Source organism: Bradyrhizobium sp. P5_C12, assembly GCF_054049735.1.
In genome coordinates this window covers 57,111-112,356 of record NZ_JBFULU010000019.1, presented here as the reverse complement: position 1 = coordinate 112,356, position 55,246 = coordinate 57,111, and the positions used below count along the sequence as shown (strand labels likewise).

56 protein-coding genes and 1 pseudogene (2 of these 57 only partly in view) are annotated in these 55,246 nt (G+C 65.3%); 34 read left to right on the top strand and 23 right to left on the bottom strand.

The annotated features are described in order from the left end of the window. From ACXJMY_RS18945 to ftsY, 3 genes are all read right to left on the bottom strand, one after another. Nucleotides 1-269 carry the 5' portion of a flavin monoamine oxidase family protein gene (locus ACXJMY_RS18945; RefSeq protein WP_456620856.1) on the bottom strand. Its footprint begins 979 nt before the window's first position, so only the first 269 of its 1,248 coding nucleotides appear in the window; the start codon lies at nt 267-269; the stop codon falls past the left edge of the window. A 75-nt stretch (nt 270-344) separates the two neighbouring features. Then, the gene (locus ACXJMY_RS18940) at nt 345-947 is read right to left on the bottom strand and encodes a septation protein A (RefSeq protein ID WP_456620855.1); all 603 of its coding nucleotides are present in this window, start codon (nt 945-947) and stop codon (nt 345-347) included. A 3-nt stretch (nt 948-950) separates the two neighbouring features. Continuing rightward, nucleotides 951-1,898, bottom strand: coding sequence for a signal recognition particle-docking protein FtsY (gene ftsY, locus ACXJMY_RS18935; protein ID WP_456620854.1), 948 nt, complete (start codon nt 1,896-1,898; stop codon nt 951-953). Between the two features lie 60 nt (nt 1,899-1,958). Between ftsY and ACXJMY_RS18930 the strand changes: the two genes are divergently transcribed. Continuing rightward, nucleotides 1,959-2,660, top strand: a complete 702-nt coding sequence (locus ACXJMY_RS18930; protein WP_456620853.1) for an RluA family pseudouridine synthase — start codon at nt 1,959-1,961, stop codon at nt 2,658-2,660. 274 nt (nt 2,661-2,934) lie between these two features. Beyond that, entirely contained in the window at nt 2,935-4,044 is a 1,110-nt protein-coding gene (locus ACXJMY_RS18925; protein WP_456620852.1) for a DUF2336 domain-containing protein, read from the top strand. Between the two features lie 204 nt (nt 4,045-4,248). Here ACXJMY_RS18925 and mtaB read toward each other — a convergent pair whose 3' ends face one another. Together mtaB and dapF are read right to left on the bottom strand one after the other, a co-directional pair. Next, nucleotides 4,249-5,502: a tRNA (N(6)-L-threonylcarbamoyladenosine(37)-C(2))-methylthiotransferase MtaB gene (gene mtaB / locus ACXJMY_RS18920; protein WP_456620851.1), complete on the bottom strand. Its 1,254-nt coding sequence runs from the start codon at nt 5,500-5,502 to the stop codon at nt 4,249-4,251. Next, the gene (gene dapF, locus ACXJMY_RS18915) at nt 5,502-6,377 is read right to left on the bottom strand and encodes a diaminopimelate epimerase (protein WP_456620850.1); all 876 of its coding nucleotides are present in this window, start codon (nt 6,375-6,377) and stop codon (nt 5,502-5,504) included. Before dapF ends, mtaB begins: the two co-directional genes overlap by 1 nt. A gap of 207 nt (nt 6,378-6,584) precedes the next feature. On the opposite strand from dapF, the gene ACXJMY_RS18910 reads away from it, so the two are divergent. Both ACXJMY_RS18910 and ACXJMY_RS18905 read left to right on the top strand, forming a co-directional pair. Continuing rightward, nucleotides 6,585-7,313 (top strand): GyrI-like domain-containing protein, encoded by a 729-nt coding sequence (locus tag ACXJMY_RS18910; RefSeq protein ID WP_456620849.1) that lies wholly within the window; start codon nt 6,585-6,587, stop codon nt 7,311-7,313. A 5-nt stretch (nt 7,314-7,318) separates the two neighbouring features. Then, nucleotides 7,319-8,020 carry an SIMPL domain-containing protein gene (locus ACXJMY_RS18905; RefSeq protein WP_456620848.1) on the top strand — a complete coding sequence of 234 codons (702 nt, stop codon included), beginning with the start codon at nt 7,319-7,321 and terminating at the stop codon, nt 8,018-8,020. Nucleotides 8,021-8,201: 181 nt separating this feature from the next. Here the strand turns inward: ACXJMY_RS18905 and ACXJMY_RS18900 are convergent, their stop codons facing one another. After that, on the bottom strand, nt 8,202-9,266 hold the full coding sequence (locus ACXJMY_RS18900) for an MBL fold metallo-hydrolase (RefSeq protein WP_456620847.1): 1,065 nt from the start codon (nt 9,264-9,266) through the stop codon (nt 8,202-8,204). Nucleotides 9,267-9,716: 450 nt separating this feature from the next. Between ACXJMY_RS18900 and ffh the strand changes: the two genes are divergently transcribed. The 7 genes from ffh (at nt 9,717) to ACXJMY_RS18865 (ending at nt 15,639) form a co-directional block, all read left to right on the top strand. Then, complete coding sequence (ffh, locus tag ACXJMY_RS18895) at nt 9,717-11,264, top strand: signal recognition particle protein (protein WP_456620846.1); 1,548 nt, start codon at nt 9,717-9,719, stop codon at nt 11,262-11,264. Between the two features lie 85 nt (nt 11,265-11,349). Next, nucleotides 11,350-11,682 (top strand): 30S ribosomal protein S16, encoded by a 333-nt coding sequence (rpsP, locus tag ACXJMY_RS18890; protein WP_456620845.1) that lies wholly within the window; start codon nt 11,350-11,352, stop codon nt 11,680-11,682. A 9-nt stretch (nt 11,683-11,691) separates the two neighbouring features. Beyond that, nucleotides 11,692-12,249, top strand: a complete 558-nt coding sequence (rimM, locus tag ACXJMY_RS18885) for a ribosome maturation factor RimM (RefSeq protein ID WP_456620844.1) — start codon at nt 11,692-11,694, stop codon at nt 12,247-12,249. Between the two features lie 108 nt (nt 12,250-12,357). Then, nucleotides 12,358-13,113, top strand: coding sequence for a tRNA (guanosine(37)-N1)-methyltransferase TrmD (gene trmD, locus ACXJMY_RS18880; protein WP_456620843.1), 756 nt, complete (start codon nt 12,358-12,360; stop codon nt 13,111-13,113). Nucleotides 13,114-13,222: 109 nt separating this feature from the next. Next, nucleotides 13,223-13,603, top strand: a complete 381-nt coding sequence (gene rplS / locus ACXJMY_RS18875) for a 50S ribosomal protein L19 (protein ID WP_456620842.1) — start codon at nt 13,223-13,225, stop codon at nt 13,601-13,603. A gap of 325 nt (nt 13,604-13,928) precedes the next feature. Next, a complete protein-coding gene (gene leuC, locus ACXJMY_RS18870; protein WP_456620841.1) occupies nt 13,929-15,335 on the top strand; it encodes a 3-isopropylmalate dehydratase large subunit in 1,407 nt (468 codons plus the stop codon). 94 nt (nt 15,336-15,429) lie between these two features. Then, on the top strand, nt 15,430-15,639 hold the full coding sequence (locus tag ACXJMY_RS18865) for a hypothetical protein (RefSeq protein ID WP_456620840.1): 210 nt from the start codon (nt 15,430-15,432) through the stop codon (nt 15,637-15,639). Nucleotides 15,640-15,736: 97 nt separating this feature from the next. Here ACXJMY_RS18865 and ACXJMY_RS18860 read toward each other — a convergent pair whose 3' ends face one another. Continuing rightward, nucleotides 15,737-16,300 (bottom strand): hypothetical protein, encoded by a 564-nt coding sequence (locus ACXJMY_RS18860; protein ID WP_456620839.1) that lies wholly within the window; start codon nt 16,298-16,300, stop codon nt 15,737-15,739. 187 nt (nt 16,301-16,487) lie between these two features. Between ACXJMY_RS18860 and ACXJMY_RS18855 the strand changes: the two genes are divergently transcribed. Both ACXJMY_RS18855 and ACXJMY_RS18850 read left to right on the top strand, forming a co-directional pair. Beyond that, nucleotides 16,488-16,787 carry a DUF1330 domain-containing protein gene (locus ACXJMY_RS18855; RefSeq protein WP_456620838.1) on the top strand — a complete coding sequence of 100 codons (300 nt, stop codon included), beginning with the start codon at nt 16,488-16,490 and terminating at the stop codon, nt 16,785-16,787. 561 nt (nt 16,788-17,348) lie between these two features. After that, nucleotides 17,349-17,558, top strand: coding sequence for a hypothetical protein (locus tag ACXJMY_RS18850; RefSeq protein WP_456620837.1), 210 nt, complete (start codon nt 17,349-17,351; stop codon nt 17,556-17,558). Nucleotides 17,559-17,565: 7 nt separating this feature from the next. Here ACXJMY_RS18850 and ACXJMY_RS18845 read toward each other — a convergent pair whose 3' ends face one another. Continuing rightward, nucleotides 17,566-17,844: a hypothetical protein gene (locus ACXJMY_RS18845; RefSeq protein WP_456620880.1), complete on the bottom strand. Its 279-nt coding sequence runs from the start codon at nt 17,842-17,844 to the stop codon at nt 17,566-17,568. Between the two features lie 161 nt (nt 17,845-18,005). Here ACXJMY_RS18845 and ACXJMY_RS18840 point away from each other — a divergent pair, with 161 nt between their 5' ends. The 4 genes from ACXJMY_RS18840 (at nt 18,006) to ACXJMY_RS18825 (ending at nt 20,661) form a co-directional block, all read left to right on the top strand. Then, the gene (locus tag ACXJMY_RS18840) at nt 18,006-18,404 is read left to right on the top strand and encodes a metallopeptidase family protein (RefSeq protein WP_456620836.1); all 399 of its coding nucleotides are present in this window, start codon (nt 18,006-18,008) and stop codon (nt 18,402-18,404) included. Between the two features lie 81 nt (nt 18,405-18,485). Then, the gene (gene leuD / locus ACXJMY_RS18835) at nt 18,486-19,091 is read left to right on the top strand and encodes a 3-isopropylmalate dehydratase small subunit (protein ID WP_456620835.1); all 606 of its coding nucleotides are present in this window, start codon (nt 18,486-18,488) and stop codon (nt 19,089-19,091) included. An 80-nt stretch (nt 19,092-19,171) separates the two neighbouring features. After that, a complete protein-coding gene (locus ACXJMY_RS18830; protein WP_456620834.1) occupies nt 19,172-19,957 on the top strand; it encodes a hypothetical protein in 786 nt (261 codons plus the stop codon). 284 nt (nt 19,958-20,241) lie between these two features. Next, nucleotides 20,242-20,661 carry a DUF6455 family protein gene (locus tag ACXJMY_RS18825; protein WP_456620833.1) on the top strand — a complete coding sequence of 140 codons (420 nt, stop codon included), beginning with the start codon at nt 20,242-20,244 and terminating at the stop codon, nt 20,659-20,661. Here the strand turns inward: ACXJMY_RS18825 and ACXJMY_RS18820 are convergent. Then, nucleotides 20,658-21,539 carry an HpcH/HpaI aldolase/citrate lyase family protein gene (locus ACXJMY_RS18820; protein ID WP_456620832.1) on the bottom strand — a complete coding sequence of 294 codons (882 nt, stop codon included), beginning with the start codon at nt 21,537-21,539 and terminating at the stop codon, nt 20,658-20,660. The genes ACXJMY_RS18825 and ACXJMY_RS18820 overlap by 4 nt on opposite strands. A 107-nt stretch (nt 21,540-21,646) precedes the next feature. On the opposite strand from ACXJMY_RS18820, the gene ACXJMY_RS18815 reads away from it, so the two are divergent. After that, nucleotides 21,647-22,291 carry a carbonic anhydrase gene (locus ACXJMY_RS18815; RefSeq protein ID WP_456620831.1) on the top strand — a complete coding sequence of 215 codons (645 nt, stop codon included), beginning with the start codon at nt 21,647-21,649 and terminating at the stop codon, nt 22,289-22,291. A gap of 112 nt (nt 22,292-22,403) precedes the next feature. On the opposite strand, the gene ACXJMY_RS18810 is transcribed toward ACXJMY_RS18815, so the two are convergent. Continuing rightward, complete coding sequence (locus ACXJMY_RS18810) at nt 22,404-23,438, bottom strand: aspartate-semialdehyde dehydrogenase (protein WP_456620830.1); 1,035 nt, start codon at nt 23,436-23,438, stop codon at nt 22,404-22,406. A 116-nt stretch (nt 23,439-23,554) separates the two neighbouring features. Between ACXJMY_RS18810 and ACXJMY_RS18805 the strand changes: the two genes are divergently transcribed. Beyond that, nucleotides 23,555-24,355, top strand: a complete 801-nt coding sequence (locus ACXJMY_RS18805) for a hypothetical protein (protein WP_456620829.1) — start codon at nt 23,555-23,557, stop codon at nt 24,353-24,355. A 157-nt stretch (nt 24,356-24,512) separates the two neighbouring features. Next, a complete protein-coding gene (locus tag ACXJMY_RS18800; RefSeq protein ID WP_456620828.1) occupies nt 24,513-24,899 on the top strand; it encodes a hypothetical protein in 387 nt (128 codons plus the stop codon). 73 nt (nt 24,900-24,972) lie between these two features. Here the strand turns inward: ACXJMY_RS18800 and ACXJMY_RS18795 are convergent, their stop codons facing one another. Next, a complete protein-coding gene (locus tag ACXJMY_RS18795; RefSeq protein ID WP_456620827.1) occupies nt 24,973-25,611 on the bottom strand; it encodes a DapH/DapD/GlmU-related protein in 639 nt (212 codons plus the stop codon). A gap of 209 nt (nt 25,612-25,820) precedes the next feature. Further along, on the bottom strand, nt 25,821-26,933 hold the full coding sequence (gene leuB, locus ACXJMY_RS18790) for a 3-isopropylmalate dehydrogenase (RefSeq protein WP_456620826.1): 1,113 nt from the start codon (nt 26,931-26,933) through the stop codon (nt 25,821-25,823). A 244-nt stretch (nt 26,934-27,177) separates the two neighbouring features. On the opposite strand from leuB, the gene ACXJMY_RS18785 reads away from it, so the two are divergent. Continuing rightward, entirely contained in the window at nt 27,178-28,374 is a 1,197-nt protein-coding gene (locus ACXJMY_RS18785) for a YbfB/YjiJ family MFS transporter (protein WP_456620825.1), read from the top strand. 132 nt (nt 28,375-28,506) lie between these two features. Here the strand turns inward: ACXJMY_RS18785 and ACXJMY_RS18780 are convergent, their stop codons facing one another. The 4 genes from ACXJMY_RS18780 to ACXJMY_RS18765 form a co-directional block, all read right to left on the bottom strand. Next, nucleotides 28,507-29,289, bottom strand: coding sequence for a molybdopterin-binding protein (locus ACXJMY_RS18780; RefSeq protein ID WP_456620824.1), 783 nt, complete (start codon nt 29,287-29,289; stop codon nt 28,507-28,509). 12 nt (nt 29,290-29,301) lie between these two features. Then, entirely contained in the window at nt 29,302-29,931 is a 630-nt protein-coding gene (locus ACXJMY_RS18775; protein ID WP_456620823.1) for a cytochrome b/b6 domain-containing protein, read from the bottom strand. 181 nt (nt 29,932-30,112) lie between these two features. Further along, nucleotides 30,113-30,667, bottom strand: coding sequence for a fasciclin domain-containing protein (locus ACXJMY_RS18770; protein ID WP_456620822.1), 555 nt, complete (start codon nt 30,665-30,667; stop codon nt 30,113-30,115). 315 nt (nt 30,668-30,982) lie between these two features. After that, a complete protein-coding gene (locus tag ACXJMY_RS18765; RefSeq protein ID WP_456620821.1) occupies nt 30,983-31,744 on the bottom strand; it encodes an SDR family oxidoreductase in 762 nt (253 codons plus the stop codon). 96 nt (nt 31,745-31,840) lie between these two features. Between ACXJMY_RS18765 and ACXJMY_RS18760 the strand changes: the two genes are divergently transcribed. Beyond that, nucleotides 31,841-33,370: a malonate--CoA ligase gene (locus ACXJMY_RS18760; protein ID WP_456620820.1), complete on the top strand. Its 1,530-nt coding sequence runs from the start codon at nt 31,841-31,843 to the stop codon at nt 33,368-33,370. Nucleotides 33,371-33,676: 306 nt separating this feature from the next. Here the strand turns inward: ACXJMY_RS18760 and ACXJMY_RS18755 are convergent, their stop codons facing one another. Continuing rightward, entirely contained in the window at nt 33,677-34,537 is an 861-nt protein-coding gene (locus ACXJMY_RS18755; RefSeq protein WP_456620819.1) for a sulfite exporter TauE/SafE family protein, read from the bottom strand. A gap of 508 nt (nt 34,538-35,045) precedes the next feature. On the opposite strand from ACXJMY_RS18755, the gene sdhC reads away from it, so the two are divergent. The 10 genes and pseudogenes from sdhC to ACXJMY_RS18705 all read left to right on the top strand — a co-directional run bounded on the left by sdhC (nt 35,046) and on the right by ACXJMY_RS18705 (nt 47,210). Continuing rightward, nucleotides 35,046-35,444, top strand: a complete 399-nt coding sequence (gene sdhC / locus ACXJMY_RS18750) for a succinate dehydrogenase, cytochrome b556 subunit (RefSeq protein ID WP_456620818.1) — start codon at nt 35,046-35,048, stop codon at nt 35,442-35,444. After that, nucleotides 35,441-35,845 (top strand): succinate dehydrogenase, hydrophobic membrane anchor protein, encoded by a 405-nt coding sequence (gene sdhD, locus ACXJMY_RS18745; RefSeq protein ID WP_456620817.1) that lies wholly within the window; start codon nt 35,441-35,443, stop codon nt 35,843-35,845. Before sdhC ends, sdhD begins: the two co-directional genes overlap by 4 nt. A 3-nt stretch (nt 35,846-35,848) precedes the next feature. Beyond that, nucleotides 35,849-37,684 (top strand): succinate dehydrogenase flavoprotein subunit, encoded by a 1,836-nt coding sequence (gene sdhA, locus ACXJMY_RS18740; RefSeq protein WP_456620816.1) that lies wholly within the window; start codon nt 35,849-35,851, stop codon nt 37,682-37,684. A gap of 107 nt (nt 37,685-37,791) precedes the next feature. Beyond that, a complete protein-coding gene (locus tag ACXJMY_RS18735) occupies nt 37,792-38,574 on the top strand; it encodes a succinate dehydrogenase iron-sulfur subunit (RefSeq protein WP_456620815.1) in 783 nt (260 codons plus the stop codon). Nucleotides 38,575-38,922: 348 nt separating this feature from the next. Beyond that, nucleotides 38,923-41,061, top strand: a complete 2,139-nt coding sequence (locus tag ACXJMY_RS18730) for an ATP-binding protein (RefSeq protein ID WP_456620814.1) — start codon at nt 38,923-38,925, stop codon at nt 41,059-41,061. A gap of 53 nt (nt 41,062-41,114) precedes the next feature. After that, nucleotides 41,115-43,085, top strand: a complete 1,971-nt coding sequence (locus tag ACXJMY_RS18725; RefSeq protein WP_456620813.1) for an ABC transporter ATP-binding protein/permease — start codon at nt 41,115-41,117, stop codon at nt 43,083-43,085. A 183-nt stretch (nt 43,086-43,268) separates the two neighbouring features. Beyond that, nucleotides 43,269-44,126 (top strand): FkbM family methyltransferase, encoded by an 858-nt coding sequence (locus tag ACXJMY_RS18720; RefSeq protein ID WP_456620812.1) that lies wholly within the window; start codon nt 43,269-43,271, stop codon nt 44,124-44,126. A 24-nt stretch (nt 44,127-44,150) separates the two neighbouring features. Beyond that, nucleotides 44,151-44,537, top strand: a complete 387-nt coding sequence (locus ACXJMY_RS18715; RefSeq protein WP_456620811.1) for a VOC family protein — start codon at nt 44,151-44,153, stop codon at nt 44,535-44,537. A gap of 78 nt (nt 44,538-44,615) precedes the next feature. Beyond that, nucleotides 44,616-44,846 (top strand): annotated as a pseudogene (locus ACXJMY_RS18710) (hypothetical protein); the annotation flags it as partial. Nucleotides 44,847-45,044: 198 nt separating this feature from the next. Further along, nucleotides 45,045-47,210 (top strand): OmpA family protein, encoded by a 2,166-nt coding sequence (locus tag ACXJMY_RS18705; protein WP_456620810.1) that lies wholly within the window; start codon nt 45,045-45,047, stop codon nt 47,208-47,210. Nucleotides 47,211-47,370: 160 nt separating this feature from the next. Here the strand turns inward: ACXJMY_RS18705 and argG are convergent, their stop codons facing one another. The 6 genes from argG to ACXJMY_RS18675 all read right to left on the bottom strand — a co-directional run bounded on the left by argG (nt 47,371) and on the right by ACXJMY_RS18675 (nt 53,288). Beyond that, on the bottom strand, nt 47,371-48,708 hold the full coding sequence (gene argG, locus ACXJMY_RS18700; RefSeq protein ID WP_456620809.1) for an argininosuccinate synthase: 1,338 nt from the start codon (nt 48,706-48,708) through the stop codon (nt 47,371-47,373). A gap of 93 nt (nt 48,709-48,801) precedes the next feature. Next, entirely contained in the window at nt 48,802-49,578 is a 777-nt protein-coding gene (locus ACXJMY_RS18695; protein ID WP_456620808.1) for a phosphatase PAP2 family protein, read from the bottom strand. A gap of 134 nt (nt 49,579-49,712) precedes the next feature. Beyond that, nucleotides 49,713-50,207: a hypothetical protein gene (locus ACXJMY_RS18690; protein WP_456620807.1), complete on the bottom strand. Its 495-nt coding sequence runs from the start codon at nt 50,205-50,207 to the stop codon at nt 49,713-49,715. 97 nt (nt 50,208-50,304) lie between these two features. Beyond that, a complete protein-coding gene (rlmN, locus tag ACXJMY_RS18685; protein ID WP_456620806.1) occupies nt 50,305-51,507 on the bottom strand; it encodes a 23S rRNA (adenine(2503)-C(2))-methyltransferase RlmN in 1,203 nt (400 codons plus the stop codon). A gap of 189 nt (nt 51,508-51,696) precedes the next feature. Next, nucleotides 51,697-52,332 carry an invasion associated locus B family protein gene (locus tag ACXJMY_RS18680; RefSeq protein ID WP_456620805.1) on the bottom strand — a complete coding sequence of 212 codons (636 nt, stop codon included), beginning with the start codon at nt 52,330-52,332 and terminating at the stop codon, nt 51,697-51,699. Between the two features lie 116 nt (nt 52,333-52,448). Next, on the bottom strand, nt 52,449-53,288 hold the full coding sequence (locus ACXJMY_RS18675) for an SDR family oxidoreductase (protein ID WP_456620804.1): 840 nt from the start codon (nt 53,286-53,288) through the stop codon (nt 52,449-52,451). A gap of 197 nt (nt 53,289-53,485) precedes the next feature. Between ACXJMY_RS18675 and ACXJMY_RS18670 the strand changes: the two genes are divergently transcribed. After that, complete coding sequence (locus ACXJMY_RS18670; protein ID WP_456620803.1) at nt 53,486-54,460, top strand: NADPH:quinone oxidoreductase family protein; 975 nt, start codon at nt 53,486-53,488, stop codon at nt 54,458-54,460. A 448-nt stretch (nt 54,461-54,908) separates the two neighbouring features. Next, on the top strand, nt 54,909-55,246 hold the 5' end (the start) of the coding sequence (locus tag ACXJMY_RS18665) for a hypothetical protein (RefSeq protein WP_456620802.1). 580 nt of this gene lie beyond the right edge of the window; 338 of the gene's 918 nt are visible here — the first part of the coding sequence; it begins with the start codon at nt 54,909-54,911; the stop codon falls past the right edge of the window.

The following is a 55,246-nucleotide window of genomic DNA, read 5'->3' as shown; positions in this document are numbered from 1 at the left end:
CAGGGCGGCAGGTCCTTGTTGACCTCGAAATCGAGCTGCCGCGCGATCGAAACGAAGGAGTTTTTGTCCGCCGAGTGCAGCCAGCCGCAGCCGACGTCGAAGGTCACTTCGGGCGAGGCCTGCACGGTCCAGGCCCGGCCGCCGATGCGATTGCGCGCCTCCAGCACGATCGCCGAGAGGCCGGAGCCGTGCAGCGCGTGCGCCGCGCCGAGGCCCGCGGCACCGGCGCCGATAATTGCGACGTCGACGGAGGAGGGAAGGGAGCTCATGGGCGGGCTCTAGCATGTTCGCCGGAGCGGCAGAAGATGCCCAACCGCTAGGCCGTTATCACCCTCGGGAAAGCGCTACCGCTTCCTCACATCCCCCGCCTCGGCCTCGCTCGCCTCCAGCGATACCGGCTCAAGATGATAACGCTTGGTCAGCGGCATCTGCGCGATGGCAAAGATCATGGTCAGCGGGGTTACGCCGAACACCTTGAAGTTCACCCAGAAATCCGTGCTCTGGGTACGCCAGACGATCTCGTTCAGCACCGCCATGCCCGCGAAGAACAGCGCCCACCGCAAGGTGAGAATGCGCCAGCCCTGCGGCGTCAGGTTGAACATCTGGTCGAACATCACGGCGATGAAGGAGCGGCCGAACAGCAGCCCGCCGCCGAGGATCGCGGCGAACAGGCCGTAGATGATGGTCGGCTTGACCTTGATGAAAGTCTCGTCGTGCAGCACCAGGGTCAGCGTGCCGAACACCAGCACAATCACGCCGGTGACGATCGCCATGATCGGGATGTGGCGCGTCACCACATAGGAGGCGATCATCGCCGCGACGATCGCGACCATGAAGGCGCCGGTCGCGGCGAACAAATTGAACTTCGCATTCACGAAGAAGAACACGAGCAGCGGACCGAGCTCGGTCGCGAGCTTGAACAACGGATGCGGCTGGGTCTTGTCCATTCCTTAGCTTTCGATTCCGGCAATGGCGCGGGCGAAATCGCGCGCGGTGAACGGCGCGAGATCGTCGACGCCTTCGCCGACGCCGATGAAGTGCACCGGCAGTTTGAATTTTTCAGCGAGCGCCACCAGGATGCCGCCGCGTGCCGTGCCGTCGAGCTTCGTCATCACGAGGCCGGTGACGCCGGCGGTGCGGTGGAACGCCTCGACCTGCGACAGCGCGTTCTGGCCGACGGTGGCGTCCAGCACAAGCAGCACCGCGTGCGGCGCGGTGTCGTCCACCTTGCGGATGACGCGCACGACCTTTTCGAGCTCGTTCATCAGCACGGCTTTATTCTGGAGGCGCCCGGCGGTGTCGATCAGGAGCACGTCGATGGTCTGCTCCTTCGCCGCGGTCAGCGCGTTGAAGGCGAGGCTCGCCGAATCCGAGCCCTGCGCACCGGCGATGACCGGCGTCTTGGTGCGCTCGCCCCACACCTTGAGCTGCTCGATCGCGGCTGCGCGAAACGTGTCGCCGGCGGCCAGCATCACCTTGCGGCCCTCGGACGCAAACTTCTGCGAGAGCTTGCCGATGGTCGTGGTCTTGCCGGAGCCGTTGACGCCGACCACGAGGATCACGAAGGGCTTCTTGCCCGCCTCGATCTCGAGCGGTTTTGCTACCGGCGACAGTACCTTCTCGACCTCGGTCGCGACGACGTCCTTGACCTCGTCCGCCGAGATCGCCTTGTCATAGCGTCCCGTTCCCACGGCCTCGGCGATCCGGACCGCAACCTGGGTGCCGAGGTCGGCGCGCAGCAGCACATCCTCGATGTCGTCGAGCATGGCGCGGTCGAGCTTGCGCTTGGTGACGAGGTCGGCGACCGCGGTCCCGAGCGAGGACGAGGTGCGCTTCAGCCCGTTGGACAGGCGGCGCCACCAGCTCAGCTTGGGGGGGTCTGACGTGGTATCGTTCATGATGGCGGTGTGTTAGCCGTTCCGGCCCGTAAACGAAAGTCTTGACCGAAAGTCCTGCAATTGCTCGATGTTCCCGAATTGACCGCCGACGAAATTCTGGCGCGCGTGCTCCATCGCGACGGGCTGATGCTGGTCATCGACAAGCCGGCGGGCCTGCCGGTGCATCGCGGCCCCAAGGGCGGCGCCAATCTTGAAGCCTCGTTCGACGCCCTCCGTTTCGGCCTGCCGCGGCCGCCGGTGCTGGCCCACCGGCTCGACAAGGACACCTCGGGCTGCCTCGTGCTCGGCCGCCACCGCAAGGCCACCGCCTCGCTCGGCCTGCTGTTCAAGCATGGCAAGATCGGCAAGACCTACTGGACCGTGGTCGAGGGCGGTCCTGCCGAGGACGAAGGCACCATCGACATGCCGCTCGGCCGGCTCAATGCCGAGCGCGGCTGGTGGCAGAAGCCGGACTCCGAGGGCCAGAAGGCTGTCACCAACTGGAAAGTGATGGGCCGGAGCGAAGGCCTGACCTGGCTTGCCATGGAACCGGTCACCGGCCGGACCCATCAATTGCGGGTGCATTCGGCCGCAACGGGCTGGCCGATCTTTGGCGATAACATTTACGGCAACGGCCCCCGCTTCGGCGAGCCGCGGCTGCATCTGCATTCCCGCGAGATCGTGGTGCCGATCTCCCGGAACAAGGAGCCGGTCCGCGTGGTGGCGCCGGCCCCACCCCATATGCATGAGCGGCTCCGCGCCTGCGGGTGGAATGGGGAATAGGCGGCGCCGTCGTTCACCTCTCCCGCTTGCGGGAGAGGTCGCGCCGAAGGCGCGGGTGAGGGCTCTCTCCTCTTGGGGGTTCTCGATTGCTGAGACACCCTCTCCCCAGCCCTCTCCCGCAAGCGGGAGAGGGAGCGCAGCTCCTCCGCGGCGGCATCTCGCTGAAGCTACCGCATTCCGAGCCATGGTTTACGAAACGTTCAGTGCTCGCCTCTAATGATAACGGCTGCTTAGAACAAGCTTCCGTCAATCCGCTCAGGACGAGCCGCGCGTCATGTCCAAGGCCGAGCTATCGATCATCGACGAAGTCGAATCCGCGATTCGGCTCGGCTCGGCGGAAAAGGGCCTGGAAACGGTCCGGCGCGTCACCGACCTGTTCCTGTCCTCCGCCGGCAGTTTTGACGACGAGCAGATCGCGCTGTTCGACGACGTGCTCGAGAGATTGATCGGCACCATCGAGCTGCGCGCCATCGCCGACATGGGCGCGCGCATCGCGCTGGCCGAAATCAGTGCGCAACTCGCGCCGATCGCACAGGCACCGCCGTCGGTGATCCGCCGCCTCGCCAACAATGACGAGATCCGCATCGCCGGTCCCGTGCTCCAGGAATCCGCGCGCCTCGACGACGGCGATCTGATGCAGATCGCGGCGAGCAAGGGCGAGTCGCATCTGCTCGCAGTCGCCGGCCGCTGGTGGCTGAAGGAGATTGTCACCGACGCATTGTTGGCGCGGCGCTATCCCAGTGTCAGCCGGCGGCTTGCCGCCAATCCCGGGGCGCGCGTCTCGGGAGGCGGATTTGCCGTCATCGTCGGACAGGCCGAGTCCGATCCCGAGCTTGCCGTGAGTATCGGCGTCCGCGTCGACCTGCCGTCGGAGCTGCGCCGCCAATTGCTGCGCTCGGCCACGGATGCCGTTCGCACGCGGCTCTTGTCACGCGCGCCGCCGCATCTGTTCGAGGAGATCCAGAGCGCGATCGCAGCCGTCACCGTCGGCGTCGAGCGCGAGATGTCGGGCGTCCGCGACTTCGAAGGCGCCAAGCGCGCCATCGCAAATCTCAAGGCCTCAGGCCAGCTCAGCGAAGCGACGCTGCTCGGTTTCGCCACGCAGCGGCGCTACGAAGAAACCGTCGCGGCCCTGGCCGCGCTGTCCGGATCGACCGTCGAGGTCATTCGCCCGCTGATGCAGAGCCTGCGCGACGACGGCCTGCTGGTGCCTTGCAAGGCCGCACAGCTCAGCTGGGAAACCACCGCCGCCGTGCTGGAAAGCCGCTACGCCACCGGCGCGATGAAGCCCGCCGACCTCGCCAAGGCGCAAGGCCATTTCGTCCGCATGACCCCGGAGAACGCGCGGCGGACGCTGCGGTTCTGGCAGGTCAGGGCGTTGTAGGGGCGCGTTCTAGTACGGCGCATCCACACTCCCAGTGTCGTCCCGGCCTGGTGCGCAATTGCGCACGGGGGGCCGGGACCCATAACCACAGGGAGAAGTTTAGCGAAGATTAGTCGTTCGGTACGCGGACCACCCGCAATCGATGGATCACGCGGTATGGGTCCCGGCCTTCGCCGGGACGACATTGAGGGAGCAGCGACCGAGTCACATCATCAGTCGCTCGCCATCGCTGCCCGCGATCCTGATCGGCATCACGCTCCCGACGCGCGCGCCCGCAACCGCCACCGGCAGATAATGCTCCGTGCGCCCCTGCGACTCGCTCTCGATCAGCGCCTCGCGTGTTGCGCCCATTTCGGCTTGCAGCCGCCGCCGCAACGCCGCTTCGCCAGCCGCACGCAGCCGCCTCGCCCGTTCCTTGATCACGCCGCCCGCCACCTGCGGCATGCGCGCGGCGGGTGTGCCGGGGCGCGGCGAATAGGGGAAGACGTGCAGGAAGGTGAGGCCGCACTCTTCGACCAGATCCAGCGAGCGCGAGAACATCTCCTCCGTTTCGGTCGGGAATCCCGCGATGATGTCGGCGCCGAACGCGATGTCCGGGCGCAGGCGCCGCACCTGGTCGCAGAACGCGATCGCATCGCTGCGCGAATGCCGCCGCTTCATGCGCTTCAAGATCATGTCGTCGCCGGATTGCAGCGACAGGTGCAGATGCGGCATCAGCCGCGCATCGTCGGCGATGGCATCGAGCAGATCGGAATCTGCCTCGATCGAATCGATCGAGGAGATGCGCAGCCGCTTCAGCTCCGGGACGTGTCGGAGGATCTGCTTCGTCAGCATGCCGAGTCTTGGTGCACCCGGAAGATCGGCGCCATAGCTCGTGAGATCGACGCCGGTGAGTACGATCTCGGCATGGCCGCGCGCGGCCAGTGCTCGCACCTGCTCGACAACGGCGCCCATCGGCACCGAGCGCGAATTGCCGCGGCCGAACGGAATGATGCAGAAGGTGCAGCGATGGTCGCAGCCGTTTTGCACCTGCACGAACACGCGCGGCAGGCCGCTCGCAAAGCCGTCGATGAGATGCGGCGCCATCTCCTTCACGGCCATGATGTCGCTGACGGCGATCTTGTCACTGGCGCCGATGTCGAATGCGTCGCGCGCCTCGCGCCAGGCATCGCTGCGCATCTTGTCGTCATTGCCGACGACGCGGTCGACCTCCGCCATATCGGCGAACATCCGGCTTTGCGTCTGCGCCGCGCAGCCGGTGACGACGATGCGCGCCTGCGGACGCTCGCGCTTCAATTTGCGGATCGACTGCCGTGCCTGCGCCACCGCCTCGTTGGTGACGGCACAGCTGTTGATGACAATGGTATCGGACAGCCCCGCGCCTTCGGCCTCGCGACGGATCACTTCGGCCTCGAAGGCATTGAGGCGGCAGCCGAAGGTGACGACCTCGACGCCCATTACCCGACCGGCGCGAACAGCGCCGGATCGAACGCGCCCTCATATTCGAAGGTCGCCGTGCCCGTCATCAGCACGTGGTCGTCGCGCTCGCGCCATTCGATGCCGAGCTTGCCGCCGGGCAGCGTGATCTCGACATTGCGCTCCGTGCGCTTCAGGCGCGCCGCGGCGACCGCCGTCGCGCAGGCCGCCGAGCCGCACGCCCTGGTCAGGCCCGCGCCGCGTTCCCAGGTGCGGATCGTGATGTGCTCGCGGTCGACGATCTGGGCGAGCGTGATGTTGGCGCGCTCGGGAAAGATCGGGTGGTTCTCGAGCAGCGGACCGAAGCGCTCGAGATCGTAGGCGTTGACGTCGTCGACCCAGAAGATCGCGTGCGGATTGCCCATGCTCACCACCGAGGGTGAATGCAGGATCGGATTGTCGATCGGCCCGATCTGCAATTCGATGTAGCGGGTGTCGCGAAATTCTTCCGCCAGCGGAATGTCCTGCCAGCCGAACTTCGGCGCGCCCATGTCGACGGTGTAGAGATCCGGCGCCGGGCCCTGCCAGGCATTGAGCAGGCCCGCGGCCGTCTCGAACGTCGCGGTGGCCTGTCCGGTCTTCTCAAAGATGCGCCGCACCACGCAGCGCATGCCGTTGCCGCAGGCGCCGGCCTCCGAGCCGTCATTGTTGTAGATGCGGATGAAGGCTTCGGTGCCGTCGAGCCGCGGCTTCTGCAGCACCATGAGCTGGTCGTAGGGCACGCCGCCCTCGGCGGACGCGACGGCGCGGGCATCGTCCGGCGTGACCGGCGCGGCGGAATCGCGCATGTCGACAACGACGATCTCGTTGCCGATGCCGTTCATCTTGGCAAATGCGTGGTTGGCCAGCGCGCTCATGAAATTTCCCGAATTTCGCCTGCCTTATATGGCGATCCTTGGCGGCTTGACCAGTGATTTGCTGTGAGAGCCATGACGCATCTGTCATGGGACGAATTCGGCGCTCGCGTGTTAGAACGGCACAGTTCGCGCAATCCGGGGACGCGCGGCCGGGTTAAGGCCTTGGTGGGTTAAGGCCTTGGTACGTAAGGTTTTGGGGAGAATAGAATGAATCGCTTTTGTCGTCTCGCTGTGGCCGCGCTGATCCCGGCAGCGGCCCTGTCGCTTGGCGCTTCCGGCACTTGGGCACAAACCCCGAGCCCGGCGCCGGCTGTCTCGGCCAGTCCCTCGCCGGCGCCCTCGGCATCGCCCGCCCCGGCCGCGAGCGCCTCGCCCGCGCCTGTGGCAACGCCCTCGCCGGCGGCCAGCGCCTCACCCTCGCCCGGCCCGGTGCCGCCGCCCGCCGCGGCCGTCACCCCGGCCCCGGTGCAGACCGCCGATCCCTTTGGCCTGGAGACCGCGCTCGAGCCGAAGAAGGTCGTGATGGTCAAGGGCACCGCCAACTGGGACTCGGCCTTCGACACGCTGATCGACGCCTTCAAGGTGCTGAACACGCTCTTGGACAAGCAGGGCATCAAGCACGCCGGCAATTCCATGATCGTCTACACCTCGACGGACGACACCGGCTTCACCTTCCTCGCCGAGATCCCGGTCGAGCAGGACCCGAAAAACCTGGCCAAGGACATGAGCATCGGCAAATCGCCGGAGGGCAAGGCGCTGAAATTCGTCCATCGCGGCTCGTACGACAACATGGACAACACCTATGAGGCGATCACCAATCACCTCGACGACAAGAAGCTGGAAGCCAAGGACACGTTCATCGAGGAATACCTCACCGATCCCCTGAAGACGGCCGAGGACAAGCTCGTGATCAACGTCTATGTGCCGCTGAAGTGAGAATGATGAAGAAGCCTGTTGCCCTCGCCGCATTTGTCGCCGCCACGCTTTTGGCTACGCCCGCGCTCGCCGACGATTTTCCAGCCGCCATTTCGGTCAGCGGAGAAGCGACCGTATCCGCAGCGCCCGATCTCGCGCAGATCGACGCCGGTGTCGCCAATGACGCCAAGACGGCCAAAGAAGCCTCCGATGCCAACAACGCGGCGATGGGCAAGGTGCTGCTGGCGCTGAAGGGCGCCGGGATCGCGGAGAAGGACTACCAGACCTCGCGGCTGTCGCTGCAGCCGCAATACGGCCAGAACAAAACCACCGGCGCCTCGCCCGTGGTCGGCTTCCGCGCCTCCAATCGTGTCTCCGTGAAGATTCGCGACGTGACCAAGGTGGCCGGCATCATCGACATACTGGTCAGCGCCGGCGCCAACGATATCGGCAACATCTCCTTCGAGGTGACGCAGGCCTCAAAGCTGCTTGACGACGCCCGCGAGCAGGCGGTCGCCGATGCCCGCCGCAAGGCCGAGATCTACGCCAGGGCCACCGGCGTCACGCTGGGTGCACCGCTGAGCGTTTCCGAGGGCGGCGGTCCGGTGCCGCTGTTCAAGTCGAGGATGGCAACGGCGCCGATGGCCGCGCCAGCCGCCGTTGCGCCGGGCGAGGAAACGCTGTCGGTGACGGTGAATGTGAGCTGGGCAATCAAGCAGGGGCAGTAGGAGGCACACTGCCGCAACACCAATGGTGTCGTCCCGGCGAAGGCCGGGACCCATACCGCGTGATCTTTCGGTAGGCGCAGGTCGCGGTACCGCGGGTAGACTGAAAACGACGAGTCTTCGTCAAACGTCTTCCTGTGGTTATGGATCCCGGCCTTCGCCGGGACGACAGCGGAGAATGACGCTAAATCTCCACCACCTGCCCCGGCTGCATCGCCACGAACCGCTCCTGCGGAATCTTCGCCGCATCGAGCGCCTCGACCAGCGCTTTCGCCGGCGCATCGATCGCCTCATCCGTCAGCTGAAACGTGCCGTGATGATGCCCGAGCGCTTCCTGCGCGCCGCAATCGGCGAGCGCCTTCACCGCATCCTCCGGATTCATGTGCTGGTCGCGCATGAACCAGCGCGGCTCGTAGGCGCCGATCGGGAGGATCGCCAGACGCAGCGGCCCGTGCTTCTCGGCGACGCGGCGAAAATGCCCGCCGTCGCCATAGCCGGAATCGCAGACGACATAGATTTTTCCGGCCGGCGTCTCCAGGACAAAACTCGCCCACAGCGCCTTGTTGCGGTCGAACATGCCGCGTGCCGACCAGTGCCGGGTCGGCACCAGCGTCACGGCCACACCGCCACCGAGCTCGACACGATCATGCCAGTCGAAGGCTTCCACCTTGATGGTGGAATCGGCGCTGCGCATCGTTACGTCGTTGCCGAGCGGGGTCACCACGCGCGGCGCAAAATTCTTGGAAAGCCGCGACAGCGTCGCGATGTCGAGATGATCATAGTGCCCGTGGGAAACCAGCACGACGTCGATCTTCGGCAGCTTCTCGAACGCGATGCCGGGATCGTTGTGCCGCTTCGGTCCGGCGAAGCTGACAGGCGAGACCCGCATCGACCAGACGGGATCGACCATGATGTTGAGGCCGCCGGTCTGGATCAGCCAGCTGGCGTGGCCGACGAAGGAGAGCCGTACCTTGTCGCCGTCGACGCGGGCCGGCGGCGTATCGGCATGGGGGCTCGGCGCCCAATCCGGCCAGTCCGCGCGCTGCCCCCGGCCACCCAATTGCCAACGCAGCACCTCGCCGAGCGATCGTGGCGGCGCCCCGTCGGGATCGAAGAAGGTCAGGCCGTCGAAATGGTCGGACACGGGGCCGTCATAGGTTTTCATGCGGGACATCCAAAGGGAGGGCACGCCGACCAGCGCAGCGCCACCGGCAAGCAGTCCGAAAACGCGGCGGCGGGTGATCGGCACGGGCGGGCTTCAGGGATGGTCGACGCGGTAAGACATCACCGCCTATATGGGCGGTGCCGCCGGAAAAGGAACCCATGGTCGAAAGCCTCATGTTTTCAATGGCTTGCATTGCAGAAGCCATCTCCGGGCGCTAACTTTCCTTGACTTTCTTGCCTGAGCGGCGTTTAACCCGCGCACTTTCTCGGAAAGGCTTTCTTTTCGACCCGCCGACTGGTCCTGCGAGGCCAGAGGCTAACGCCCGACAGCGCTATGCGCCCTCGGGCGTAAAGGTGTTTGGAAGATCGCTTGCCCAAGTAAGTGGTCATCCCCCGCGAAGGCGGGGGATCCAGTATTCCAGAGGCAGCTCGGTTTGAGCCGAGGCGCCGCGGCGTACTGGCTGCCCCGGTCAAGCCGGGGCATGACAGTGGTGAATGCGGCAACCCTGCGCGAGCGGGACAAGGGACAACGGCATTGTTCGACAATCTGTCGGAACGGCTTGGTGGCATTCTCGATCGTCTGACGGGGCGCGGTGCGCTGACCGAAAAGGACGTCGACGCCGCGATGCGCGAGGTGCGCCGCGCGCTGCTGGAAGCCGACGTCGCGCTCGAAGTGGTCCGCAGCTTCACCGAGCGCGTCCGCGAGCAGGCGATCGGCGCCACCGTCGTCAAGTCGGTGACGCCCGGCCAGATGGTGGTCAAGATCGTCCATGACGAGCTGATCAATACGCTCGGCGCCGAAAGCCAGACCATCGACGTAAATTCCGTGCCGCCGGTGCCGATCATGATGGTCGGCCTGCAAGGCTCCGGTAAAACCACCACCACCGCCAAGCTCGCCCGCCGCCTGGTCCAGCGCGACAAGCGCAAGGTGCTGATGGCCTCGCTCGACGTCTATCGCCCGGCGGCGATGGAGCAGCTGGCAGTGCTCGGCCGCGATCTCGACATTCCGACCCTGCCGATCGTGGCGGGACAGCAGCCGCCACAGATTGCCAAGCGCGCGCTGGAGGCCGGCAAGCTCGGCGGCTACGACATCGTGCTGCTCGACACCGCCGGCCGCACCACGCTCGATGAAGAGATGATGGCGGAGGCAGCCGCGATCAAAGCTGCCGCCAATCCGCATGAAGTGCTGCTGGTCGCCGATAGCCTCACCGGCCAGGACGCCGTCAACCTCGCCCGCGCCTTCGACGAGCGCGTCGGCCTCACCGGCATCGTGCTGACCCGCGTGGACGGCGACGGCCGCGGCGGCGCCGCGCTGTCGATGCGTGCGGTCACCGGCAAGCCGATCAAGCTGATCGGCACCGGTGAAAAGACCGACGCGCTGGAGGATTTCCATCCCGACCGTATCGCCGGCCGCATCCTCGGCATGGGCGACGTGGTCTCGCTGGTCGAGCGGGCTGCCGCCAACATCGACGCCGAAAAGGCCGCGCGCACCGCCGAGCGCATGCGCAAGGGCCAGTTCGACCTCAACGACATGCGCGAGCAGCTGTTGCAGATGGCGAACATGGGCGGCATCAGCGGCCTGATGGGCATGATGCCCGGCATCGCCAAGATGAAGAACCAGATCGCGGCCGCCGGCATCGACGACAAGATCTTGAAGCGCCAGGTCGCGGTGATCGATTCGATGACGCGCGACGAGCGGCGTCATCCCGATCTGCTCAAGGCCAGCCGCAAGAAGCGCATCGCCGCCGGAAGCGGCCAGAGCGTCGAGCAGGTCAACAAGCTGCTCAAGATGCACCGGAACATGGCCGACGTGATGAAGGCCATGGGCTCGGGCAAGCGCGGTCCGCTCGCCGGCATCGCGCAGGCGATGGGCTTTGGCGGCGGCATGAAGCCGCCTTCGCCGGAAGAGATGAAGGCCTTGCAGGAGAAGATGCAGGGTGGCGGCGGCCAGGGCCTGCCCAGCCTGCCGAAGGATCTGCCCCCAGGTCTGCGCACCGGTCTGCCGAACGTTCCTGGCCTGACCGGGTTGAGCGGCAAGCCGATGCTGCCGGGCCTCGGCGGGTTTCCAGGCAAGAAGAAATGAGGAATTCGTCGTGCGGGATCGCAAGCGTCCCGCGCAACGCGGAATACCAATCAACCGAACAAAACGTACTTTGAAGGAGAACTAGATGTCCGTCGTTATCCGCCTCGCCCGCGCAGGCACCAAGAAGCGCCCCGTCTATCACGTCGTCGTCGCCGATTCGCGCTTCCCCCGCGATGGCCGCTTCATCGAGCGCCTCGGCCATTTCAACCCGCTGCTGCCGAAGGACAACGAGACCCGGCTCAAGCTCGACATGGACAAGGTGAAGGCCTGGCTCGCCAAGGGCGCGCAGCCGTCGGACCGCGTGATGCGCTTCCTCGATGCCGCCGGCGTCAAGAAGCGCGAAGCGCGCAGCAACCCGCAGAAGGCCGTGCCGCGCAAGGAGCGCAAGGCGCAGGCCGAAGCCGCCGCCAAGGGCTAAGGCTAATTCATGTCGGCGCTGATCTGCGTCGCGCGGATCGGCGCCGCGCATGGTGTGCGCGGCGCGGTCAAATTGTGGACCTTCACCGAGGATCCACTTGCCGTGCGGCGTTATGGGCCGCTTCTCGCCAAGGACGGCAAGCGCCAGTTCGAGGTAGCAACGGCGCGCGAGGCCAAGGATCATCTGGTCGCGACGTTCAAGGGCGTCACGACCCGCGATGAGGCCGAACGCCTCAACGGCATCGAGCTCTATGTCGCGCGCGAAAAGCTGCCCGCGATCGACGCGGACGAATATTACCACGCCGACCTGATCGGGCTCGCCGCCGTCACCATCGATGGCGACGCGCTCGGCCGCGTGCTCGCGATCCATAATTTCGGCGCCGGCGACATCATCGAGATCGCGCCGCCCAAAGGCACGTCGCTGCTGCTGCCGTTCTCCAATGCGGTGGTGCCGGAGGTCGACATCGCCGGCGGACGCGTCGTGATCGCGCTGCCGCAGGAGATCGAAGGCGAGGACAGGAACGGCGACCCCTTCGCGGGTCGTCCCGGCGAAGGCCGGGACCCATAACCACAGGGTGTGGTTTTTGGCTAAGCTGGTAGCTCCAGCCATCGCAAAACTGCCTGCGGTGGTTATGGGTCCCGGCCTTCGCCGGGACGACGGATTTCATAGGGCGCAATGACCAACCCCTCACCCTGGCGCGCGACGGTGCTGACGCTGTTTCCGGAGATGTTTCCGGGGCCGCTCGGCGTGAGCCTGGCCGGGCGGGCGCTGGCGTCCGGGCTGTGGGAGCTCGAGGCACGGGACATCCGGGCCTCCGCGACCGACCGCCACCGCAGCGTTGACGACACCCCGGCCGGCGGCGGCCCGGGCATGGTGCTCCGGGCGGACATCCTGGCGGCAGCGATCGACGCGGCTGAGGCCGGGCCGGACCGGCCCCGTCTGCTGATGAGCCCCCGGGGTCGGCCATTGACCCAGGCACGCGTCCTGGAGCTCGCCGAGGGCGCCGGACCCCTGATCGTCTGCGGACGCTTCGAGGGGGTGGACCAGCGGGTAATCGACGGACGGGCCCTCGAAGAGGTCTCGATCGGCGATTACGTGCTCTCGGGAGGCGAAATCGCGGCGCTGGCGCTGATTGACGCCTGCGTCCGGCTGCTGCCGGGGGTCATGGGCAAGGAGGCTTCCGGAACCGAGGAAAGCTTCTCGGATGGGCTGCTGGAATACCCCCAATACACCCGCCCGCAGCTGTTCGAGGGTATTCCGATCCCGGAGATCCTGACCTCCGGCGACCATGCCAAGGTCGCGGCCTGGCGGCGGGCGGAATCCGAGGCCCTGACGGCGGCCCGGCGACCGGATTTGTGGTCTCAGGTCCCGAGCAAAGCCCCGAATCGGCCCGGTCGCCAAAAAACGCCAAAAACCAAGACAGACGGGTGACAAACGCTCCGGCTTGCCTTATAGCAGCGGCCAAATCCGCAATGGCTGGATAGACGAATTTCGCGCAGCCCCCGTTTCCAAGGCTGGGCGCGCTGATGGAGATTTACCCATGAACCTGATCAAGCAGCTCGAACAAGAGCAATTCGACAAGCTGTCCGCCGGCAAGAACATCCCGGAATTCGGTCCCGGCGATACCGTGATCGTCAACGTGAAGGTCATCGAAGGCGACCGCACCCGCGTGCAGGCCTATGAAGGCGTCTGCATCGGCCGTTCCGGCGGTGGCCTCAACGAGAGCTTCACCGTGCGCAAGATTTCGTATGGCGAGGGCGTCGAGCGCGTGTTCCCGCTGATGTCGCCGATGATCGACTCGATCAAGGTGGTGCGCCGCGGCAAGGTGCGTCGCGCCAAGCTCTACTATCTCCGCAATCTCCGCGGCAAGTCGGCCCGCATCGTCGAGAAGCAGGACCGCGCCACCGCCGTCAACGAGTAAGCTCCGCCATCAGGCGAGTTTCGAAGAGCGCGGGGCGAAACCCCGCGCTTTTTTGTTGCCTCAGCCGTGCGCGTCAAAGGCCTCGCGCTTCTGAACTGGCCTGCTATATATTCCTGGAATGGTTCCAGATCAGACCAGCATGCAGCCCATCGAGCGCGTCGTCATCGACGATCGCTCGCGGCTGCCTGGCCGGTTCTTCGGACGCTTCGCGACCTCGGCAACGTCAGAGCTTAGTCCCGCAGCTTAAACGCTGCGCTGAAGACGACTTCGTTGCCCCGCGCGTGACCGCGCATACCGCTGACACACATTCCCGGAGCTGACGCTCATGTCCAAGCCGACCACATTGTACGACAAGATCTGGAACGACCATCTGGTGCACGAAGCCGATGACGGCACCTGCCTGCTGTATATCGATCGCCATCTGGTGCACGAGGTGACCTCGCCGCAGGCGTTCGAAGGCCTGCGCGCCACCGGCCGCAAGGTCCACGCGCCGGAAAAGACCCTCGCCGTCGTCGACCACAACGTGCCGACCACCGACCGCACCAAGCCGAACCCCGACCCTGAAAGCATCGAGCAGATCAAGGCGCTGGCCGAGAACGCCAAGGAATTCGGCATCGAATATTACGACGAGTTCGACAAGCGCCAGGGCGTCGTCCATGTCATCGGCCCCGAGCAGGGCTTTACGCTGCCCGGCACCACCATCGTCTGCGGTGACAGCCACACCTCGACCCATGGTGCGTTCGGCGCGCTCGCGCACGGCATCGGCACCTCCGAAGTCGAGCACGTGCTGGCGACGCAGACGCTGATCCAGAAGAAGGCGAAGAACATGCGCGTCACCGTCGACGGCAAATTGCCGGACGGCGTGACGGGCAAGGACATCATCCTGGCCATCATCGGCGAGATCGGCACCGCCGGCGGCACCGGCTACGTGCTGGAGTATGCCGGCGATGCGATCAGCGCGCTCAGCATGGAAGGCCGCATGACGGTCTGCAACATGTCGATCGAGGGCGGCGCGCGCGCCGGCCTGGTTGCGCCCGACCAGAAGGCGTTCGACTTCCTGCGCGGCCGTCCCAAGGCACCCAAGGGCGCCGACTGGGATGCGGCCATGCGCTACTGGGAGAAGCTGCGCTCCGACGACGGCGCGCATTTCGACCACGAGCTGCGGCTGGATGCGGCAAAGCTGCCGCCGATCGTGACCTGGGGCACCTCGCCTGAGGACGTCATCTCGGTGACCGGCATCGTGCCCGATCCGGACAAGATCGCGGACGAGGCCAAGCGTCTCTCCAAGCACCGCGCCTTGAAATATATGGGCCTGACCGCGGGCACCAAGATCACCGACATCAAGCTCGACCGCATCTTCATCGGCTCCTGCACCAATGGCCGCATCGAGGATCTGCGCGCCGCCGCCAAGATCGCGGAGGGCAAGCAGGTCTCGGCCCACGTCAATGCCATGGTGGTGCCGGGCTCCGGCCTCGTGAAGGAGCAGGCCGAAGCCGAAGGTCTGGACAAGATCTTCATCAAGGCCGGCTTCGAATGGCGCGAGCCGGGCTGCTCGATGTGCCTCGCCATGAACCCGGACAAGCTGAAGCCGGAAGAGCGCTGCGCCTCGACCTCGAACCGCAACTTCGAGGGCCGCCAGGGTTTCAAGGGCCGCACCCATCTGGTGTCGCCGGCGATGGCGGCGGCCGCCGCGATCGCGGGCCATTTCGTCGACGTCCGGGAGTGGCGCTAAGCCGCTCCCTGCAATTTGAGCTAAAGCGGCAAACGGCCGTTAATCGGCAGCGCCGACATTGTGTCCTCGCGACGGTTTCGCGAGGACACGCCTCATGACCAACAAGCCCGAATATGTCGACCTGATCGGCGAGGCGACACGCCAGCACCGGCGTCGCCCTGCGCCGCTGCGCATCGTCGCCAAGCCCGAGGTCGAGGAGACCTCGCGCCTCAGCCGCTGGCCGCCGGCGATGTTCAAGCAGTGGAAGCTGGAGAACCTCACACGCTGGAAGTCGGCGTCGTGGAAATTGAAGGATTGGCTGTAGCTAAGACGTCATTCCGGGATGGCGCGCAAGCGCCAGACCCGGAATCTCGAGATTCCGGGTTCTCGCTTTGCGAGCCCCGGAATGACGCAGGCTCGCGCTACCAATAGCGGTACGGATAGTGCCAGCGATGCCAGCGGCAGATGCGGCGCGGGCCGTAATAGGTCCAGATGATCCGGCAGCGGCGCGGATAGTGGTAATAGGGATAGTAGCCGCCGTAATAATAGCGCCGGTGGAAGTGGCGATAGCCGTAATGGGGACGATAGGCCCCGTAGCGATGAAATCCGCCATAGCGATGCAAGCCGCCGTAGCGATAACCGCCGCCGTGAAAGGCCGGCGCGGCACGGAAACCACCGCCGTGAAAACCACCGCCGCGGAAGCCGCCGAAATGTCCTCCACCACCATGGAAACCGCCGCCGCCGCGAAAACCGCCACCGCCGTGGAAGCCGCCACCATGTCCGCCATGCCCACCACCGCCGCCGCCATGGCGAACCTGCGTGATCATGTCGTCGGCCGCAGTCTTCGCCGCCGGCAACGGCGCCGGATTGATCGGAGTCAACGCCTCGGCACGACGCGCAGTCCCCGCCGACAGCATCAGCGTTGTGACGGCCGCAAGCCCGAGCAAGCGTAACGGGCTTGTCCCAACACCCAAAATCCTCAGCATGGAATTCTCCCTGAACCCGGACAGCGGCATTGCGGCGCAGCGTCTCGCGCCACCGGTGTTCATTCGGCTGTTCATTTGCGGTCGCGCCCAAGATTAAAATTAGGGATAGCGACGTGAACGCCTCATGAATGAACGAGTTTCCGGCAACGCGCTCCGGCGCAGTGCCGCGACGGGAGGAATTCTTGCCATGACTGTCTACGCGATCGCGCAATTGAAGATGACGGACCGCGCGGCGTATGACCGCTATCAGGCACGCTTCTTCGATGTGTTCAGGAAGTACAACGGACGGCTGCTGGCGGCCGACGAACATCCGCGTGTGCTCGAAGGCGCATGGCCCTATGACAAACTTGTCATGATGTCGTTTCCCGACGAAGCCGCGTTTCTCGCCTTCTCCAACTCACCCGACTACGAGGACATCTCGCGCGATCGCAAGGCAGGCGCGCAGGCGACCGTGCTGCTGGTGAAGGGATTTGCGCCTACCGGCTAGCGCCTCACCACCACGGTCCGAAACCGAGCACGAAGGGGGCGGGCACACCGTAGGGATAGGGACGGTAGTAGACGGGCCGCGCGTAGTAGCGCGGATCATGGGGCGCAGAATGCCGCGCAATGTCGTGGTGTCGCGCGTGTCGTCGCGCATCAAAAACTGCGATCCCCGCCGAGGCATCCGGCTTCGTCGTCCTCTGCATCGCGGAAGCGCGAGGCATACCGGCGGCGAGCCCAACGAGAACGGCCAATGCAATCCATCGCGTCATGACGACCTCCGCGCCTTGAGCATGCGGGCTTCACCAGGCCGTCTGCAAGTTAAAACAGGCCCGGCGGTGATGACGATGCCCGCGCCAATGATGACGGCGCCAATGGTGTTACGACACAAGGATTAGGGCCGAGCTCTGGAGCCTTGAGACTGAATAGGCTATGGATGAACGCGCTCCCGACGCGTGCAGAGCGCACGCAACAAGTTCCTGAGTCTCGGCGCAACATTTCAGGCGCCACCAAAACCGGCCGTCAGCGACGAACGTATCTTCTGGTCGAGCGAATGCAGGAGATGGTCATGCCGAATTCCAGCGGATTGCGGATATCTCGCCTCGCGATCGCAGCGAGCCTTGCGCTCGGCGCGGGCACGGCGCTTGCCGCGCAGGGGCCAGGCGTCGAGGCCGGTGCGGCGAGCCCGTTCACACAATTGGTGATGGCGATCCTGGTTTATGGCGCGTCCGCAGCGATCGTCGGCGCCGGACTGCTCGGCGCGCTGCGCGGGCAGTAAGTCTGCCTCAGCCCCGGCGCCAGTAGCAGCTCATACGCGGCACGATCACTGTGCCGCTCGGCCGGTATTCCTGCACATAGGTCGCGTTGCACACGCGGACCGCATCGGGACCCGGATAGTAGCGCGGATAGACGCCGTCCGGGCTGTAATAGGGGGTGACGCGCAAGCGCGCCTGGGGCCGCTTGCGCGGCGGCGGGCCGTCGGGCGGGGCGGCCTGGGCCAACCGGACGTCGGGACCGGCCGTCTGGGCTTCGGCGCTACCGCAAAATGGCGAAAACAACCCCATGCCAAGTAGAACCAGTACCGCTGTTCCCGCCCGCATCGCACCACCCACCTGAAACGTCCCCATCGAGGTGCCGTACGCTCCCCGTTTTGGCGGCGCCCGTCAACCTCGCCGCGCTTATAAAGCGGGATGCATCGCCGGGGAACCCGCGCTAAGGAGAGAGCATGTGGACGGAATTGAAAGCGCCCTCGCTGGCCGAGATGGAAGCGACGGCACACGGGATCTTCGAGCGCCTGCCCGCGCAATTTCGCAAGCTCTGCGAGGGCGTGATCATCCGCGTCGACGACTTCCCGACCGAGGAGGTGCTCGACGAGATGGAATGCGAGAGCGAGTTCGACCTGCTCGGCCTGTTCCAGGGCGTCGGCCTGCCGCAGCAGAGCTTTGGCGACGTGGCGCGGCTGCCCAACATGGTCTGGCTCTACCGCCGGCCGATCCTGGACTATTGGGCCGAGCACGAGGAAAGCCTCGGCCATATCGTCCGCCACGTCCTGATCCATGAGATCGGCCACCATTTCGGCCTCTCGGACGACGATATGGCGGCGATTGAGGCTCAGGCAGACTAGATCTGCCGAATTCGGCCTAGGATTCGGGCCCCGATCGCGATAAATACGCTTTCCCCTGAACCCACCCCGGGAAGCGCAACCATGGACAAGTTCACTACGCTGGAGGGCGTCGCGGCGCCGCTGAAGATCATCAATGTCGACACCGACATGATCATTCCGAAGCAGTACCTCAAGACCATCAAGCGCACCGGCCTTGGCAAGGGGCTCTTCTCCGAGCAGCGCTACAAGGACGACGGCAGCGAGAACCCGGATTTCGTCCTCAACCAGCCGGCCTATCGCAATTCGAAGGTGCTGGTCGCCGGTGACAATTTCGGCTGCGGCTCGAGCCGCGAGCACGCGCCCTGGGCGCTGCTCGATTTCGGCATCCGCTGCGTGATCTCGACCTCGTTCGGCGACATCTTCTACAACAACTGCTTCAAGAACGGCATTCTGCCGATCCGCGTTGCCCAGGAAGACCTCGACAAGCTGTTCGACGACGCCGAGCGCGGCGCCAATGCGACGCTGACGATCGACCTGCCGAACCAGGAGATCCGCGGTCCCGACGGCGGCAAGGTCAAGTTCGAGATCGATCCGTTCCGCAAGCACTGCCTGATCAACGGCCTCGACGACATCGGTCTCACGATGGAGAAGAAGTCGTCCATCGACACCTATGAGGAGAAGCTCAAGCGCGAACGCGCCTGGGCCTGATCTCGATATCCGGTTCAAGCCCCGGTGCTGATAGCGCCGGGGCTTTTTCTTTGCCCTGATTATCCCCTATAGCTTCGCGCATGCTGCCCGACATCGTCACCTTCTGGCACGGCCCGATGGACGCACTGCGCCAGACCTGTCTGCGCTCGCAGCTTGCGGCCGGCCACAGGGTCACGGTGTACAGCTTCGACACCATTCCCGGCCTGCCCGCGGGCATCGAGAACGCGGACGCCGAGGCGATCCTGCCGCATGCCTTTTCCGAGCGACTGCGGCCGCCGCAGCCGGATGGAAGCTGGCGCGACTGGACCACGCTCCAGTTCAGCGACTTCTTCCGCATGAAGTTGATGGCCAAGAGTGCCGGTCTCTGGCTCGATGCCGACGTGCTGCTCTTGAAGCCGGCCGTGATCGATCCCGCAAAACCTTATTTCGCCTGGGAGCGGCCGCGCCAGCTCGGCAACTCCGTGATCTATCTGCCGCCCGAGCACGGCATCGTTGCCGCTTTCGAAGAGCTGATGGAGCAGGAAGAGCTGACGCCGAACTGGCTGTCGGTGCGCCACCGCATCACGTTTATGATGCGCCGCCTGCGCGGCGGCTCGAACCGCCTCTCGGACATCCGCGTCGCGATCTTCGGACCCGCGGCACTCACCGCACTCGCGCGCCGCACCGGCGAATTGCAGAATGCGCTGCCGAAGCAGTCGTTCTATGCGGTGCATGCCGAGCCAAAACTGTTCTTCGATCCCTCGAGCTATCTCGGCCTCGTCACCGACCCCGCGATCATCGGCCTGCACATCTCGCCCAAGGGCCGCGGCGGCGAGAAGCCGATCCCGGGCAGCCTGTATGCGTGGGCTGCGGAGCGGTTTGCGTAGCCGCCAGTTCTCCGCTGTCGTCCCGGCGAAGGCCGGGACCCATAACCACAGAGGGCGGTTTGGCGAAGACTCTCAGTTACATCGTACGATGGCAACGCGCACCGCGCGCCATCGATCGAGCCCGCGGTATGGGTCCCGGCCTTCGCCGGGACGACGACGGCGGTTGTTGCGATGCTGTCGCAACGCGTGCCAGGACACACGCGCCGAATTTGATCCAGCGCAACGCGCGTCTGCACCATCGTGCTCTATTCGGCTCCAATCGCACGCGCCCAACGGAGCTTCGCATGAGCACCGCAAGCAGGCCTTATCCCATCGTTCAGGACCTCATCGAGTCCTTTGCTTCCTGGCTGAAGCACCGCCGCGAGCTGAACGAAATACGGCAGCTCGATCGCTCCGAGTTCGATCGGATCGCAGGCGATCTCAGGATTGCGCCCGATGATCTCGAAGAGCTGGTTCGCCACGGCAAGCACGCCGCCGACGAACTGCCGAAGATGCTGGAACAGCTCGGCATCAATGCCGAAGGGCTCGGCCGCGCACAGCCGCTGCTGCTGCGCGACATGGTGCGGGTCTGCTCGCTCTGCAATAGCAAGGGACAATGCGACCGCGACCTCGCCAGCGGCACTGCCGCAGAGAACTACCACGGCTACTGTGCGAATGCCTCGACGCTGGAGTCGCTCGATCGCGCCGACCTCGCGCCGCGCTAAGACTTGCTCATCGCCGCAATCGCATCCGCGATCTCGATCGTGCGCCGCGCCATGTCGGCGTGCAGTCGCTCCACCATTGCGCCGTCGAGCCGGATCGCGCCGCGCGAGACGTTCTCCGGCAATTCGAATGCCGCGATGATTTTGCGCGCACGCGCGACTTCCTCCTCGGGCGGGGTGAAGATGGCGTTGCAGGCGTCGATCTGCGAGGGGTGGATCAGCGTCTTGCCGTCGAAGCCGAGATCGCGGCCCTGGGCGCATTCGGTGGCGAAGCCGTCGGAATTGGCAATGTCGCTGTAGGGGCCGTCGAGAATTTCGAGGCCATGGGCGCGCGTCGCCAGGATACAGTGGGTGATCATCGGAATCATCGCGGCGCGACCCGGCAGCATTTTGATCCGCGTCTCGCGCGAGATGTCGTTCGGCCCGAACACGAAACCCGACAGGCGCGTCTTCGGATCGCGCCCGGCGGCGGCCAGCTCCTCGGCATGCAGCACCGCGCGCGCGGTCTCGATCATGGCCCAGACCTTCACGGTCGGCGCGGCGCCAAGTTCGGCGAGGCGGCGGCCGATCGTGTCGAGATCTTCGACGCTCGAGACTTTTGGAACCAGGATGCCGTCCGGCGAAGCTTTTGCGGCCATCGCGACGTCATCGGCCCACCAGGGCGTGTCGAGGCCGTTGGTCCGGATCAAAATCTCGCGCTTGCCGAACCCCTTGTCCGCGATCGCGGCGGCGATGCCGTCACGCGCCACCCCCTTGAGGTCGGGGGCGACGGAATCTTCCAGATCGAGGATCAGGCCGTCGGCCGGCAGGTTCTGGGCCTTTTCCAGCGCGCGGGGGTTGGAGCCGGGCATGAACAGATGGCTGCGGCGCGGGCGGGTCATGCAAGCGTTCCCTTGAGGTTTTCCGTGTTCTGACCAAAGCCGATAGCATCTGGCCTGCCTATTCGAAAGGCTTGTTCGCTCCCCGGGTCTATGGTTAGGCATAGGTCATGATCACGTTCCCTCAGCACTTGCTGGAAGGCTACAAGGCCTTCGCCACCCAGCGGCTGCCGACCGAGCAGACCCGCTACCGCGACCTGTCGGTGAGGGGGCAGTCGCCGGAAGTGATGGTGATCGGCTGCTGCGACTCGCGCGTCTCGCCCGAGGTGATCTTCGACGTCGGCCCCGGCGAGCTCTTCGTCGTCCGCAACATCGCCAATCTCGTGCCGGTGTATCAGCCCGACGGCAATGCGCACGGCGTCTCGGCGGCGCTGGAATACGCGGTCACGGTGCTGCGCATCAAGCACATCGTCGTGCTCGGGCACGCCCAATGCGGCGGCATCCGCGCCTTCGTCGACAAGATCGAGCCGCTCACGCCCGGCGATTTCATCGGCAAATGGATGCAGATGTTCATCAAGCCGGGGGAGATCGTCGAGCAGCGCGACCACGAGACGATGGCGCAATTCGTCGAGCGCATCGAGAAGGCCGCGGTGTTCCGCAGCCTGGAAAACCTGATGACGTTCCCGTTCGTGCGCAAGGCGGTCGATGCCGGCCAGATGCAGCTCCACGGCGCCTATTTCGGCGTCGCGGAGGGATCGCTGTTCGTGCTGGACCAGGTCGCGAAGGAATTTCGCAGCGTCAGGGACGCGGCGTAGGCCGCTCTTGTAGGGTGGGTTAGCCGAAGGCGTAACCCACCATGTCTGTCACCGCGGAAAGTAAAGAGGTGGGTTACGCTTCGCTAACCCACCCTACGAAGCAACGCTTCCCTTACGCCGCCTTCTTCTTCGCGCTGATCAGCTTGCGGTTGATCAGGACTTCGGCGATCTGGATCGCGTTGAGCGCGGCGCCCTTGCGCAGATTGTCCGACACGCACCACAGCACCAGGCCGTTCTCCACCGTCGCATCCTCGCGGATGCGGCTGATATAGGTGGCGTCCTCGCCGGCCGCTTCATACGGCGTGGCGTAGCCGCCGGGCTCCTGCTTGTCGATGACGAGGCAGCCCGGCGCCTTGCGCAGGATGTCGCGCGCTTCATCGGCCGTGATCGGGTTCTCGAACTCGATGTTGACGGCCTCGGAGTGGCCGACGAACACCGGCACGCGCACGCAGGTCGCGGAAAGCTTGATCCTGGGATCAAGAATCTTCTTGGTCTCCATCATCATCTTCCACTCTTCCTTGGTGTAGCCGTCCTCCATGAAGACGTCGATGTGGGGGATGACGTTGAAAGCGATGCGCTTGGGGAATTTCTTCGCGATCAGCTCGCTGTTGGTGTAGACGGCCTTGGTCTGCGAGAACAGTTCGTCCATCGCGTCCTTGCCGGCGCCGGACACCGATTGATAGGTCGAGACCACGACGCGCTTGATCGTCGCCTTGTCGTGCAACGGCTTCAGCGCGACCACGAGCTGCGCGGTCGAGCAGTTCGGGTTGGCGATGATGTTCTTCTTGGCGAAGCCCTTGGCCGCGTCCGCGTTCACTTCCGGCACGATCAGCGGCACGTCCGGGTCCATGCGCCAGGCCGAGGAATTGTCGATCACGACCGTGCCGGCGGCGCCGATCTTCGGCGACCATTCCTTCGACACCTCACCGCCCGCCGACATCAGGCAGATGTCGACGTCGGAGAAGTCGTAATGCTCGAGCGCTTTGACCTTCAGGGTGCGGTCGCCATAGGAGACCTCGACGCCGACGCTGCGGCGTGACGCCAATACGACGACCTCGTCCGCGGGGAATTTGCGCTCATCGAGGATGTTGAGCATTTCCCGTCCGACATTGCCGGTCGCGCCGACCACTGCGACTTTGTAACCCATCGTTCACTCTCCGATGAAAAAGCCCTTTCCTGAAGCTGACGCTTAAACAGGAAGAGCAGCGCTTCTATGCGAGAACCGGCCTCAAGACAACGTTGGACCATGCCTGAAGGCCGTGGATGCAGTCGCCTGAGGCCAGCACGGCCGCAACGCCCACCCAGATCCATCTTGCGCTCGCCAATTTCGCCGATGAGGTCGTGGGCACGCTGGCGCGCCTGTTCGCCTATGTGGGGGTTTTGGTGCTGTTTGCCATCCTCGGGCTTGCCGCGCTCGGCCAGTTGCCGAGCCTGCGCGACGACGAGCCGGGGATGAAGCCGGGCTGGAGCGTCGCTGACCGCTCGCATCCGGCCTTTGCCGTCAGCCGAATGGATTCATCCGATAAATCAGCCGCTTACACTATCTTTCGGCACCCCGAGGGCGGCCGCAGGGACGTGCTGCGCTGGACCGGCGAGGCGGACCGGCCGCTCGCCGAGCTCGAAATCTACCGGCCAGGGGGCGAATTCGACCTGGCTCGTCCGGCCGCCGCCGATCTGGCCATCCAGATGGGCCTTCCGCTAGGCCTCGGCGCCGAGGCGCCGCTCGAGCAAGCCGGCATGATCGACACGAAATTCGGACCCGTTGCGCTGTTCCGTCCCAGCGCCACGGCGAAGGGGAGGCAGACCTGCCTCGGCTATCTCAAGCGCAACGAGGACCCTGCGCTCCAGATCTCCGGCTTCTCCTGCCAGGGCGACACCGTGCCGGCCCGGCGCGCCGCGATCGCCTGCACGCTGAACCGGCTGACGCTGCTCACATCGGGCAACGAGCCGAAGCTGGCGGAATTGTTCGCCCACGCCGAGCTCAAGCGCCGCTCTTGCGACCCCGCCGGCTCATCCGACTGGCTGCTGGGCGCCGCGAACGCGCAATTGCGCGGGGCGCTTTGACCGGCATCAAGCTCAAGTGGCTGGTTTCCATGCAACTTTTGCCGGCACGCACGATTATTCCGGCGTGGTGTGACCCAATAGACCTAGTTGCGGCCGCCCCGGCCGGGCTAGTATGGGGTCGAAATCGATTGGCGGCTTGCCGCCTGAAGGGGACGTGATGAGCTCGAATTTCTCTGCCGCGAACAAACTGGCGATGTGGCTTGCGGCCGGCGCCGTGGTTGCCATGTCCTCAGCCCTCGCGACACCAGCCTCGGCCGACACCAAGAAGCAGCGTTATGACAACGGCCGTCCCTATTACGGCCCGAGCGGCCCCAACGCGGTCTATCAGCAGGGTCGCACCCGCCTCTATGTGAGCAAGCGCTCCTGGCTCGACGGCGGCACCGAGGTCAATCCGGGCGACCGCAAGTTCTCCGACTACGCTTTCCCGCCGGCGATCGGCTATCCGACCTTCGCCCGCGAGAACAACAACCGCCCGATCGATCGCCAGCCGCTGAGCACGCCGGCCGACGTCGGCGGCTATCCGCGGAATTTCCCGCTGTACTGAAGCGGACCTATCTCCCGAATCAAAATGGCCGGGCTCACGCCCGGCCATTTTTATTGGTGAAGATGCGTCCGCTTTACGCGTTGGCTGCCGGGTCGTAGCGCCTGCAGAATTCTTCGATCGCCTCGGAGCGAAAATCAGCGAGGCGCTCGAAGATGAGCTCGTCCGGCCAATCCCACCAGGCGATACGGCGCAGGCTTTCCGCGACGGAATCATCGAAGCGCTTGCGGATGGGGCGCGCGGGAACGCCGCCGACGATCGTGTAGGGCGGCACATCGCGGCTGACGACCGCGCCTGCGGCGATCACCGCGCCGTCGCCGACCGTGACGCCCGGCAGCAGGATGGCGGCGTGCCCGATCCAGACATCATTGCCGATGATCACGCGGTCGCCGCGGCGGTCCGCGAAGAAGTCGCGGTCGCGCGTCGCGCTCGCCTCGTAATATTCCGGGACATAGGTGAAGCGATGCTGGGACGGACGGCCCATCGGATGGTTCGGCGCGCCGATCCGCACCGAATTGGCGATGGCGGTGAATTTTCCGATTCCCGCGTCGGCGACCTCGCAATTCTCGCCGAGATAGGAGTAGTCGCCGAGCGAGGAAAATTCGATGCGCGTGTTGGCGAGGATCTCGCAGCGCCGCCCGATCTGCGCCTCGCGCTGGCGCACCGTCTCATGGATGATGGTTTCCGCGATCTTGGGGCGGGGCGAGGTATCCATGAAGCGGCTCCGATGACGTCGTAGCCCGGGTGAGCGTAGCGATTCCCGGGAACACGGCAGGCAAGATTCCGGATGTCGCTTCGCTCATCCGGGCTACGATTAATCGCTTGGCTGTAGGGTGGGCAAAGGCGCGCTTGCGCCGTGCCCACCATCTTTAGAAGTGGTGGGCACGCTCTCGCTTTGCCCACCCTACAATTGCAGTGCAAGCCTTACGCGTGCAGCTTCTGCAATTCCTTCAAAATCGCTTCGCCCATCTGCGTGGTCGAGGCGGCGGTGGTGCCGTCCGACTTGATGTCGGCGGTGCGCAGGCCGCTGGCCAGCACCGCGGCGATCGCCTGGTCCAGCTTGTCGGCGAGCGCGCCCAGGTCGAAGGAGTAGCGCAACGCCATGCCGAAGGACGAGATCATCGCAATCGGGTTGGCGAGGCCTTGGCCGGCGATATCGGGCGCCGAGCCGTGCACGGGCTCATACAGCGCCTTGCGCTTCTTGCTCTTGACGTCGACCTCGCCGAGCGAGGCCGAGGGCAGCATGCCGAGCGAGCCGGTGAGCATCGCAGCGATGTCGGACAGCATGTCGCCGAACAGATTGTCGGTGACGATGACGTCGAACTGCTTGGGCCATTTCACCAGCATCATGCCGCCGGAATCGGCGAGCTGATGTTCCAGCGTCACGTCGGCATATTCGCGCTTGTGGACCTGCGTCACCACCTCGTTCCAGAGCACGCCCGACTTCATGACGTTGCGCTTCTCCATCGACGTCACCTTGTTCTTGCGCTTCTTGGCAAGGTCGAAGGCGACGCGGGCGATGCGCTCGATCTCATAAGTGTCGTAGACCTGGGTATCGATGGCGCGCTTCTGGCCGTTGCCGAGATCGGTGATGGTCTTGGGCTCGCCGAAATAGACGCCGCCGGTGAGCTCGCGCACGATGACGATGTCGAGGCCTTCGATCGCCTCGCGCTTCAGGCTCGAGGCATCGGCCAGCGCCGGATAGCACACCGCGGGACGGAGGTTGGCGAACAGGCCGAGATCCTTGCGCAGGCGCAGCAGGCCGGCTTCGGGGCGCACCTCATAGGGCACCGCATCCCATTTCGGGCCGCCGACCGCGCCGAAAATGATCGCATCGGCGTCCTTGGCCTTGGCCATGTCGCCCTCGGAGATCGACACCTTGTGCGCGTCATAGGCCGAACCGCCGACGAGGCCGGTATCGGTCTCGAATTTGGCGATCCCGGCCGTATTGAGCCAGTCGATCAGCCGCTTCACCTCGCCCATCACCTCGGGGCCGATACCGTCGCCGGGGAGCAGCAGCAGTTTGTGGGTCGCCATGGTCAGATCCTTCTCAATCCTCTCTCGTCATTCCGGGGCGCGAGCAAAGCGAGCGAGCCCGGAATCCATCAGGCCACGCAACAAGTGGCGGAATGGATTCCGGGCTCGCGCCAAGAGGCGCGCCCCGGAATGACGGCCGGCCGGAGTGCTAGAGCGGCCTTGCGCGCTTGGCAAGACACCATTGCCGCTTCGCCGCTGTGCAAGGCGGGCAGGGCCTGCCACAATCATGCTGCCGGAGTAGCCCTTGCGCACCGCTGACCGCCCCCTGCCCGACGCGCACCCCGCGCGGCTGATCCTGATCCTGTCGCTGGCTGCGACGGTCGGGCTCGGCATCGGTCGTTTTGCTTATGCGCTGGTGCTGCCGGACATGCGCGATAGCCTGAACTGGTCCTACTCGGCGGCCGGTTTCATGAACACCATCAATGCCGTCGGCTATCTCGTGGGCGCGCTGATGGCGTCCCGGCTGATCCGGCGCGTCGGCTGGTCGGCCGCGATCCGCGGCGGAACCCTGGCTTGCCTCGCCGCGCTCGCGACTTGCGCGCTGACCGGGAATTTTTTCGCGCTGAGCCTGGCGCGGCTGGTGCTGGGCATCGGCGCCGCGGCCGGCTTCGTCGCCGGCGGCGCACTCGCCGCCACCATCGCGCAGTCGCATCCCGAGCGCGCCAATTTCCTGCTCAGCCTGTTCTATGCCGGCCCCGGCGCCGGCATTCTCGCCTCCGGGCTCATCGCGCCTTTCACGCTGCAATGGTTCGGGCCGGGCTCGTGGTGGATCGTGTGGTGGGCGCTGACGCTGCTCTCCGCCGTGATGACCGTCCCGCTGTTCCTGGTCCGTATCGAGAGCAAGGCGCGCTTCACCGAAGCCAGCCATGCCTCCTTTGCGATTGTCCCGGTGCTGGTCTACCTGGCCGGCTACTTCCTGTTCGGCGCGGGCTACATCGCCTACATGACCTTCATGATCGCCTATGTCCGCGACGGCGGCGGCGATGCGACGGCGCAGGCCGCGTTCTGGGGCCTGATCGGCGTCAGCGCCTTCGTGACGCCCTGGGTCTGGCGCGGTGTGCTCGCGCTCGACCGCGGCGGACTCGCAACCGCCATCATCCTCGGCACCAATGCGCTCGGCGCCGGCCTGCCGATGCTGGGACATTCGACGGCCTGGCTGGCTGTCTCCGCAGTCGTGTTCGGCGTCGCCTTCTTCGCCGTCGTCAACTCGACCACGGCCTTCGTGCGCTTCAACTATCCGCCCGAGGTTTGGCCGACCGCGATCGCGGCAATGACGATCTCCTTCGGCATCGGCCAGACACTCGGGCCGATCGCGGTCGGCGCGATCACGGATGCGCTCGGGAGCTTGAGTTACGCGCTCAATGTATCGGCGGCGCTGCTGGCGCTGGGGGCGGTTGCGGCGCTGTGCCAGCGGAAGGTGGGGGCGAAGGCTTCCTCATAGATGCTGTTGTCCCGGCGAAGGCCGGGACCCATAACCCCAGGGAGCAGTTTGGCGAAGACTCGCCGTTGGTACTGCTGCCGCCGGTAATTCCATAGACCTCGCGGTGGGTCCCGGCCTTCGCCGGGACGACAACTAGCTCCCGCTGAACGAATTGTACCCCTGGTCTTCCCAATAGCCGCCCTTGTAGTCGTTGGTGACTTCCATCGAGACGACGTATTTCGGGTTCTTGAAGCCGAGCTTTGTCGGCACGCGGATCTTCATTGGAAAACCATAAGCGCGCGGCAAGATCTCGCCCGCGTATTTGAACGTCATCTGCGTCTGCGGATGCAGCGCGCTGCGCATGTCGAGCGGCGAATTGTAGCCGTCCTTGTCGGCGCACTGGAACCAGACATATTTCGCGCGCGTGTCGGCGCCGATCAGCTTGAGGAAGTCGCGCAAGGGCGTGCCGGTCCAGCTTCCGATCGCGCTCCAGCCCTCGACGCAGATGTGGCGGGTGATCTGGTTGACCTGTGGCAGCTTGTAGAGCTCGTCCAGCGTCCAGGACTTCTTGTTGTCGACGAGGCCGCGCACCTCGAGCTTCCAGTCCGCGGCCGAGACATCGGGCGCGTCGTCGAGATCGTAATAGGCATTGAACGGGAACGGTTTCGTGATCGCACTCTCGGGGAAGGTCGGTGCCAGCGCATCGGGATTGAAGATGAAGGCCTGCACGGCATCGTTGAATTTCGAGACGGACTTCAGCATCTCCTCGGCGGAGGACGAGTCGATGACGTTGCAGCCGGTCAGCAGCGTCAGCGCGCCGAGACTGGCGCCGCCCGCGATGAAGCGGCGGCGGGTGGGGTCCGGCATCGCCTTGATGGAGTCCTTGATCAGCAGCCGCTTGTCGACGCCGGGGATCAGGAATGAACGCTTGGCCATGACTTCCTCCTCTCAGCGACCGATGATCATTGCCCGCAGGCTCTTCGGAACCAGCAGCGCCAGCAGGACGTGAACCACCAGGAAGGCACAGATCGCGGCCATGCAGAAGAAATGGACATAGCGCGCGGTCGGATAATCGCCGAACAGCGTGACAAGCCAGTGCAGTTGCACCGGCTTCCACATCCCCAGGCCCGACAGCACGATGAGCACGCCGACCACGATGATGCCGGCATAGAGCAGGCGCTGCACGTAATTGTAGACGGTGAGGTCGTCGTGCCCGAGCTTGAAGGTCAGCGCCGCCCTGACGTCGTGGAGCACACCGGATGGTGTGATCGGCAGCAATTTTTTGCGGAAGCGGCCGGTGGCGAAGCCGGTGACGAGATAGGCGAGGCCGTTCACCATCAGCAGCCACATCGCCGCAAAGTGCCAGAGCAGGCCGCCGCCGAGCCAACCACCAAGAGTGTACTCGCGCGGAAAACTGAAACCGAACAGCGGCGAGGCGTTGTAGATCTGCCAGCCCGACAGGATCATCAGGATCATGGCGAGGGCGTTGATCCAGTGCATGACACGGACCCAGGCCGGCTGGATCACTTTGGCGGGGGTGGCGCTGACCTGCTCGTCGCTGACTGTGAGGCTCGACATGATGGTTCCGTCCTGAAGGTCGTCTGACATCGAATATACGTCGATGCGGCCGCTTTCGTTACGCCCCGCTGGCCATCGAATCGATGCCGCTGGGCTATCGTGGTCACAATAAAGCGAGCCGGGTGGCCCCGGCTCGCCGTTTCGTCGCACCCTGTCGGGGATGAAACAGGAGGGCGCGGTGTTAGGTTGCCGGCATCAGCACGGTATCGACCACATGGATCACGCCGTTCGACTGGTTGACGTTGGTGATGGTCACCATCGAGGTGCCGCCCTTGGCGTCGACGATCCAGGTCTTGCCGTCCATCTTCTTGACCGTCAGCTCCTCGCCCTCGGCGGTCTTCAGCTTCTTGCCGTCGGTGAGGTCGGAGGCCTCGAGCTTGCCCGGCACGACATGGTAGGTGAGGATCTTGGTCAGGGTCGCCTTGTTCTCAGGCTTGACCAGGGTATCGACGGTGCCGGCCGGCAGCTTGCCGAAGGCGGCGTTGGTCGGCGCGAACACCGTGAACGGGCCCTTGCTTTCCAGCGTCGGCACCAGGCCGGCCGCCTTCACCGCAGCCACCAGCGTGGTGTGGTCCTTCGAGTTGACCGCGTTCTGGACGATGTTCTTCGAGGGGAACATCGCGGCGCCGCCGACCATGACGGTCTTTTCCTCGGCGCGCACCGGCGCGATGACGGTCGCGGTGATGGCCAGCGCGCTGAAGGCTGCAGCAGTGAGATAGGCAATGCGCTTCGACATGGAGAAACTCCCGATTGGATTGTGACCGGCGATGGCCGGTGCTTGAGTTGGGGCAACAACGGCGGCTGCGGCAGTTTGGTGTGAAGCAGCAGCGCGTCGTTGGACTGAACTACGGGAGGGTTGGCGATGTGGTTTCGGGGAAAAATTCTTTGTGATGCGTGAAACTATGTGGGGGCGTCTCCGTGTGATGAACGCACGTGCGACCACGAAGAGGAATTGTAGCCCGGATGGAGCGAAGCGTAATCCGGGGTTGTCGCGTGCGGATCGACTTGTCCCGGATTGCGTTTCGCTCCATCCGGGCTACGTGGCCGATCATCAATCCCTGTTGTGCGGCGTCTGGATGAACCCGCGATTATGCGTCGGGCTGATCAGCAGCTCGTTGATGCAGACCCGCGCCGGCATGCTGGCGATGAACGCGATGGTGCGGCCGAGATCTTCGGATTGCAGCATCCTGGCCTGCTCCTCCTCGCTCGGCACCACCGGGCGCAGCTTCAGGATCGGGGTGGCGACCTCGCCCGGCATCAGGCAGCAGGCGCGCAGGCCGTTGACGCATTCGTCCATGTTGAAGGAATGGGTCAGCGCCAGCACCGCATGTTTGGTGGTGGTGTAGGCCGGGCCCGGCATCTTCGAGACGTGGCGTCCGGCCCAGGACGAGACGTTGATGATCGAGCCGTCCTTCTGCTTGCGCATGGTCGGCAGCACCGCGCGCATGCAATAGAGCACGCCGTTGAGATTGACCTGGACCAGCTGGTCCCAGCCCTCCAGTTCCATGTCCTTCCAGCTCCGCTTGGGGACATTGATGCCGGCATTGTTGACCAGGAGGTCGATCCGGCCGTGCTTCGCGACGATCTGATCGGCCGCCTTCTGGGCTTCAGTGGCGACGGACACGTCCAGCGCAATGGCCTCGGCCGCCCCGCCGGTCTTGATGATCCTGGCGACCACGGTATCCAGGGCATCCCTGCGCCGGCCCGACACCACCACCGTCCAGCCGTCGGCCGCGAGTGCCTCGGCGCCGGCTTCCCCGATCCCGCTGCCGCCGCCCGTGACCCAGGCCACGCGTTTCCCGTTTTTGGTCATGCCAACTGTCTCCGTTGCTTCATTGGGGCGGTTTTTGCTAATCCAGCCCTCGGTTTTGACCGGCCTTTACAAGCCTTGCGGTCGAGGAAATCTTGCATGAACCAAGCTGCCAACGCCAACCTGTTTTCCCGCCTGTTCGACGGCCTGGACGATCCCAAACGCCTCGCGATCGAGACGCATGACGGTGCCCGGATCAGCTATGGCGACCTGATCGCGCGCGCCGGGCAAATGGCGAACGTGCTGGTCGCGCGCGGCGTGAATCCGGGTGACCGCGTTGCGGTGCAGGTCGAGAAATCCGTCGCCAACATCGTGCTGTATCTTGCGACCGTGCGGGCCGGTGCGGTCTATCTGCCGCTCAATACCGCCTATACGCTGAACGAGCTCGACTATTTCATCGGTGACGCCGAGCCGTCGCTGGTGGTCTGCGATCCCGCCAAGGCCGAAGGGCTTGCCCCGATCGCCGCCAAGGTGAAGGCTGGGGTCGAGACGCTCGGCCCTGACGGCAAGGGCTCGCTGTCGGAGGCCGCCGACAAGGCGAGCAGCGCGTTTACGACGGTGCCGCGCGAAAACGACGATCTCGCCGCGATCCTCTACACGTCGGGTACCACCGGCCGCTCCAAGGGCGCGATGCTCACCCACGACAATCTCGCGTCGAACTCGCTGAGCCTGGTCGGCTACTGGCGCTTCACCGACAAGGACGTGCTGATCCACGCGCTGCCGATCTATCACACCCACGGCCTGTTCGTGGCGACCAACGTGACGCTGTTCTCGCGCGCGGCAATGATCTTCCTGCCGAAGCTCGACCCCGACCTGATCATCAAGCTGATGGCGCGCGCCACGGTGCTGATGGGCGTGCCGACCTTCTACACGCGCCTGTTGCAGAACTCCGCGCTGTCGCGCGAGACCACAAAGCACATGCGGCTGTTCATCTCGGGCTCGGCGCCGCTGCTGGCCGAGACCCACCGCGAATGGTCCGCGCGGACGGGTCATGCCGTGCTCGAGCGCTACGGCATGACCGAGACCAACATGAACACATCGAACCCCTATGACGGCGAGCGCGTGCCCGGCGCGGTCGGCTTCCCGCTGCCCGGCGTCGCCGTGCGCGTCACCGAGCCCGAGACCGGCAAGGAGCTGCCGCGCGACGAGATCGGCATGATCGAGGTCAAGGGCCCGAACGTGTTCAAGGGCTATTGGCGCATGCCGGAGAAGACCAAGGCCGAATTCCGTGGCGACGGCTTCTTCATCACCGGCGATCTCGGCAAGATCGACGGCAAGGGCTACGTCCACATTTTGGGCCGCGGCAAGGACCTCGTGATCTCCGGCGGCTTCAACGTCTATCCGAAGGAAATCGAGAGCGAGATCGACGCCATGCCGGGCGTAATCGAGTCCGCCGTGATCGGCGTGCCGCATGCCGATTTCGGCGAGGGCGTCACCGCTGTGCTGGTCTGCAACAAGGGCACTGAGATCAGCGAAGCCTCGGTGCTGAAGGCGCTCGACGGCCGGCTGGCAAAATTCAAGATGCCCAAGCGGGTGTTCGTCGTCGACGAGCTGCCGCGGAATACGATGGGCAAGGTGCAAAAGAACGTGCTGCGGGATACCTACAAGGATATTTACGCGAAGAAGTAGATCACTTGGCTGAAAAGCCCCGCCGCACACTCGCCGTCGTCCTGGCGGAAGCCAGGACCCATTACCCCAGCGAGATGTTTGACGCGAAGCTGGTGACCACGAGTCTTCGCCAAACCACTCCCTGGGGTAATGGGTCCTGGATCGGCGCTCGCTCCGCGAGCTTGTCCAGGACGACGATGGTGGTGATATCGCGCACACTCTAACCCCGTCATTGCGAGGAGCTCTTGCGACGAAGCAATCCAGACTGCAACCGCGGAAAGATTCTGGATTGCTTCGCTTCGCTCGCAATGACGGAGGTTGCGGTGGCTATTGGCCGCCCGCCAGGCTCATCACAAACCGGCTGCCGACGATGAACAGGTAGCACCCGAACGCGACCTCAAGCGTGCGCTTCGACATCGCATGCGCGGCTCTGACACCGAGCGGCGCTGTGACGAGGCTCATCGGCATCACCAGCACGGCGCCGATCAGCGAGACGTAGCCGAGCGCGAACGGCACTTGCAGCGCTGCAACGCTCGGATAGATCGCCGCCGCCGGCCAGCCGGCATAGATGTAGCCGAGCGCGCCGGGGATCGAGATCAGCACCGCAAGCGCCGATGAGGTCGCGACGGCCTGATGGATGGGGCGGCCGTAGAACGTCATCAACAGGTTCGAAAACAATCCGCCGCCGATGCCCATCAAGGTCGACAAAATTCCGACGCAGAAGCCGTAGACGCGCATCAGCGGGCCCTTCGGCAGATCGTCGCCGAGCTTCCAGGTCTCGCGCGCGAAGATCAGCCGTATGGCGGCTGACCAGGCGACGCAGACGAAGACGATCTTGAACAGCCGCTCCGGCGCGTAGCGCGCGACCACGCTGCCGGCGATGACGCCGATCAGGATCGGCAGCCACCAGACGCGCAGGATCGATATGTCGACGGCGCCGCGCTTGTAATGCGCCTGGAACGAGCGGATCGAGGTCGGGATGATCACCGCGAGCGAGGTGCCGATGCAGAGCGGCATGCGCACGTCGAGCGGCACGCCGGCGATGCGGAAGCATTCGTAAAACACCGGCACGAGAATCGCGCCGCCGCCGATGCCGAACACGCCGGCCAGAAATCCCGAGAGCGCACCGGTTGCGATCAGCAACAGCGCGAGCTCGACGATCTCCTTGATATCAAGACCTGCAATCACCCCTGACCTGCCCCGGCGACTGGTCGCAACGTCTCCGAGAGGCGCTCGGAGTTGGCTGCGGGCCAAGCTGTAGGCGATCTGATTCGTGCGGTCGACACGCTGCGCCTCCCGGCTGGGGTGGAATGCAGGCTACGCATATCCAGGCTGGGCCGAACGGCATCGGAGGGAGGGCAGGCCAGCGCCCGGCGGACGGGTTGGCGAGGCGGCTGACCGACCCTCTCGGCAGTTTGGACGGCATGGTCCGTTTAGATGCGTTCCAATAGTGATTTCAATGCGCCTCGACGGCGATAATAAGAACTGAATTAATATTCTCTCTTTGATCGGCACACCATCGCTCTGGTATACCAAGACCCTGATTGGCCCTGTTTCATCAACGCTGTAGCGCTGAACCCGGGTTCGATTTATGGAGATTTGGTGATTGCGCAGGCGAAATCGACTCCGTAAATAGAGCCGACCTTTCGCGATCCCCACGTGCCCCATGCTGGGCCGCAAAAAAACATCAAAGCCCATGACCGCACGGATCGAACGACCGCTTTCACCACACATGCAAATCTACCGCTGGACGCTGACGATGGCCCTGTCCATCGTCCATCGCGCCACCGGCATCGCCCTTTATGTCGGAACCCTGCTGCTGGCCTGGTGGCTGATCGCGGCGGCCTCCGGCCCCGCCGCCTATGGCCACGTCCAGGCCTTCACCGGCAGCATCATCGGGCGCCTGATCGTGTTCGGCTACACCTGGGCGCTGATGCACCATATGCTGAGCGGCATCCGGCATTTCGTCTGGGACCTCGGCTACGGCTTCAAGGCCAATGAGCGCGAGGCCCTGACCTGGGGCGCGCTGATCGGCGGCATCGTGCTGACGGTGCTGATCTGGATCATCGCCTACGCGATCGGAGGTGGACGATGAGCGCGACCGATACGCCGAAGCGCAGCATGCGCACTCCGCTCGGCCGCGTCCGCAATCTCGGCGCCGCGCATTCGGGCACGTCCGATTTCTGGCGCCAGCGCATCACCGCCGTCGCGATGGTGCTGTTGATGATTCCGGTGCTGGTGATCATCATGATGCTGCTCGGCAGCAACCAGGCCGGCGCCAAGCAGGTCCTCGGCTCGCTGCCAGTTGCCATCATCATGCTGCTCTTCATCGTCGCCAGCACCTGGCACATGAAGATCGGCATGCAGGTCGTGATCGAGGACTATGTCCACAACGAGAAGCTGAAGCTCGCGTCGATCATGCTCAACAATTTCTTCTCGATCGCCGTGGCGCTCGCGTCGATCTACGCGATTCTCCAACTTTCATCCGGAGTGTAACCCATGGCCAACGCGACGAATGGCAAGGGCAACGGCGCTCCCGCCACCAACGGCAAAGCCTACCCGATCGAAGACCACACCTATGACGTCGTCGTGGTGGGCGCCGGCGGCGCCGGCCTGCGCGCCGTGGTCGGCTGCAGCGAGGCCGGCCTGCGCACGGCCTGCATCACCAAGGTGTTTCCGACCCGCTCGCATACGGTCGCGGCGCAGGGCGGTATCTCCGCCTCGCTCGGCAACATGCACAAGGACGACTGGCGCTGGCACATGTACGACACCGTCAAGGGGTCGGACTGGCTCGGCGACCAGGACGCGATCGAATACATGGTGCGCAACGCGCCCGAGGCGGTCTACGAGCTCGAGCATTGGGGCGTGCCGTTCTCGCGCACCGAGGACGGCAAGATCTACCAGCGCCCGTTCGGCGGCATGACCACCGAGTTCGGCAAGAGCCAGGCGCAGCGCACCTGCGCCGCCGCCGACCGCACCGGCCACGCCATGCTGCACACGATGTACGGCCAGTCGTTGCGCCACGCGGCCGAGTTCTTCATCGAGTTCTTCGCCATCGACCTGATCATGGACGACCAGGGCACCTGCCGCGGCGTCATCGCGCTCAAGCTCGACGACGGCACGCTGCACCGCTTCCGCGCCCAGACCGTGATTCTGGCGACCGGCGGCTATGGCCGCGCCTATGCGTCCTGCACCTCGGCGCACACCTGCACCGGCGACGGCGGCGGCATGGTGCTGCGCGCCGGCCTGCCGATGCAGGACATGGAGTTCGTGCAGTTCCACCCAACCGGCATCTACGGCTCGGGCTGTCTGGTCACCGAAGGCGCGCGCGGCGAGGGCGGCTATCTCGTCAACTCCGAGGGCGAGCGCTTCATGGAGCGCTATGCGCCGTCGGCGAAGGACCTCGCCTCGCGCGACGTGGTCTCGCGCGCGATGACCATCGAGATCCGCGAGGGCCGCGGCGTCGGCAAGAAGAAGGATCACATCTTCCTGCATCTCGATCATCTCGATCCGGCGGTGCTGGCCGAGCGGCTGCCGGGCATCTCCGAATCCGCCAAGATCTTCGCCAATGTCGACGTGACGCGCGAGCCGATCCCGATCGTGCCGACGGTGCACTACAACATGGGCGGCATCCCCACCAACTACCACGGCGAGGTGCTGACCAAGAGGGACGGCGACGACAACGCCATCATCCCCGGCCTGATGGCGATCGGCGAAGCCGCCTGCGTCTCCGTGCACGGCGCCAACCGCCTCGGCTCCAACTCGCTGATCGACCTCGTCGTGTTCGGCCGCGCCGCCGCGCTGCGCCTGGCCGAAAAGCTCACGCCCAACGCCAGCCAGCCGGAGCTGCCGGCGAACTCGTCCGAGCTCGCGCTCGGCCGCCTCGACCATTACCGCTACGCCTCCGGCGGCACGCCGACCGCGAAGCTGCGCGAAGGCATGCAGCATGTGATGCAGAACAACTGCGCGGTGTTCCGCACCGGCGAAGTGCTGAGCGAAGGCCAGAACCTGATCGAGAAGGTCCACAGCGGCATCACCGACATCGCCGTCTCCGACCGCTCGCTGGTGTGGAATTCGGACCTCGTCGAAACGCTCGAGTTCGACAATCTGATCTCGCAGGCGGTGGTGACGATGAACTCGGCCGCCAATCGCACCGAGAGCCGCGGCGCCCATGCCCGCGAGGATTTTTCCGAGCGCGACGACAAGAACTGGATGAAGCACACGCTGGCCTGGCTCGACGACGCCGGCAAGGTCAAGATCGAGTACCGCCCGGTTCACAACTACACCATGACCAACGACGTGCAGTACATCCCGCCGAAGGCGCGCGTGTACTGATCGAACAGTAGCCGTCATTCCGGGATGGTCCGAAGGACCAGACCCGGAATCTCGAGATTCCGGGTTCGACGCTGCGCATCGCCCCGGAATGACGAAAGGTTAGAGAAATGGTTGAATTCGCACTTCCGAAGAACTCCAAGATCACCGGCGGCAAGACCTGGCCGAAGCCCGCGGGCGCGACCGAGGTCCGCGAATTCCGCGTCTATCGCTGGAATCCGGACGACGGCAAGAACCCGAGCGTCGACACCTATTACGTCGACACCCATGATTGCGGTCCGATGGTGCTGGACGGCCTGATCTGGATCAAGAACAACATCGACCCGTCGCTGACCTTCCGCCGCTCCTGCCGCGAAGGCGTCTGCGGCTCCTGCGCCATGAACATCGACGGCCAGAACACGCTGGCCTGCACCCGCTCGATGCACGACGTCAAGGACGGCGCGGTGAAGATCAATCCGCTGCCGCATCAGCCGGTGGTGAAGGACCTCGTTCCCGACCTCACCAATTTCTACGCGCAATATGCCTCGGTCGAGCCGTGGCTGAAGACGACGTCCCCGACCCCGCAGAAGGAATGGCGCCAGAGCCACGAGGACCGCGAGAAGCTCGACGGCCTCTATGAGTGCATCCTCTGTGCCTGCTGCTCGACCTCCTGCCCGAGCTATTGGTGGAACAGCGACCGCTATCTCGGCCCCGCCGCGCTGCTCCAGGCCAACCGCTGGATCTCGGACTCCCGGGACGAAGCGACCGGCGAGCGGCTCGACAATCTCGAGGATCCGTTCCGGCTCTATCGCTGCCACACCATCATGAACTGCGCCAAGGCCTGTCCGAAGGGCCTCAACCCGGCCGAAGCCATCGCCGAGCTCAAGCTCAAGATGGTCGAGCGGCAGGTTTAAGACACGACAGATCAGGCCCGATTGCCGCGCAAAAGGTGCGCTCCCTCTCCCGCTTGCGGGGGAGGCATAGGCGGCCTTTGGCCGCCGTTCTCAGAGGACGCCGATGCGAAGCACCGGCTATGGTGGGGCTGGTGCCGCAACCGACACTCCCGATATGGAGAGAGCCCCCCACCACCGCCTGGCCTGAAATGGTTGGGGCATTCCACGACGGGCGCAAATTTCGGTAAAATTTATTCCAACTCGCGCCGCGCGCGAACCGGGAAATCACAACCTCCGGTTCAGGTCATTCACCTCTTCCTTCTTAGCGCGAAATTCAAGTAAGCTCTCGGGTCACGGACCGGAGCGACTGTGCAAGGCGCGCAACGCAATTCGCTGAAGCTGTTGCAGTGGATGATGGCTGCATCCCTGGCATTGCCGATTGCGCTGTTCGCGATCGCCGCCACGATCTCCTACACATCGACAAAAGACATCGCCGATCGCGAGATCGAGCGCACGCTCGACGTCGCGCATGAGCACGCGCTCAAGGTGTTCGAGACGATCGACCGCAGYCTCGCCGAACTCAACGAGGTCGTGCGCGGCATCCCCGACGATGTCATCCGCTCGCGTGAACCCGCGCTGCACCGCCGCCTGAAGCGGCTGACCGATTCGCTGCCGCAGCTCAAATCGGCCTGGATCTTCGATGCGGACGGAAAGGCGCTGGTCAACAGTCTCGTCTCTCCGCCGCCGCAACTGAGCTTCGCAGACCGCGATTACTTCTATTCCCATGTCGACCAGAATATCGGCACGTTCATCGGCGCCTCGCTGACGCCGCGCCCGCCCTATCAGGGCGCGCGCTTCTTCGGCATGAGCCGCCGCCGCGACACCGATGACGGCAGCTTCATCGGTGTGATCCAGGCCTCCGTCCTGCCGGAATATTTCGAGAGTTTTTACGCCAGGATCGGCTCCGAACCCGGCAGCTTCTTCGCGATGGGACGCGCCGACGGCGTGCTGCTGGCGCATTTTCCGCGGCTCGACCGGGATATCCGGCTCGATCCCGGCGGACCGGTCGGCCAGAAGATCGCAGCCAACCCCGTCCACGGCCTCATCACCATCGCCTGGCCGTCGGACGGGATCGAGCGGCGCATCGGCTACAGGCGCATCGCCGACTATCCGATCTATGTCAGTGCGGGGCTCGAGACCTCGGCGATCCGCGCGCGCTGGTTCGCCACCATGGGCCAGCATCTGGTGTTCGGCATTCCCGCGACCGCGCTGCTGTTTTTCCTGCTGACGCTGGCGTTTCGGCGCACCCAGCACCTCCAGGCCGAAGCCGCAAGGCGGCGTGAGGCCGAGGAGGCGCTCAAGCACAGCCAGCGCCTGGAGGCGCTGGGACAGCTCACCGGCGGCGTTGCGCACGACTTCAACAACCTCCTGACCGTGATCCGCGCCTCCGTCGACCTGTTGAACCGGCCGCAGCTGAGCGAGGAGCGGCGGCAGCGCTACGTCACCGCGATCGCGGATGCGGTCGCGCGTGCGGCCAAGCTGACCTCGCAGCTGCTTGCCTTTGCGCGGCGCCAGACCCTGAAGCCGGAGGCATTCGACGTCGGCGAACGCTTGCAATCGCTGCACGACATGCTCGCGACGCTGCTCGGACCGGCGATCGAGATCGCCATGCGGCTGCCGGCCGAGCCCTGCCTCGTCAATGCCGACGCCGGCCAGTTCGAGACGGCGCTGATCAACATGGCGACCAACGCGCGCGATGCCATGCAAGGCAAGGGCAGGATCACCTTCACCGTGCAGGCCGCGCCGGCCGTTCCGGACACGCTGGCGCACCTGTCGGACAGCCATGGTTTCGTCAGCGTCGCCGTCAGCGACACCGGCGTCGGCATTCCCGCAAGCCGCATCGGCCGCATCTTCGAGCCGTTCTTCACCACCAAGCAGGTCGGCCATGGTACCGGCCTCGGGCTGTCGCAGGTGTTCGGCTTCGCCCGGCAATCCGGCGGCGAGGTGACGGTGACGAGCGAGGTGGGGCAGGGCAGCACCTTCTCGCTCTATCTGCCGCGGGTGCCGCCGAATCTGCTGCCGCAGCGCCAGGCGCCGAATACGGCGCCGGGCGTTGCCGGCAGCGGCATGTCGGTACTGGTGGTCGAGGACAATATCGAGCTCGCCAATTTCGCCGCCGACGGCCTCACCGAGCTCGGCTACAGCATCACGCTGATCGACAATGCCACCGATGCGCTTGCGGAGCTGGTGGTCGATGCGGATCGCTTCGACGTCGTATTCTCCGACGTGGTGATGCCGGGGATGACCGGGCTCGATCTCGCACAGGCGATCCGCGATCGCGGCATCGGCGTGCCGGTCGTGCTGACCACCGGCTACAGCGAGGCGCTGTCCCAGGACGGCAGCCTCGGCCTCGATCTCGTGCAAAAGCCCTACTCGGTCGACGAGCTGTCGCGCGTGCTCCACCGGGCTGGGCGAATACGGCGCGTGCGAGACGGCGCCGCCGAATGAAGCTAGCCGCGGAACCCGCAGGAACCGTTTGATTTCTCTTGCGTTATCCGGCCATGCAAAAGCCGGCCGGACAGCGCGCGCGGGATACCAGGCAGGGCAAGGAGCCGCCCATTGTCGAAATCGTCGGCGAGAGTGGCGACGAGGCCGCTCTGCCGCCACCCGAACTGGTCGAGCCTGATCCCGAGCTCTCGCCCGAGGAGGCCGAGCAGGCGCGCAAGGACTATCTGCTGACGCGCTTCTGGATCAGCGCCCGCGGCTTCTGGGGACGCAACGGCGACCGGCTCGCCTGGCCGTTCTCGATCGGCCTCGGCGCGCTGATCGTCCTGACCGTCGGCTTCCAATACGGCATCAATGTCTGGAATCGCGCGATCTTCGACGCGATCGAGAAACGCGATGCGACCACCGTTTTCCATCTCTCCGCGGTGTTTGTCCCGCTCGCGATCGGCAGCATCGTGCTCGGCGTGGCGCAGGTGTTCGCGCGGATGGGCATCCAGCGGCGCTGGCGGGCCTGGCTGACGGCCAGCGTGCTGACGCGCTGGCTCGGCAATGGCCGCTACTACCAGCTCAACCTCGTCAGCGGCGACCACGAGAATCCCGAATACCGGATCGCCGAGGATCTGCGCGTCGCGACGGACGCGCCGGTCGATTTCCTCGCCGGCGTGACTTCGGCGCTGTTGTCTGCCGCGACCTTCATTGTCGTGCTCTGGACCATCGGCGGCGCGCTCACGGTCACGCTTGGCGGATCATCGATCACCATTCCCGGCTTCCTCGTGATCGCTGCGATGCTCTATGCAGCGATCGCCTCGGGCTCGATCCTGGTGATCGGCCGGCGCTTCGTGCAGGTCTCCGAGGACAAGAACCAGGCCGAAGCCGATTTCCGCTATACGCTGACGCGCGTGCGCGAGAATGGCGAAAGCATCGCGCTGCTCGGCGGCGAGGAAGAGGAGCGCGACGGCCTCGACCGCAATTTTACCAACGTGCTGCGGCAATGGGCGCGGCTGGCCGGGCAGCACGTGCGCACCACGCTGGTGTCGCAGGGGTCGAACCTGGTTGCGCCGGTGGTGCCGTTATTGCTCTGCGCGCCAAAATTCCTCGACGGCAGCATGACGCTCGGACAGGTGATGCAGGCGGCCTCCGCCTTCACCATCGTGCAGAGCGCGTTCGCCTGGCTGGTCGACAATTATCCGCGGCTTGCCGACTGGAATGCCTGTGCGCGCCGCATCGCCTCGCTGATGATGTCGCTGGACGCTCTCGAGCGCGCCGAGCAGGGCGACGGCATCGGCCGCATCAAGCGCGGCGAGACCCGCAACGACGCGATGCTGGAGCTGAAAGACCTTTCGGTCACGCTCGACGACGGCACCGCCGTGGTCGGCGAGACCGAGGTGGTGATCGAGGCCGGCGAGCGGCTGCTGGTCGCCGGCGAATCCGGTACCGGCAAGAGCACCCTGGTGCGCGCCATCGCCGGCCTCTGGCCGTGGGGCGGGGGCAGCGTCAATGTCCATCCCGACCGGCGGCTGTTCATGCTGCCGCAGCGGCCCTACGTGCCGTCCGGATCCCTGCGCCGCGCGGCCGCCTATCCCGGCGCCGCGGAGGACTGGACCGTCGAGGAGATCGGCGAGGCCCTGCACAAGGTCGGCCTCGACCATCTCAAGGAGAAGATCGAGGAAGAGGGGCCGTGGGACCAGACCCTATCCGGCGGCGAGAAGCAGCGCCTCGCGTTTGCACGGCTGTTGCTGCACAGCCCCGACCTCGTCGTGCTCGACGAGGCGACCTCGGCGCTCGACGAGAAGAGCCAGGACAAGATGATGAAGATGGTCACGGACGAACTGCCGAAAGCGACCATCGTCAGCGTCGGGCATCGCGCCGAGCTGGAGGCCTTTCACAGCCGCAAGATCGTGCTGGAACGCCGCAAGGGCGGCGCCAAGCTCGTCAGCGACATCGACCTGATCCCGCGCAAGGACAGGCGCAGGCTGCTCGGCCGCCTCCTGCGCCAGCGCAAGGTCCCGCCGAAGAAGGCGGCGTGAGGCGCTTCCCGGACAAGCGTAGCGAAGCGGAGCGCTGATCCGGGACCCATACCCACAGGGAGCAATTTGACGAAGACTCGGAGTGGGAGTTTCGCGTCACGACTCCTGCCTGTGGTTATGGGTCCCGGGCTCGCTTCGCGCCCCGGGGCGACAGCGAGATTGGAGTCCCCGGCAAAACCGGCTATGCATGCGCCGCTTGCAACGAGGACCTCTGGTTTGACGGCTCACAACGAACCTTCGTCCGCGCCGTTCGGCGCGTTTGCGCCGAATGCGGCGCAGGCCGCGATCATTGGCCTCGCCAAGCAGTCGGGGCTGAAGCGCGGCGCGTTTCGTCCCTGGCTGTCGCGGCTGGTCAATCTGATGCGCGGCGGTCCGGTCGACGTGCAATATCAGGGCGCCTCGTTCCGCTTCTATCATCAGGGCAGCGCGACCGAGCGCGGTGCGCTGTTCAACCCCGATTACAATCTCGACGAGCTCGATTTCCTGCGCCGGCATACGCCGGCGGGCGGCGCGTTCGTCGACGTCGGCGCCAATGTCGGCACTTTCGCGCTGGTGATGGCGCGGCAGGTCGGGCCCGCGGGCAAGGTGCTCGCGATCGAGCCGCATCCGATGACATTTGGACGGCTGTCGTTCAACTGCACCGCATCGAAAGCAATGCAGGTGCGCCTGGTGCAGGCTGCCGCAGGTGACAGCGACGGCGAGCTGATGATCGAGAGCGGCGGCGGCAATCTCGGCGCCACGCACGTCGTCACCGGCGCGGCCAGCGCCGAAGCGATCAAGGTCCCGTCGCTGCGGTTGACGCGCATCCTCGACGAGGCCGGCGTCACGCAAGTCGATTCGCTGAAGATCGACGTCGAGGGTTTTGAGGACCGCGTCCTGATCGGGTTCTTCCGCGATGCGCCGCAATCATTGTGGCCGCGCGCGGTGGTGATCGAGCACCTGTCACAAAACGAATGGCGGGACGATTGTATTGCTGACATGGTCGCGCGCGGCTTCACGATCGCGCGCAAGACACGGAGCAATACGTTCCTGTCACGCTGACGATTGCAAACCACGGAGGTTGCGATGATTGATCATATAGGCTTCTCCGTCTCCGACTATCAGCGCGCCAAAGCGTTCTACACCAAGGCGCTGGCGCCGCTCGGCTACAGCCTGATCAAGGAAGTGACGGCGGAACAGACCGGCCACGATCCGGCCGCGGGCTTCGGCGCCGGCGGCAAGCCGGATTTCTGGATCGGCGGCGAAGGCGCAATGAACAAGCCGGTGCATGTCGCGATCGTGGCGAAGGACCGCGCCACGGTCGATGCGTTCTACAAGGCGGCGATCGCCGCGGGCGGACGCGACAACGGCGCGCCCGGCATTCGCGCGCATTATCATCAGAACTATTATGGTGCGTTCGTGCGCGATCCCGACGGCCACAACATCGAGGCGGTCTGCCACGCGCCGGAATAAACGGCTGCGCCGCGCGGCGGGAACATCGACGCGGCATCATCGTTGTCGTTCTCTGGACAACTGAGCGCGATGACGCCCATGCCGATCGAACCGCCCGAGATTCCGCCGGCGACACCGGGGACTCCGACCGAGCCGCCGCCGGAAATGCCGCCGGGCAATCCGCAGCCCGACATTGCGCCGCCGGTGCGCGAGCCCGGCGAGCCGGCGCGGCCGGACGAATTGCCAGGCCGCAGGCCCGAGGAGATTCCGTCGCGTGGACCAAACGCACCGCTCACGCCGAACCCTGCGACGGATGCGAATTCGCCGCAGCACCACATATTGGGCGGGCGATCACATATGAGGCGATTGCAACATGCGGCTGAATGCGCAATGAACGTCGACGTTCTGATGTGATTTGCGTGCGGAAATAAATCGAGCCGCGGCCGCTTCGCCCGCCACAATCCGGCCTAACGCGTAGCTGTACTTCACGACACTTCGTCAAAGAACCTTCCGGGGAAGTTCACCATCATGACCAATCTTCGTTTCGTGCTGCTTGCGACGACGGCTCTGACCGCGATGCAATTGGCAAGCTCCGCATCGCACGCGCAAAGCGCGCCGCCGCTGGTGGTCGCGCAGGCCCAGCCGCAAGAGACGGGCCCTGACGGAAAACCGAAGCAGCCGCCGAAGGAAGCGCCCAAGGCACCGCCGCCCGCTGCCCGCCCGGCCGCGCCGCCTCCGCCGGCTGCACCACCGCCGGCAGCACCTGCACGTCCGGTTGCACCGCCGCCCGCGGCTGCACCTCCGCATCCTCCCGCCGCGCCGCCACCGGCCGCCGCACCGTCACGTCCGACGCCGCCTCCGCCGCCACCACCGCCCGCGGCTCGTCCGGCGCCCCCGCCGCCGCCGCCTCCGCCTGCAGCTCCGAAGCAGCCATCGCCGCCTCCGGCCGCAGCGCCGCAACAGCACGCGCCGACACCGCCGCCTCCGGCACCGCCCGCGGCGCGTCCGGCTCCCACGCCGCCGGCACCGCCGCCCGCAGCGGCTCCTCCTGCAGCGCGGCCGGCTGCACCTGCTCCCACGGCAGCGCCGTCTCCTTCGCCAGCCGCGCCTGCGGCTCGCCCCGGCGCGCCTGCTCCGGCGACCACACCTGCACCGACGACGACACCTGCGCCGGCCGCGACGCCGGCCCCGGGCGTCACGCCCGGCGTGCCGCCGGCTGGGCGCCCCGGCGCACCAGTTCCTGGACGTCCCGGTGCGCCTCCGGCTGCAGGGGCACCGGCTCCCGGCGCCGCGCCGACGCCGACCCCGACGCCCGGACCAACCGCTACACCCGCTCCTGGCGGTGCAACGACCGCGCCGCCGGCCGGACGTCCGGGACCGTCACCGACGCCCGGCCCCGGCGCGACCCCGGCCCCGACGGCGACACCGGCCCCCGGCGGCGCTGTGACGACACCGCCCGGACGTCAGGGTGGAACGCCTCCCGCGGGCGCGCCCGCTGCCGGAGCTCCGCCGGCCCAGCCACAGGCGGGTGTCCCGCCCCGGCCGCCGGCTCCTCCCGCCGGCGTCGCGGCACCGAGCACCGTCCCCGGCTCGGCGGCCGCAACGCCGCCGGCCGACAGGGCGCAAAATACCCCGCCGACGGTTTCGTCTGCCTTCCGGGCCGCGCCGACGGTCGTAGCACCGCTGCCGCCAGCACCGCGTCCGCCGCAGCGTGACCTGACGCCGCTCGCGATCGGTGCGGGCGTCGTGGCCGGCGCCGTGATCGGCGCCACCATCGCCGACCTGCACAACCAGCGACGCGAGTCCATCGAAGGCGGCCGCACCGTCTACACCGAGCCGGATCGCATCATCATCCGCGATCCGGGCGGGCAGGCCTACGTCCGAGGCAACGATCTCTATCGCTTCCGCTATGGCGCCCGCGACATCCGCACCGACACCGTCGGCGGCGATACTCGCACCGTCGTGATCCGTCCCGACGGCAGCGAGATCATCACCGTGGTCGCTCCCGACGGTCGGTTGCTGCGGCGAATTCGCAGGGACCCCGGCGGGCGCGAGCTCATCATCATCGACAACAGCTACCGCGATCCGCAGTCGGTCGGCGGCTTCTATGTCGACGCGCCGCCGCCGGTCGTGAACATTCCCTACGATCGCTACATCGTCGACGCCCAGGAGGCGTCGCCGGACGTGATCTACCAGACCATGGAGGCACCGCCGGTGCAGCGGATCAATCGGCGCTACACGCTCGACGAGATCCGCTACAGCCCGAATATTCGCATGCAGATGCCGAGCATCGACGTCAACACGATCACCTTCGAGACGGGGTCGTGGACGATCCCACCGGATCAGGCGGCGAAGCTGCAAGCGATCGCCGACGGCCTCAACCGTGCGATCCAGGCCAACCCGCGCGTGGTGTTCCTGATCGAGGGACACACCGACGCGGTCGGCAACGAGGTCGACAATCTGTCGCTGTCGGACCGCCGCGCGCAGTCCGCGGCCGAATTGCTGACCCAGCAGTTCGGTGTGCCTGCGGAGAACCTGACGTCGCAGGGCTATGGCGAGCAGTACCTGAAGGAGCAGACACAAGGGCCGAGCGCGATCAACCGGCGCGTCACTGTCCGCAACATCACGCCGCTGCTCAACGGCGGTCAGGCCTCGCTGCCGCCGCCCCCGCCCGGCACCGCGCCGCCGCGCTGAGGCGAAGCACACATGCAAAATGGCCGGGAGCGATCCCGGCCATTTTCGTTTGTGGGTTTGGAGTTCGTAGCCCGGATGGAGCGAAGCGCAATCCGGGATCTATCCGCTCGGCGACAAAAGTCCCGGATTTCGCTTGCGCTCCATCCGGGCTACGAGAATCTCAGCCCTTGTCGTTCTCGAGCTTGAAGATCTGCGAGCCCTCGCTGCCCGAGAGCAGGCCGGTGTCGGTGTAAAGCTTCAGCTTGGTCCGGGTGTCGGCGATGTCGAGGTTGCGCATGGTGAGCTGGCCGATGCGGTCGGCGGGCGTGAAGGCTGCGTCCTCGACCTTCTCCATGCTGAGCCGCTCCGGCGCATAGGTGAGGTTGGGGCTCTCGGTGTTGAGGATCGAGTAATCGTTGCCGCGCCGCAATTCGAGCGTCACCTCGCCGGTGACGGCGCGCGCCACCCAGCGCTGCGCGGTCTCGCGCAGCATCAGCGCCTGCGAATCGAACCAGCGGCCCTGATAGAGCAGCCGGCCGAGGCGCATGCCGCTGATGCGGTACTGCTCGATCGTGTCCTCGTTGTGGATGCCGGTGACGAGCCGCTCATAGGCGATGTGCAGCAGCGCCATGCCGGGCGCCTCGTAGATGCCGCGGCTCTTGGCCTCGATGATGCGGTTCTCGATCTGGTCGCTCATGCCGAGGCCGTGACGGCCGCCGATGGCGTTGGCTTCGAGGAACAGCGCGACCGGATCGGCAAAGGTCTGGCCGTTCAGCGCAATGGGCTGGCCTTCCTCGAACCGCACGACCACCTTCTCGGCCTTGACGTTGCAGTCGTCGCGCCAGAACGGCACGCCCATGATCGGGTTGACGATCTTGATGCCGCTGTCGAGGCTTTCGAGATCCTTGGCCTCGTGCGTGGCGCCGAGCAGATTGCTATCGGTCGAATACGCCTTCTCGGCGCTCATCTTGTAAGCAAAACCCTGGACGGTCATGAACGCCGACATTTCGGCGCGGCCGCCGAGCTCGTCGATGAACTGCTGATCCAGCCACGGCTTGTAGATGCGCAGGCTCGGATTGGTCAGCAGGCCGTAGCGGTAGAAGCGCTCGATGTCGTTGCCCTTGAAGGTCGAGCCGTCGCCCCAGATGTTGACGCCGTCTTCCTTCATGGCCGCGACCAGCATCGTGCCGGTGACGGCGCGCCCGAGCGGCGTGGTGTTGAAATAGGTGATGCCGCCGGTCGAGATGTGGAAGGCGCCGGACTGGATCGCGGCGATGCCCTCGTGGACCAGTTGCATGCGGCAATCGACGAGCAGGGCCTTCTCCGCACCGAACTCCATCGCCTTGCGCGGGATCTCGTTGTAGTCGGCTTCATCGGGCTGGCCGAGATTGGCGGTATAGGCGTAGCAGCGCGCGCCCTTCTGCTTCATCCAGAGCAGCGCAGCGCTGGTGTCGAGACCGCCCGAAAAAGCGATGCCGACTTTCTCACCCTTGGGCAGGCTTTTCAGGATCGTGGTCATAAGGCTTCCAATCAGGTCTCAAAGGGCTGATGTCATCTGCGGGTTGACCGCGCGAATATCAAATTTCGCAGGGATCGGCACGCATTTAATGGCTCAAACCGAGGGCTCGGCACCAGCCTTGCGGCCGAACAGGCGCTGGCGGAGCCGGTAGGCAGGCATGTTCAGCCGGGTCAGGGCGGCATCGACCGCCTCGTCCGAGAACCGGGTCCGCGGCCAGCGGTAGATCATCGCATAGGCGAACCAGATCACGACGAAGGTGACGAGGCCGGCGATCGACACGTCGGTGAAGAAGTGCCCGCCGAAGGCCATGCGCAGGGCGCTGGTGACGGCGCCGAAGACAACCGCGCCGGCATAGGCGAGCGGCCGCCACGCCGGCGGCGCCAGCGCGGCCGGCGCCAGCGTCCAGAACGCGGTCGCACCCTCGCCCGAGAAGAACGAGCAGTTGCGCGCGCAGTCGCCGCGCGGATCCCACCACGGCACGAATTGCTGGTCGCCGGCAAACTGCGTCACCACCACCGGACGCGGCCGGCCCCAATAGGTCTTGAAGGTGAGATTGGTGAGAATGCCGGCCGACAGGATGATCGTGACCAGCAGGAAGACGATCGCGCGTCCTGACACCAGCAGCGGCCGGTCGGGCCGGATCATCTTGACCACGAGCGCGACCAGCGGCGGCAGCACGAACGCCCAGGCAACCCACATAGCGGCATCACGCGCGAAGCCCGCCCAGTCGTTCAGCTTGAGCGGAAACGTCTTCGTCTCGGGGTCGAAGAACAGTGCGGCGAGCTTGAGATCGAGTTCGGGATAGAGGCCGAAAACGACGCCGATCACAAGCCACAGCGCCAGGGCGATGAAGAGTCCGGTCCGGTTCATGGCGCGCGGTTTAGCGGAGTGAGGAGAGGATGAAAACCCTTTCACCGTCATTCCGGGGCGGCTCGCAGAGCCGAACCCGGAATCTCGAGATTCCGGGTCTGGTCCTTCGGACCATCCCGGAATGACAGCGCCAGTCACCGCGCATCCGGCCTTGAATTCGACGGCAGCGGCGGAGGCGGCTTGCGGAGAGGCGGCGGCTCGCGCCAGGCGCCGGCATTGCGGCCGGCGACCAGCCAGTAGACCACACCGGCGACAATGCCGGCGCCGGTCATGATCTCCAGATGCCGCCGCACGATGCCCTCGAACTGCAAGGTATCGGAATGGAAGGGAACGAGGCCCAGATAGCAGGCCAGCCCGACAACGCCGCCGCCCGCGGCATAAGCGAGCGCGCTGCGGATGTAGAGCGCTTCGGTGATCGCGACGATCACCGCCGCCGGCACCAGCGCAAAGCCCGAGACGAAGATGAAGCCGAAGCCCAGCAGGATGTCGATCACGCCCTCATCGACAGGACCGGCGCCGAGGTCGGAGAATTCCGGAAACAGCAGCGCGCCCACGATGATCATGCCGCCGACGAAGCATGACGCGAGAAAGCCGATGAAGATCACGACGAGGCGGCTGATCAGTGCCATGACACAAACAAGCTGCTGGCCAACATCGCCGCTACGCCCACGGCCGTCATGCCCGGGACAAGCTCGGCCACGACGAAGGTGCGTTGAGCACGCATCGTCAATCCGTCATCGCCATGGCGCGCAGCGTCTGGCGTTCGCGGGCCGAGAGCTTTTCGGTCTCCGATTTGAGCTGGCCGCAGGCGGCGAGGATGTCGCGGCCGCGCGGGGTGCGCACCGGCGAGGAATAGCCGGCGTTGAAGATGTATTCGGAGAACTTTTCGATCTGGTCCCAGTCCGAGCACTCATAGGCGGTGCCGGGCCACGGATTGAACGGAATCAGGTTGATCTTGGCGTGAATGCCCTTGAGCAGCTTTACCAGCAGCTTTGCGTCATCGAGCGAATCGTTGACGCCCTTCAGCATCACATATTCGAAGGTGATGCGGCGCGCGTTCGACGCGCCGGGATAATCGCGGCAGGCCTGCAGCAGCTCCTTGATCGGATATTTGCGGTTGAGCGGCACCAGCTCGTTGCGCAACTCGTCGCGCACCGCATGCAGGGAGATCGCGAGCATGACGCCGATCTCCTCGCCGGCGCGGACGATGTTCGGCACCACGCCCGAGGTCGACAGCGTGATGCGGCGGCGGGAGATGCCGATGCCCTCATTGTCGCCGACGATCAGCAGCGCATCGCGCACCGCGTCGAAATTGTAGAGCGGCTCGCCCATGCCCATCATCACGATGTTGGTGACGCGACGCGTGCCGTCCTCGCGATCGGCCCAGTCGTTCAGGCGATCGCGCGCCACCATCACCTGTCCGACGATCTCGCCGGCGGTGAGATTGCGCACCAGGCGTTGCGTGCCGGTGTGGCAGAACGAGCAGTTCAGCGTGCAGCCGACCTGCGAGGAGACGCAGAGCGTGCCGCGATCGGTTTCGGGAATATAGACGCACTCGACCTCATGCGCCTTCTCGACATTGTCGCCGCTCGGCAGCCGCAGCAGCCATTTGCGGGTGCCGTCGTTGGAGATCTGCTCGGCCACGACCTCGGGCCGGTCGACGGTGAAATGCTGCGCGAGATCGGTGCGAATGCCCTTCGAGATCGATGTCATCTCGTCGAAATTCCGGGCGCCGCGGAAGTAGATCCAGTGCCACAATTGCTGCACGCGCATCTTGCGCTGGGCAGCAGCCACGCCGATCTCGCCGAGGCGATCGGCGAGATCTGCGCGCGACAGGCCGATGAGCGACGGCTTGGCCGGCGGCACATAGATTTCGAGCGGAGTTTTCTCCACCAGTGTTGCGTTGTGCGGCTCGGCAGTCGGTTGCATCAATAGGCCTAATTGCTTGGTCGTTCCGGGGCGATGCGCAGCATCGAACCCGGAACCTCGAGATTCCGGGTCTGGTCCTTCGGACCATCCCGGAATGACGGAAAACTTGGAACCGCCCCTATATAGCAACCGGAACACCCGATTGCGACCGTGGCTGTTGCCTAGGCTTAAAGGCTTAAGCCTGCAGGCTCAACGCCTGCAATCCTGCGAGATCCGGTCGAGCGCCTGGGCGAGACCCTTCAGCGAAAACGTGTCGGTGGTCTCCGTCCCCTTGGCCGAGACGCCCTTGACCACGAGATCGGCGGATTTGCGCATGGCCTCGACCATCCGCTCCTCCTCGGCCGCGTTCTTGATCCAGAGGCCGTCGCCCTGCGTGTACATGGCGTAGGCGGCGCCGCCGACCTCGGCCGATGATTCCGAGCCCGGCTTCAGGGCGTAGCCGATCATGACCGAGACTTCGTTGTTCACCTTTTCCGACGGCCGGGTCGAGACGAAGGCGTAGGCGGGGTCGCGCGGCCGGTTCGGCGGGTTGGTTTTCGACGATGATGGCTTGGCCAGCGCGAAGCAGACTTTCTTGCCATTGGGGGTCGCCGAATAGGCGCCCCAGGTGCCGAACTGGCCGATCAGGGTCGGCTCCGCGCCGCCCGCAACCGCCGCGGGAGCGGCCACCGGTTTGCTCTCGGGCTTGGCCGCCGCCTTCGCGGCCGGAGCGGCTGGCTTTGCCGCCGGCTTCGGCGCCGGTTGCGCTGTCTGCGCCCGCGCGAGATCGGCGATCCCGCACGTCATCATGCCGATCATCAAAACTAAAGATAGCACCCGCCACATGCTGAAGTGGTTCCCTCAATATTGTGACTGGAAGATGGCCCGGCCGCGTTTTGTCCCCGGCGAGGAATAACCGGGAAAGTCCAATTTGGGAAGGCAGTTAGCGGAAGTGGAGGCGTCTAGGCTTTGGATCGCGCGGCGCGCTGGTCGGCCCATTGCGCTTCGGTCCAGCCGAGCAGGTCCTCGGCCCCGGAACTGCGCAAATGCGCGCCGCCGTCGATCACCACCATCTCACCATTGATGTAGCCGGCGCGGTCCGAAACCAGGAAGCTGGCGAGATCGGCGAGTTCCCCGTGCTCACCGGTGCGCTGAAGCGGATTACGCGCGGTCCAGCCTTCATCGCGGCCTTCGGGGCGGAGTTGCCCGGAGGCGCCGGCGGTCGGGAATGGGCCCGGCGCGATCGCGACGGTGCGGATGCCTTTCGGGCCCCACTCCACCGCAAGACTTTTGGTCATCGCCAGCACCGCCGACTTCGCCATCGCCGAGGGAACGGTGAAGGCGCGGCCGGTGATGGTCGAGGTCGAGAGGATCGAGAGCACGACGCCGCCGTGCTGGCCCTCGATCCAGCGCTTGCCGGCCGCAAGCGTGCAGTACATCGCACCATGCAGCGTCGGCGCGAGAATCGCGTCCGCTGCGCGGAACGACAGATGCTCGCTCTGCGCGATGAAGGTCGCGGCGGCGTTGTTGACGAGGATATCGAGCGGCGCCTCGCGCCAGATCGCGTCCATCATGCTCTCGACGGCGGCGCCCTCGCGGATGTCGCAAGCGATCGTGGTGACCTTGCCGCCGGTCTCTTCGCGCATCTCCGTGGCGGTTGCTTCCAGCCGATCGAGCTTGCGGCCGCAGATCACGAGCTCGGCGCCAAGCGAGAGGAAGCGCCGCCCCATCGCGGCGCCGAGGCCCGAGCCGCCGCCGGTGACGAGGATGCGCTTGTTCCTGAGCAGGCTCGTTTCAAACATCGTTTGAATCCTCTCGTCGCAATTCGCGTTGTTGCGCGGAGGATAACATCGTCATTGYGAGCGTAGCGAAGCAATCCAGTGTTCGCGCCACGGAATTAGCTGGGGCTCTCTTATGCAGAAACCGGATTGTGGCCTGTGCCTAAATCCGGCAAAACCAGCCAAACTATAACTCTGCCTCGAAACGCTCAGGTGCCGCCATGAAAGCCATCCTCTGTTCGCAATATTGTCAGCCCGACGACCTCGTGCTCGCGGACGTGCCTGATCCGGTGGCAGGGCCCGGCGAGGCGGTGATCGCGATCAAGGCGGCCGCGCTGAACTTCTTCGACATCCTGATGATCCAGGGCAAATACCAGATCAAGCCGCCGTTCCCGTTCTCGCCGGCCGCCGAAGTCGCGGGTGTGATCGAGAGTATCGGCCCCGGCGTCACCGATCTGAAGGTCGGCGACCGCGTCGTCGCCTCCTGCGGCCACAACGGTGCGCGCGAGAAGATCGCGCTGCCGGCAGCATCGATCGTGAATATCCCCGACAATCTCGACTATGATCGCGCCGCCGGCATCATCATCATCTACGGCACCGCGCTGCATGCGCTGGAAGACCGCGCGAGCCCGAAGCCGGGCGAGACGCTCGCCGTGCTCGGTGCGGCCGGCGGCACGGGCCTCGCCGCTTGCGAACTCGGCAAGCTGATGGGTCTGAAGGTGATCGCCTGCGCCTCGTCGGACGAGAAGCTCGAATTCGCCAAAGCCCATGGCGCGGAGCTCACGCTGAACTACGGCAAGGACGATTTGAAGGAAGGGCTGCGCAAGCTCACCGGCGGCAAGGGCGTCGACATCATCTTCGATCCCGTCGGTGGCGCGTATGCCGAGCAGGCGCTGCGCTCGATCGCCTGGGAAGGCCGCTTCCTGGTGATCGGCTTTGCCGCCGGCGACATCCCGAAAATGCCGCTGAACCTCGCGCTGCTGAAAGGCTGCGACATCCGCGGCGTGTTCTGGGGCGCCTGGACCCGGCTCAATCCGGCGAAGAACCGCGCCAATCTCGAAAAGCTCGTGAAGTGGACGGCGGAAGGAAAAATCTCCTCGCACGTCGATCGTACCTTCCCGCTGGCGCAAACGGCGGACGCGCTGAAGGTGCTCGCGGGGCGTCAGGCCATGGGCAAGGTGATCTTGCATCCGTGAGGATGCGCCGGCCGTCAGCGCACGCGAAATTCAAGACCGCCAAAACTTCTTCTCCGGGTCGTCCTGGCGAAAGCCAGGACCCATACCGCGGAACCTATCGATTGTGCTTGGTCGCTGTACCAAACAACGAGTCTTCGCCAAACTATGGCCTGGGGTAATGGGTCCTGGCTTTCGCCAGGACGACGTTGCGGATGCATTGTTGCGCCGCCTCATCCGCGCTGCAGCATGGTAGAACGTCCTCAACCATCATCGTCGAAATTGTGGTGCATTCCCCCGCCTCGCCGCAATCAAACCCAAATCTCTCCCGATTCGCGCAAACGGCGGTCGTTTTTTGGGCTGATTCAAACGGCGATTTACCGGCTCCAGTTTGCGGGGAACTTCTGGACAATAACAAAAAGACTGAAGCCGGGATTGCCCCTGCGTTGCGTCAGTTATGGGGAGCATCACCATGGAGACGACGGGGTACCGTCCGTCCAGGGAATCGAGGGCGTTCGATTCCGATCAAGCTGCATCACATCCGCCCGTCGCGTCCTATATCCGTGCGCGCGCCGCACGGGTCGATCTGTCACCGGACGATCCAATTCCACTGTTCCTGTCCGATCCGCTCGGTGCGCCGGACCCAGGCGAATTCACGCCGCCGGAGTTGCGCCCCCGGGTCAGAACCGTCCCGCGCGTTCTGGCGGGCGTTCTCGCAGCCGTTCTGGTGGCATCCACCCTGGCCATTCTGGCCGCGCTGTTTCAGTCCGACCTTCGCGGCATCTTCGCCGCCGATGCCGGTGGCTTGGC

Excerpts from the sequence above, each read along its gene's own strand:
- ACXJMY_RS18720 (WP_456620812.1), top strand. The coding sequence starts at position 43,269 with ATGCATGCGCCGCTTGCAACGAGGACCTCTGGTTTGACGGCTCACAAC.
- leuC (WP_456620841.1), top strand. The coding sequence starts at position 13,929 with ATGTCCAAGCCGACCACATTGTACGACAAGATCTGGAACGACCATCTG.
- ACXJMY_RS18675 (WP_456620804.1), bottom strand. The coding sequence starts at position 53,288 with ATGTTTGAAACGAGCCTGCTCAGGAACAAGCGCATCCTCGTCACCGGC.
- ACXJMY_RS18825 (WP_456620833.1), top strand. The coding sequence starts at position 20,242 with ATGAGCACCGCAAGCAGGCCTTATCCCATCGTTCAGGACCTCATCGAG.
- dapF (WP_456620850.1), bottom strand. The coding sequence starts at position 6,377 with ATGAGCGCGCTGGCCAACCACGCATTTGCCAAGATGAACGGCATCGGC.
- ACXJMY_RS18680 (WP_456620805.1), bottom strand. The coding sequence starts at position 52,332 with ATGTGGCGGGTGCTATCTTTAGTTTTGATGATCGGCATGATGACGTGC.
- ACXJMY_RS18780 (WP_456620824.1), bottom strand. The coding sequence starts at position 29,289 with ATGGCCAAGCGTTCATTCCTGATCCCCGGCGTCGACAAGCGGCTGCTG.
- rplS (WP_456620842.1), top strand. The coding sequence starts at position 13,223 with ATGAACCTGATCAAGCAGCTCGAACAAGAGCAATTCGACAAGCTGTCC.
- ACXJMY_RS18860 (WP_456620839.1), bottom strand. The coding sequence starts at position 16,300 with ATGCTGAGGATTTTGGGTGTTGGGACAAGCCCGTTACGCTTGCTCGGG.
- leuB (WP_456620826.1), bottom strand. The coding sequence starts at position 26,933 with ATGGCGACCCACAAACTGCTGCTGCTCCCCGGCGACGGTATCGGCCCC.
- ACXJMY_RS18865 (WP_456620840.1), top strand. The coding sequence starts at position 15,430 with ATGACCAACAAGCCCGAATATGTCGACCTGATCGGCGAGGCGACACGC.
- rimM (WP_456620844.1), top strand. The coding sequence starts at position 11,692 with ATGTCGGCGCTGATCTGCGTCGCGCGGATCGGCGCCGCGCATGGTGTG.
- ACXJMY_RS18855 (WP_456620838.1), top strand. The coding sequence starts at position 16,488 with ATGACTGTCTACGCGATCGCGCAATTGAAGATGACGGACCGCGCGGCG.
- ACXJMY_RS18905 (WP_456620848.1), top strand. The coding sequence starts at position 7,319 with ATGAAGAAGCCTGTTGCCCTCGCCGCATTTGTCGCCGCCACGCTTTTG.
- ACXJMY_RS18765 (WP_456620821.1), bottom strand. The coding sequence starts at position 31,744 with ATGACCAAAAACGGGAAACGCGTGGCCTGGGTCACGGGCGGCGGCAGC.
- sdhA (WP_456620816.1), top strand. The coding sequence starts at position 35,849 with ATGGCCAACGCGACGAATGGCAAGGGCAACGGCGCTCCCGCCACCAAC.
- ACXJMY_RS18670 (WP_456620803.1), top strand. The coding sequence starts at position 53,486 with ATGAAAGCCATCCTCTGTTCGCAATATTGTCAGCCCGACGACCTCGTG.
- mtaB (WP_456620851.1), bottom strand. The coding sequence starts at position 5,502 with ATGGGCGTCGAGGTCGTCACCTTCGGCTGCCGCCTCAATGCCTTCGAG.
- rpsP (WP_456620845.1), top strand. The coding sequence starts at position 11,350 with ATGTCCGTCGTTATCCGCCTCGCCCGCGCAGGCACCAAGAAGCGCCCC.
- ACXJMY_RS18705 (WP_456620810.1), top strand. The coding sequence starts at position 45,045 with ATGACCAATCTTCGTTTCGTGCTGCTTGCGACGACGGCTCTGACCGCG.
- trmD (WP_456620843.1), top strand. The coding sequence starts at position 12,358 with ATGACCAACCCCTCACCCTGGCGCGCGACGGTGCTGACGCTGTTTCCG.
- ACXJMY_RS18845 (WP_456620880.1), bottom strand. The coding sequence starts at position 17,844 with ATGGGGTTGTTTTCGCCATTTTGCGGTAGCGCCGAAGCCCAGACGGCC.
- argG (WP_456620809.1), bottom strand. The coding sequence starts at position 48,708 with ATGACCACGATCCTGAAAAGCCTGCCCAAGGGTGAGAAAGTCGGCATC.
- ACXJMY_RS18805 (WP_456620829.1), top strand. The coding sequence starts at position 23,555 with ATGCAGTCGCCTGAGGCCAGCACGGCCGCAACGCCCACCCAGATCCAT.
- ACXJMY_RS18715 (WP_456620811.1), top strand. The coding sequence starts at position 44,151 with ATGATTGATCATATAGGCTTCTCCGTCTCCGACTATCAGCGCGCCAAA.
- ACXJMY_RS18815 (WP_456620831.1), top strand. The coding sequence starts at position 21,647 with ATGATCACGTTCCCTCAGCACTTGCTGGAAGGCTACAAGGCCTTCGCC.
- ACXJMY_RS18840 (WP_456620836.1), top strand. The coding sequence starts at position 18,006 with ATGTGGACGGAATTGAAAGCGCCCTCGCTGGCCGAGATGGAAGCGACG.
- sdhC (WP_456620818.1), top strand. The coding sequence starts at position 35,046 with ATGACCGCACGGATCGAACGACCGCTTTCACCACACATGCAAATCTAC.
- ACXJMY_RS18690 (WP_456620807.1), bottom strand. The coding sequence starts at position 50,207 with ATGGCACTGATCAGCCGCCTCGTCGTGATCTTCATCGGCTTTCTCGCG.
- ACXJMY_RS18695 (WP_456620808.1), bottom strand. The coding sequence starts at position 49,578 with ATGAACCGGACCGGACTCTTCATCGCCCTGGCGCTGTGGCTTGTGATC.
- ACXJMY_RS18760 (WP_456620820.1), top strand. The coding sequence starts at position 31,841 with ATGAACCAAGCTGCCAACGCCAACCTGTTTTCCCGCCTGTTCGACGGC.
- ACXJMY_RS18725 (WP_456620813.1), top strand. The coding sequence starts at position 41,115 with ATGCAAAAGCCGGCCGGACAGCGCGCGCGGGATACCAGGCAGGGCAAG.
- ACXJMY_RS18735 (WP_456620815.1), top strand. The coding sequence starts at position 37,792 with ATGGTTGAATTCGCACTTCCGAAGAACTCCAAGATCACCGGCGGCAAG.
- ACXJMY_RS18910 (WP_456620849.1), top strand. The coding sequence starts at position 6,585 with ATGAATCGCTTTTGTCGTCTCGCTGTGGCCGCGCTGATCCCGGCAGCG.
- sdhD (WP_456620817.1), top strand. The coding sequence starts at position 35,441 with ATGAGCGCGACCGATACGCCGAAGCGCAGCATGCGCACTCCGCTCGGC.
- ACXJMY_RS18800 (WP_456620828.1), top strand. The coding sequence starts at position 24,513 with ATGAGCTCGAATTTCTCTGCCGCGAACAAACTGGCGATGTGGCTTGCG.
- ACXJMY_RS18830 (WP_456620834.1), top strand. The coding sequence starts at position 19,172 with ATGCTGCCCGACATCGTCACCTTCTGGCACGGCCCGATGGACGCACTG.
- ACXJMY_RS18795 (WP_456620827.1), bottom strand. The coding sequence starts at position 25,611 with ATGGATACCTCGCCCCGCCCCAAGATCGCGGAAACCATCATCCATGAG.
- ACXJMY_RS18940 (WP_456620855.1), bottom strand. The coding sequence starts at position 947 with ATGGACAAGACCCAGCCGCATCCGTTGTTCAAGCTCGCGACCGAGCTC.
- ACXJMY_RS18925 (WP_456620852.1), top strand. The coding sequence starts at position 2,935 with ATGTCCAAGGCCGAGCTATCGATCATCGACGAAGTCGAATCCGCGATT.
- ACXJMY_RS18820 (WP_456620832.1), bottom strand. The coding sequence starts at position 21,539 with ATGACCCGCCCGCGCCGCAGCCATCTGTTCATGCCCGGCTCCAACCCC.
- ACXJMY_RS18810 (WP_456620830.1), bottom strand. The coding sequence starts at position 23,438 with ATGGGTTACAAAGTCGCAGTGGTCGGCGCGACCGGCAATGTCGGACGG.
- ACXJMY_RS18850 (WP_456620837.1), top strand. The coding sequence starts at position 17,349 with ATGCCGAATTCCAGCGGATTGCGGATATCTCGCCTCGCGATCGCAGCG.
- leuD (WP_456620835.1), top strand. The coding sequence starts at position 18,486 with ATGGACAAGTTCACTACGCTGGAGGGCGTCGCGGCGCCGCTGAAGATC.
- ftsY (WP_456620854.1), bottom strand. The coding sequence starts at position 1,898 with ATGAACGATACCACGTCAGACCCCCCCAAGCTGAGCTGGTGGCGCCGC.
- ACXJMY_RS18775 (WP_456620823.1), bottom strand. The coding sequence starts at position 29,931 with ATGTCGAGCCTCACAGTCAGCGACGAGCAGGTCAGCGCCACCCCCGCC.
- rlmN (WP_456620806.1), bottom strand. The coding sequence starts at position 51,507 with ATGCAACCGACTGCCGAGCCGCACAACGCAACACTGGTGGAGAAAACT.
- ACXJMY_RS18770 (WP_456620822.1), bottom strand. The coding sequence starts at position 30,667 with ATGTCGAAGCGCATTGCCTATCTCACTGCTGCAGCCTTCAGCGCGCTG.